The sequence below is a fragment of the Sphingomonas sp. Leaf32 genome, assembly GCF_001421765.1.
Taxonomy (GTDB): Bacteria; Pseudomonadota; Alphaproteobacteria; order Sphingomonadales; family Sphingomonadaceae; genus Sphingomonas.
The window spans coordinates 227,148-283,893 of the sequence record NZ_LMLA01000001.1 but is presented as its reverse complement, the minus strand read 5'-3'; the positions used below and the strand labels follow the sequence as shown (position 1 = coordinate 283,893).

53 protein-coding genes (2 of these 53 only partly in view) are annotated in these 56,746 nt (G+C 67.6%); 11 read left to right on the top strand and 42 right to left on the bottom strand.

Translation table 11 applies throughout. The features are described from left to right. Positions 1-241, top strand: partial view of a malate synthase G gene (locus tag ASE83_RS01305; RefSeq protein WP_055786998.1) — the end only. Its footprint begins 1,847 nt before the window's first position; the window shows 241 of its 2,088 coding nt (coding positions 1,848-2,088); the start codon falls outside the window, past its left edge; the stop codon is at positions 239-241. Positions 242-651: 410 nt separating this feature from the next. On the opposite strand, the gene ASE83_RS01300 is transcribed toward ASE83_RS01305, so the two are convergent. From ASE83_RS01300 to ftsE, 4 genes are read right to left on the bottom strand one after another with little or no spacing between them, the layout of a single operon-like run. Continuing rightward, positions 652-1,365, bottom strand: a complete 714-nt coding sequence (locus tag ASE83_RS01300; protein ID WP_055787001.1) for a lysophospholipid acyltransferase family protein — start codon at positions 1,363-1,365, stop codon at positions 652-654. Continuing rightward, positions 1,362-1,901 carry a YdcF family protein gene (locus tag ASE83_RS01295; protein WP_055787005.1) on the bottom strand — a complete coding sequence of 180 codons (540 nt, stop codon included), beginning with the start codon at positions 1,899-1,901 and terminating at the stop codon, positions 1,362-1,364. The genes ASE83_RS01300 and ASE83_RS01295 overlap by 4 nt, the downstream gene beginning before the upstream one ends. Further along, the gene (locus ASE83_RS01290) at positions 1,898-2,779 is read right to left on the bottom strand and encodes a cell division protein FtsX (RefSeq protein ID WP_055787009.1); all 882 of its coding nucleotides are present in this window, start codon (positions 2,777-2,779) and stop codon (positions 1,898-1,900) included. The genes ASE83_RS01295 and ASE83_RS01290 overlap by 4 nt, the downstream gene beginning before the upstream one ends. Beyond that, positions 2,776-3,462 carry a cell division ATP-binding protein FtsE gene (gene ftsE, locus ASE83_RS01285; RefSeq protein ID WP_055787012.1) on the bottom strand — a complete coding sequence of 229 codons (687 nt, stop codon included), beginning with the start codon at positions 3,460-3,462 and terminating at the stop codon, positions 2,776-2,778. The genes ASE83_RS01290 and ftsE overlap by 4 nt, the downstream gene beginning before the upstream one ends. Positions 3,463-3,647: 185 nt before the next feature. Between ftsE and ASE83_RS01280 the strand changes: the two genes are divergently transcribed. Further along, positions 3,648-4,478: a zinc-ribbon domain-containing protein gene (locus ASE83_RS01280; RefSeq protein ID WP_055787014.1), complete on the top strand. Its 831-nt coding sequence runs from the start codon at positions 3,648-3,650 to the stop codon at positions 4,476-4,478. A gap of 250 nt (positions 4,479-4,728) precedes the next feature. Here ASE83_RS01280 and pdeM read toward each other — a convergent pair whose 3' ends face one another. From pdeM to ASE83_RS01260, 4 genes are all read right to left on the bottom strand, one after another. Beyond that, on the bottom strand, positions 4,729-5,391 hold the full coding sequence (gene pdeM / locus ASE83_RS01275) for a ligase-associated DNA damage response endonuclease PdeM (RefSeq protein ID WP_055787018.1): 663 nt from the start codon (positions 5,389-5,391) through the stop codon (positions 4,729-4,731). Between the two features lie 356 nt (positions 5,392-5,747). Continuing rightward, entirely contained in the window at positions 5,748-7,013 is a 1,266-nt protein-coding gene (locus tag ASE83_RS01270; RefSeq protein WP_235513163.1) for a DUF445 domain-containing protein, read from the bottom strand. Positions 7,014-7,130: 117 nt separating this feature from the next. Next, complete coding sequence (locus ASE83_RS01265) at positions 7,131-10,328, bottom strand: efflux RND transporter permease subunit (protein ID WP_055787020.1); 3,198 nt, start codon at positions 10,326-10,328, stop codon at positions 7,131-7,133. A 4-nt stretch (positions 10,329-10,332) separates the two neighbouring features. Then, on the bottom strand, positions 10,333-11,541 hold the full coding sequence (locus ASE83_RS01260) for an efflux RND transporter periplasmic adaptor subunit (RefSeq protein WP_055787022.1): 1,209 nt from the start codon (positions 11,539-11,541) through the stop codon (positions 10,333-10,335). A gap of 193 nt (positions 11,542-11,734) precedes the next feature. Between ASE83_RS01260 and ASE83_RS01255 the strand changes: the two genes are divergently transcribed. Next, positions 11,735-12,457 (top strand): SIMPL domain-containing protein, encoded by a 723-nt coding sequence (locus ASE83_RS01255; protein WP_156352579.1) that lies wholly within the window; start codon positions 11,735-11,737, stop codon positions 12,455-12,457. A gap of 135 nt (positions 12,458-12,592) precedes the next feature. Here ASE83_RS01255 and ASE83_RS01250 read toward each other — a convergent pair whose 3' ends face one another. From ASE83_RS01250 to ASE83_RS01235, 4 genes are read right to left on the bottom strand one after another with little or no spacing between them, the layout of a single operon-like run. Continuing rightward, positions 12,593-12,991 carry an acyl-CoA thioesterase gene (locus ASE83_RS01250; protein ID WP_055787025.1) on the bottom strand — a complete coding sequence of 133 codons (399 nt, stop codon included), beginning with the start codon at positions 12,989-12,991 and terminating at the stop codon, positions 12,593-12,595. Continuing rightward, positions 12,988-13,617 carry a hypothetical protein gene (locus ASE83_RS01245; RefSeq protein WP_055787028.1) on the bottom strand — a complete coding sequence of 210 codons (630 nt, stop codon included), beginning with the start codon at positions 13,615-13,617 and terminating at the stop codon, positions 12,988-12,990. The genes ASE83_RS01250 and ASE83_RS01245 overlap by 4 nt, the downstream gene beginning before the upstream one ends. Next, the gene (locus tag ASE83_RS01240) at positions 13,614-13,955 is read right to left on the bottom strand and encodes a hypothetical protein (protein WP_055787030.1); all 342 of its coding nucleotides are present in this window, start codon (positions 13,953-13,955) and stop codon (positions 13,614-13,616) included. Before ASE83_RS01240 ends, ASE83_RS01245 begins: the two co-directional genes overlap by 4 nt. A 55-nt stretch (positions 13,956-14,010) precedes the next feature. Then, on the bottom strand, positions 14,011-15,348 hold the full coding sequence (locus ASE83_RS01235) for a multidrug effflux MFS transporter (protein WP_235513164.1): 1,338 nt from the start codon (positions 15,346-15,348) through the stop codon (positions 14,011-14,013). A 35-nt stretch (positions 15,349-15,383) separates the two neighbouring features. On the opposite strand from ASE83_RS01235, the gene ASE83_RS01230 reads away from it, so the two are divergent. Beyond that, the gene (locus tag ASE83_RS01230) at positions 15,384-16,337 is read left to right on the top strand and encodes an isopenicillin N synthase family dioxygenase (RefSeq protein ID WP_055787033.1); all 954 of its coding nucleotides are present in this window, start codon (positions 15,384-15,386) and stop codon (positions 16,335-16,337) included. A gap of 210 nt (positions 16,338-16,547) precedes the next feature. Beyond that, complete coding sequence (locus tag ASE83_RS01225) at positions 16,548-17,840, top strand: homoserine dehydrogenase (protein ID WP_055787036.1); 1,293 nt, start codon at positions 16,548-16,550, stop codon at positions 17,838-17,840. 90 nt (positions 17,841-17,930) lie between these two features. Here ASE83_RS01225 and ASE83_RS01220 read toward each other — a convergent pair whose 3' ends face one another. From ASE83_RS01220 to ASE83_RS01155, 14 genes are all read right to left on the bottom strand, one after another. Further along, on the bottom strand, positions 17,931-18,491 hold the full coding sequence (locus tag ASE83_RS01220) for a hypothetical protein (protein ID WP_055787039.1): 561 nt from the start codon (positions 18,489-18,491) through the stop codon (positions 17,931-17,933). Positions 18,492-18,514: 23 nt separating this feature from the next. Then, positions 18,515-18,913 carry a hypothetical protein gene (locus ASE83_RS01215; protein WP_055787042.1) on the bottom strand — a complete coding sequence of 133 codons (399 nt, stop codon included), beginning with the start codon at positions 18,911-18,913 and terminating at the stop codon, positions 18,515-18,517. A 32-nt stretch (positions 18,914-18,945) separates the two neighbouring features. Further along, positions 18,946-19,485 (bottom strand): demethoxyubiquinone hydroxylase family protein, encoded by a 540-nt coding sequence (locus tag ASE83_RS01210; RefSeq protein WP_055787045.1) that lies wholly within the window; start codon positions 19,483-19,485, stop codon positions 18,946-18,948. Continuing rightward, positions 19,482-19,961, bottom strand: a complete 480-nt coding sequence (locus ASE83_RS01205) for a disulfide bond formation protein B (protein ID WP_055787048.1) — start codon at positions 19,959-19,961, stop codon at positions 19,482-19,484. The genes ASE83_RS01210 and ASE83_RS01205 overlap by 4 nt, the downstream gene beginning before the upstream one ends. 4 nt (positions 19,962-19,965) lie before the next feature. Further along, entirely contained in the window at positions 19,966-21,321 is a 1,356-nt protein-coding gene (locus ASE83_RS01200) for a S41 family peptidase (RefSeq protein ID WP_055787050.1), read from the bottom strand. A 191-nt stretch (positions 21,322-21,512) separates the two neighbouring features. After that, on the bottom strand, positions 21,513-23,339 hold the full coding sequence (locus tag ASE83_RS01195; protein WP_055787054.1) for a methyl-accepting chemotaxis protein: 1,827 nt from the start codon (positions 23,337-23,339) through the stop codon (positions 21,513-21,515). Between the two features lie 299 nt (positions 23,340-23,638). Further along, positions 23,639-24,793 (bottom strand): murein hydrolase activator EnvC family protein, encoded by a 1,155-nt coding sequence (locus ASE83_RS01190; protein ID WP_055787057.1) that lies wholly within the window; start codon positions 24,791-24,793, stop codon positions 23,639-23,641. Then, positions 24,790-25,212: a 23S rRNA (pseudouridine(1915)-N(3))-methyltransferase RlmH gene (locus ASE83_RS01185; protein ID WP_055787059.1), complete on the bottom strand. Its 423-nt coding sequence runs from the start codon at positions 25,210-25,212 to the stop codon at positions 24,790-24,792. Before ASE83_RS01185 ends, ASE83_RS01190 begins: the two co-directional genes overlap by 4 nt. Positions 25,213-25,225: 13 nt before the next feature. Continuing rightward, the gene (rsfS, locus tag ASE83_RS01180) at positions 25,226-25,579 is read right to left on the bottom strand and encodes a ribosome silencing factor (RefSeq protein ID WP_055757643.1); all 354 of its coding nucleotides are present in this window, start codon (positions 25,577-25,579) and stop codon (positions 25,226-25,228) included. Positions 25,580-25,614: 35 nt separating this feature from the next. Next, complete coding sequence (locus ASE83_RS01175) at positions 25,615-26,238, bottom strand: nicotinate-nucleotide adenylyltransferase (RefSeq protein WP_055787064.1); 624 nt, start codon at positions 26,236-26,238, stop codon at positions 25,615-25,617. A 4-nt stretch (positions 26,239-26,242) separates the two neighbouring features. Continuing rightward, positions 26,243-27,505, bottom strand: a complete 1,263-nt coding sequence (locus ASE83_RS01170) for a glutamate-5-semialdehyde dehydrogenase (RefSeq protein WP_055787746.1) — start codon at positions 27,503-27,505, stop codon at positions 26,243-26,245. 107 nt (positions 27,506-27,612) lie between these two features. Then, complete coding sequence (locus tag ASE83_RS01165) at positions 27,613-30,900, bottom strand: TonB-dependent receptor domain-containing protein (RefSeq protein ID WP_055787066.1); 3,288 nt, start codon at positions 30,898-30,900, stop codon at positions 27,613-27,615. A 223-nt stretch (positions 30,901-31,123) separates the two neighbouring features. Continuing rightward, a complete protein-coding gene (locus tag ASE83_RS01160; RefSeq protein ID WP_055787069.1) occupies positions 31,124-32,296 on the bottom strand; it encodes an acetyl-CoA C-acetyltransferase in 1,173 nt (390 codons plus the stop codon). A 30-nt stretch (positions 32,297-32,326) separates the two neighbouring features. After that, the gene (locus ASE83_RS01155; protein WP_235513165.1) at positions 32,327-33,379 is read right to left on the bottom strand and encodes an alpha/beta fold hydrolase; all 1,053 of its coding nucleotides are present in this window, start codon (positions 33,377-33,379) and stop codon (positions 32,327-32,329) included. A gap of 30 nt (positions 33,380-33,409) precedes the next feature. On the opposite strand from ASE83_RS01155, the gene phaR reads away from it, so the two are divergent. Next, the gene (gene phaR / locus ASE83_RS01150; protein WP_055787075.1) at positions 33,410-33,994 is read left to right on the top strand and encodes a polyhydroxyalkanoate synthesis repressor PhaR; all 585 of its coding nucleotides are present in this window, start codon (positions 33,410-33,412) and stop codon (positions 33,992-33,994) included. 110 nt (positions 33,995-34,104) lie between these two features. Here the strand turns inward: phaR and ASE83_RS01145 are convergent, their stop codons facing one another. Then, entirely contained in the window at positions 34,105-34,905 is an 801-nt protein-coding gene (locus ASE83_RS01145; protein ID WP_055787077.1) for a class I SAM-dependent methyltransferase, read from the bottom strand. Between the two features lie 26 nt (positions 34,906-34,931). Between ASE83_RS01145 and ASE83_RS01140 the strand changes: the two genes are divergently transcribed. Next, a complete protein-coding gene (locus tag ASE83_RS01140; protein ID WP_055787080.1) occupies positions 34,932-35,123 on the top strand; it encodes a hypothetical protein in 192 nt (63 codons plus the stop codon). A 130-nt stretch (positions 35,124-35,253) separates the two neighbouring features. Here the strand turns inward: ASE83_RS01140 and ASE83_RS01135 are convergent, their stop codons facing one another. From ASE83_RS01135 to mdh, 9 genes are all read right to left on the bottom strand, one after another. After that, positions 35,254-36,465 carry an aspartyl protease family protein gene (locus ASE83_RS01135; protein ID WP_082443216.1) on the bottom strand — a complete coding sequence of 404 codons (1,212 nt, stop codon included), beginning with the start codon at positions 36,463-36,465 and terminating at the stop codon, positions 35,254-35,256. Further along, entirely contained in the window at positions 36,456-38,000 is a 1,545-nt protein-coding gene (locus tag ASE83_RS01130) for a CpaF family protein (RefSeq protein WP_235513166.1), read from the bottom strand. The genes ASE83_RS01135 and ASE83_RS01130 overlap by 10 nt, the downstream gene beginning before the upstream one ends. A 148-nt stretch (positions 38,001-38,148) precedes the next feature. Continuing rightward, complete coding sequence (gene lpdA / locus ASE83_RS01125) at positions 38,149-39,549, bottom strand: dihydrolipoyl dehydrogenase (RefSeq protein WP_055787084.1); 1,401 nt, start codon at positions 39,547-39,549, stop codon at positions 38,149-38,151. A gap of 16 nt (positions 39,550-39,565) precedes the next feature. Beyond that, a complete protein-coding gene (locus ASE83_RS01120) occupies positions 39,566-40,063 on the bottom strand; it encodes a YfbM family protein (protein ID WP_055787087.1) in 498 nt (165 codons plus the stop codon). A gap of 17 nt (positions 40,064-40,080) precedes the next feature. Then, complete coding sequence (odhB, locus tag ASE83_RS01115) at positions 40,081-41,355, bottom strand: 2-oxoglutarate dehydrogenase complex dihydrolipoyllysine-residue succinyltransferase (RefSeq protein WP_055787091.1); 1,275 nt, start codon at positions 41,353-41,355, stop codon at positions 40,081-40,083. A 42-nt stretch (positions 41,356-41,397) separates the two neighbouring features. Next, positions 41,398-44,358 carry a 2-oxoglutarate dehydrogenase E1 component gene (locus ASE83_RS01110; protein WP_082443217.1) on the bottom strand — a complete coding sequence of 987 codons (2,961 nt, stop codon included), beginning with the start codon at positions 44,356-44,358 and terminating at the stop codon, positions 41,398-41,400. 76 nt (positions 44,359-44,434) lie between these two features. Next, complete coding sequence (gene sucD / locus ASE83_RS01105) at positions 44,435-45,319, bottom strand: succinate--CoA ligase subunit alpha (protein WP_055787094.1); 885 nt, start codon at positions 45,317-45,319, stop codon at positions 44,435-44,437. Then, positions 45,316-45,810, bottom strand: a complete 495-nt coding sequence (locus ASE83_RS01100; protein ID WP_200921851.1) for a hypothetical protein — start codon at positions 45,808-45,810, stop codon at positions 45,316-45,318. Before ASE83_RS01100 ends, sucD begins: the two co-directional genes overlap by 4 nt. Before the next feature lie 5 nt (positions 45,811-45,815). Then, positions 45,816-46,778, bottom strand: a complete 963-nt coding sequence (gene mdh / locus ASE83_RS01095) for a malate dehydrogenase (RefSeq protein ID WP_055787097.1) — start codon at positions 46,776-46,778, stop codon at positions 45,816-45,818. Positions 46,779-47,081: 303 nt separating this feature from the next. Between mdh and ASE83_RS01090 the strand changes: the two genes are divergently transcribed. Genes ASE83_RS01090 through ASE83_RS01080 form a run of 3 tightly spaced genes read left to right on the top strand, consistent with a single transcriptional unit; the run spans position 47,082 to position 48,225 of the window. Then, a complete protein-coding gene (locus ASE83_RS01090; RefSeq protein ID WP_055787099.1) occupies positions 47,082-47,363 on the top strand; it encodes an ETC complex I subunit in 282 nt (93 codons plus the stop codon). Further along, positions 47,363-47,770: a DUF2147 domain-containing protein gene (locus tag ASE83_RS01085; RefSeq protein ID WP_055787102.1), complete on the top strand. Its 408-nt coding sequence runs from the start codon at positions 47,363-47,365 to the stop codon at positions 47,768-47,770. The genes ASE83_RS01090 and ASE83_RS01085 overlap by 1 nt, the downstream gene beginning before the upstream one ends. A 2-nt stretch (positions 47,771-47,772) precedes the next feature. Next, positions 47,773-48,225 carry a GNAT family N-acetyltransferase gene (locus ASE83_RS01080; protein ID WP_162236601.1) on the top strand — a complete coding sequence of 151 codons (453 nt, stop codon included), beginning with the start codon at positions 47,773-47,775 and terminating at the stop codon, positions 48,223-48,225. A gap of 166 nt (positions 48,226-48,391) precedes the next feature. Here the strand turns inward: ASE83_RS01080 and groL are convergent, their stop codons facing one another. The 3 genes from groL to ASE83_RS01065 form a co-directional block, all read right to left on the bottom strand. After that, a complete protein-coding gene (gene groL / locus ASE83_RS01075; protein ID WP_055787107.1) occupies positions 48,392-50,035 on the bottom strand; it encodes a chaperonin GroEL in 1,644 nt (547 codons plus the stop codon). 79 nt (positions 50,036-50,114) lie between these two features. After that, positions 50,115-50,402 carry a co-chaperone GroES gene (groES, locus tag ASE83_RS01070; RefSeq protein WP_055757672.1) on the bottom strand — a complete coding sequence of 96 codons (288 nt, stop codon included), beginning with the start codon at positions 50,400-50,402 and terminating at the stop codon, positions 50,115-50,117. A 137-nt stretch (positions 50,403-50,539) separates the two neighbouring features. Next, a complete protein-coding gene (locus ASE83_RS01065) occupies positions 50,540-51,931 on the bottom strand; it encodes an MATE family efflux transporter (protein WP_055787109.1) in 1,392 nt (463 codons plus the stop codon). A 227-nt stretch (positions 51,932-52,158) separates the two neighbouring features. Here ASE83_RS01065 and ASE83_RS01060 point away from each other — a divergent pair, with 227 nt between their 5' ends. Then, on the top strand, positions 52,159-52,740 hold the full coding sequence (locus ASE83_RS01060) for a TetR/AcrR family transcriptional regulator (protein ID WP_055787112.1): 582 nt from the start codon (positions 52,159-52,161) through the stop codon (positions 52,738-52,740). Here the strand turns inward: ASE83_RS01060 and ASE83_RS01055 are convergent. The 3 genes in view from ASE83_RS01055 to ASE83_RS01045 are tightly spaced (at most 1 nt apart) and all read right to left on the bottom strand, a layout consistent with a single transcriptional unit that may run on beyond the window. Beyond that, on the bottom strand, positions 52,682-54,148 hold the full coding sequence (locus ASE83_RS01055; protein ID WP_055787115.1) for an efflux transporter outer membrane subunit: 1,467 nt from the start codon (positions 54,146-54,148) through the stop codon (positions 52,682-52,684). The genes ASE83_RS01060 and ASE83_RS01055 overlap by 59 nt on opposite strands. After that, positions 54,148-55,716 (bottom strand): MDR family MFS transporter, encoded by a 1,569-nt coding sequence (locus ASE83_RS01050; protein WP_055787118.1) that lies wholly within the window; start codon positions 55,714-55,716, stop codon positions 54,148-54,150. The genes ASE83_RS01055 and ASE83_RS01050 overlap by 1 nt, the downstream gene beginning before the upstream one ends. 1 nt (position 55,717) lies before the next feature. Continuing rightward, a protein-coding gene (locus ASE83_RS01045; protein ID WP_055787122.1) for an HlyD family secretion protein crosses the window boundary here: on the bottom strand, positions 55,718-56,746 show its 3' portion. It continues 102 nt past the right edge of the window; the window shows 1,029 of its 1,131 coding nt (coding positions 103-1,131); the start codon falls outside the window, past its right edge; the stop codon is at positions 55,718-55,720.

Genomic DNA, 56,746 nt, shown 5'->3' with positions numbered 1-56,746 from the left:
GCATGTCGCGAACTGGCTGCTGCACGGGGTCTGCACGCCGGCCGATGTCGATGCCGCGTTCGAACGGATGGCGGTGAAGGTCGATGCGCAGAATGCGGGCGACCCGGCGTACCGCCCGCTGGCCGGCGGCATCGCGCTACAGGCGGCGCGGGCGCTGGTATTCGAGGGGCTGGAACAGCCGAACGGCTATACCGAACCGTTGCTGCACGCATATCGCGCGGTCAAGAAGGCGGCGGGGTGAGGGGCATTCGATGTACGGTTCCCTAGATTGCTGGCTTCGCCATCCGACGGTATCCTTCAACGATGCGCGGACGCGGACCTGATCTCTACGACTACGGCTTCAGCCTGCTGGGCCTTGTTTTCACCTGTCTGTTTCTCGGGTTCGCAAAGCAGCGGGGCTGGTCTGCGTTGCAATCGGTTGGTCTGCTTGTTGCGGTTTCAATCCCGGTCGGATTGGCTTTGGCTTGGCTTAAATCGTGGCTGCAAGCGCGTATTCGGACGGTTCGGTAGACCCTTGATGGCATGAACCCTATCCGTTCGTGCTGAGTAGGGGCTGAGCTTGTCGAAGACCCGTATCGAAGCACCCTTGGCAGTCCTTCGATACGCCGCTTCGACAAGCTCAGCGGCTACTCAGGACGAACGGGGGGCATGTTATTCGGCTAGAGGTGTATCACCCGCCGCCGGCTCCAGCGCATTGATCGCCGCATGGACCCGCGCCTCGATCTCCTCGCGCGGCAACCCTGCCGGAATGGGGTCGAGGAAGCGGATGGTGATGACTCCCGGCCGGCTCGGCCCCTTGCGCGGCATACAGTGGCCGCTGTCGAGCGCCACCGGAACCACCGGCATGTTAAGCGCCTTGTACAGCCCGGCAAAGCCCGAGCGTAGCGGCGGGGCTGCGCCGACCGCGACCCGCGTACCTTCGGGGAAGATCAGCACCGAGCGGTTTTCGGCCCGCGCCACGGCGGCTTCCTTCAGCATCTGGCGCAGCGCCTTGGACGACGCATCGCGGTCGACGCCGATCGCGCCATACGCGCGGGCGGTACGGCCCCAGAAGGGCATGTCGATCAGCTCGCGCTTCATCACGATCAGCGGGCCGTCGATCCGCTGCGCCATTTCCAGCGTTTCGAACATCGCCTGATGCTTGACCGCGAACAGATAGGTGCCGGCCGGGCGCTTGCCCTCGATCCGCACCCGCACGCCGAGAATCCAGCGGGCGAGGAAGCGGTGGGTAGCGATCCACACATGGGCGTGGACATGCATCGCGCGCCGCCCGAACCGCGCCGACAGCGGCGCGCTGAGCACGATCGGCACGGATGCGCCATAGAACAGGATGCGAAAGATCACCGTGCGGACCCACGCGATCACAGGTCGATCCCCAGCCGCATCACCAATCCCCGCACCAGATATTTGTTATATTCGCCGAACAGCAGCGCGAAGCCGGGATTGGCGGTTACCGGATCGCGCACGACCTCCACCGAATTGCCCAGCGCGTGGCGCAACTCCATCGCCGCGCGGGCCATATGCCAGTTGGAGGTCACTAGCCGGACCGAGCGATAGCGGTTGCGCCGCACCCAGTCGGCGGTCTCGTCGGCGTTCGACCGGGTATCGACCGCCTCATGGCCCAGGTCGACGCAGCAGCGGAACAGCCGGCGCGGCGCGCCGTTCGCGGCGGCCAGCTCGGCCGGCCGGACATCGGGGTCGACCCCGGTGACCAGCATCCGCTTCGCCTCGCCGCGTTCGATCACGGCCAGGCCGCGCTCGATCCGGCCGGGGCCGCCGGTCGGCACCACCACGCCATCGGTGCGGCGCGGATCGGCGAGCGGCGTCGGCAACGTCACCGCAAATACCGCGAAGCCCAGCGCATAGAGCAGCAGCGCGACCGCGAGGACCCGCCCCATCACAGCACCCGCGCCAGTCGCCGCAGCACCGCGACGCGCGCTGCCAGCATGGCAAGGCCGGTAAAGGCGAAGGGCAGCGCCGCGACCACCGCCCAGTCGAGCGGCGCCAGCGTCACGCCGTCGACCAGCTGCGACTCCAGCCTCGCCATCCGCTCGCCCAGCGCCACGACTACCAGCCCGCCGGCCAGTCCGCCGATCAGCCCGCCGGTCAGCGTATCCTGCCCGATGCGGCGCTGGAACAGGCGCGCGATCTGAAGGTCGGTCGAACCCAGCATATGCAGGATGTCGATCGTACCGCGATGGGTATCAAGCCCCGCCCGTGCAACGAGCAGCACGACGGCGGCGGTGGCGCTGGCCATCACCAGCACCAGCGCGAAGGCGGTGAGGCCGATCGCCCCGACGAACGCGCGCACCGGGGCCAGCCAGGTCGCATGGCGATCGACCCGGATGCCCTCGCCGACGCTCTTCGCCAGCGCCTCCACCCGCGCGACCGCCGCGTCGTCGCCGCTCCGCAAGTCGACATCGATCATCGCCGGCATCGGCAGGTCGGCGTCCAGCCCCGCTTCCCCCAGCCACGGGCGCAGCAATTCGGCCAGCCGGGCGCGGTCGACCTCCGCCGCGCGGGTCACATCGGCCGATGCCTTTAGCCGGCCGAGCAGGCGGACGACCTCGGCATCGCGCGTCGCCGCGTCGCCCTCGATCACCTGCACCGTCAGCCGGGCGGCCAGTTGCCGGTCCAGCGCCCCGCCGGCGTTGCGCGTCGACAGGCCCAGCGCCGCGCTGAGCGTCGTCAGGAAGATCATGATCGCCATGATCCACACCATCGCCCGCCGACCCTGCCGGTCGTCGAGCAGCGGCTGTGCGCCCACCCGTGCCGTCATGGGACACGTACGCCCATGCCGTCGATCAGTCGCCCGCGATCGAGCTGCATCAGCCGCGCATCGGGTACCCGGTCGAGCAGGTGATGGTCGTGGGTCGCCATCACGACCGTCGTGCCCAGCCGGTTGAGCGAGGCGAACAGCTTCAGCAACCGTTCGGCCATGTCGGGATCGACGTTGCCGGTCGGTTCGTCGGCGACGAGGATTTCCGGGCGGTTGATGACCGCGCGGGCGATGGCGACGCGCTGCTGCTCCCCGCCCGACAAGGTCGGCGGGCGGGCGTCGGCGCGATCGGTAAGGCCGACCCAGGCCAGCATCTCGCCCACCGGCTCGGCAATATCCTCCTCCGGCATCCCCGCCACGCGCAGGGGCAGCGCGATATTGTCGCGCGCGGACAGATGCGGGACGAGGCGGAAGTCCTGGAACACCACGCCGATGCGACGGCGAAATCCCGGCAGGCGGCTGCGCGGGGAGGTCACCATATCTTCGCCGAACAGGCGGATCACGCCCCGGCTGGGCCGCTGCGACAGATAGAGCAGCCGCAGCAGCGACGTCTTGCCCGCGCCCGATGCACCGACCAGGAAATGGAAGGTCCCGGCGCTCAGCGAAAAGCTGACATCGCTCAGCGTTTCCGGCCCCTGGGCGTAGCGAAGACCGACATTTTCGAACTGAACGATGCTGGCCACGGGCGCCCTTGCTTCCACCGGTCCTCAGCCCATCGCACACGGGGGCGATTGTCTCAAGCGTCACGCAATCGCGCCTTGCCTTGGACCGGCAACCCGCCGTAGATTTAACCCTTGGATTTCAGTCGCGCCCCGTTGGCCCCGCATGTCGCGGCCCGGCGCGGCCCATGCAGGGGGCAGGGGACGCAATGATCCTCGAATGTACGCAATGCCATATGCGGTATCTGGTCGCCGACTCCGCGATCGGCCCGGCCGGGCGCACCGTGCGTTGCGCCGGATGCCGGCATAGCTGGTTCCAGCCGCCGGCGATGCTCGACCTCGGCACCACCGCCGCCGTCACGCCGCCCGGCGAACCGGCGCCGGCGCCCCAGCCGGCGATGGCGGATGCGGTCGCCGACGCGCCGCGCCCCCGCACGGTTGCCCACGCGCCGACGGCCGCCGCGCCCGAGCTTCCCTATGCCGATACGCCGCGTCCCGCGCCGCTGCGCGCGCGCAGCACCGAACCGCGGCGCTATGTCGATCCGGAGGCCGAGCGGGCCGAGCGGGGCGAGCCGATCAACGCTTTCGCGCACCAGGCGCCGTTCGTCCCGCGCCGGAACCCGGCGCGCCGCCGCACCGCGATGGCGGTCGCCGCCGGCGTGGCGATGCTCGCCGCCTGCGGGGGTATCCTCTATACCGGCACGCCGGGCATCGCCGAACAACTGGGCCTGCCGATCGCGTCCGGCGCCAGCGACGCGCTGAAATTCGCGATCAACACGCCCGAACGTCGGCTGTTGTCCAGCGGCAACGAACTGTTCGCCGTATCGGGGCGGATCATCAACGAAACCGGCAGCCGCCAGCGCATTCCCGACATCCGCGCGGTGCTGAAGGACAGCCAGAATCGCGACGTCTACAGCTGGACGATCAAGCCGCAGACGCGGGTCATCGGACCGAGCGGCAGCCTGACCTTCAACAGCGCAGCGCTGGACGTGCCGGCCAATGCCAAGGAACTCGAACTGAGTTTCGCTTCGGGGTTGTAGGACGCTCCGTCACGCCGCTTCGCGTATCCCGGCCTGCGCGGGGGCGCGGCGAATTTGCGGCTGAGCGAGCTATTTTCGCAGAGGTCTCGCCCGCGCAGCGATACGGTTCCACGCGATAGTGAACGCGCGAAACTCCTTTTGTACCCCGGCGAAGGCCGGGGTCCAGTTACGGTGCGATGTCGATGGTGCCGCTGACGTTGCCCAACTGGACCCCGGCCTTCGCCGGGGTACGTCGACGGATGGGACTTATCTACGCCGCGATCGGAAAGCGCAACAGCCGATCCTCCAGCGCGATCAGCGCTTCCGCGCCGCTGCCGACCGCCCGCACGATTTCCGGATGATGCGCATCCAGCCCGCCGGTCAGCGATCCGAAGGCCGGCAGGATCAGCTTGCGCGCCGTCGCGACGAAGCAGCGCCGCGAGACGCCGCGCCCGCGCAGCCTGACGCGCAGCTTGGGGTGGAAATGGCCCGACACTTCCGGCCGCGTCTCGACCGGATCGGCCTCGTGGCGCAGCACCACGCCATCGACCACCGCTTCATCGACCACTCGCCCGCCGCAATGATCGGCGACGATGCGGTCGTGATTGCCGGTGATCCACGTCCAGTCCGCCCCGCTGGTCAGCGCCCGCAGCCGCGTCTGCGCTTCCTCCGACAGCCGGTCGCACCCGCCGATATCGTGGAAACTGTCGCCCAGGCACCAGATTTCCGCCGGCCGCGTCCGCGCGACCACCGCCTCGATCCCCGCCAGCGTTTCCAACGTGTCATAGGGGGGCAGCATCTGCCCGAACTGGGCGAACCAGCTGGCCTTCTCGAAATGCAGGTCGGCGAGCAGCAGCGCACGCCGCGCCGGCCAGAACAGCGCACCGGCGGGCAGGGCATCAAAGGCGTGACCGGCGAACGAAAGGCGAACCATGGCGTGCGTATAGCGCCGCCGGTGCGATGCTCAAGCCGCAGGGGCGTAACGATTCGATCTCCCCCTATCGTCGCTCCGGCAGAAATCGGCTTCGGTCATGTAGCAGGAAGGACGATCTGATTCACGCGGAGGCGCGGAGAAGATTGTTTTCGCGCAGAGGCGCAGAGAGCGCAGAGGGGATATGCAAGCCGCGACTGCGGCTCTTCGCCTGAAAAGAAGAGGCTTCGCCAGACAGACCGCAATCGCCCGCTGCACCAACCCTCCGCGCTCTCTGCGCCTCTGCGCGAAAACATCCTTTCTTCTTTTCCCCGCCGCCGCGTGCACCAGATCACCGATGCCTCGGGGGCAATCGCAACCTACAACCACATATCGACCACGTGGATCGCCAGCCCGACCATCCCGCCGACCAGCGTGCCATTGATGCGGATATATTGCAGGTCGCGACCGACCGCATTCTCCAGCCGTCCGGTGATGGTCTGCGCATCCCAGCCGCGCACCGTGTCCGACACCAACCGGACGATGCCGTCGCCATAATCGGCGACCCCGCCGACGACCGCGCGGCGGACGAAGCGGTTGACCTTGGCCTTCAGCATCGCATCGGATTGCAGCGTCTGGCCGAGCTGGCGCATCGCCTCCCCGATCGGGCCGGCAAGCGCGCGGTCGGGATCGCGCGCGGCGCGCAGCAGTCCGCCGCGAATCTTTTCCCACACGCCCATCCACCAGCCGGCAAGCGCCGGATTGTCGATCAGGTCGTTCTTCAGCCGTTCGACCTTGGCCTGCACATCGGGGATATGCTGCAGGTCGTGGGCGAGCAGCGCCAGCCCCTCGTTCGCCTTGGCGCGCAAGGGGTGTTCGGGATCTTCGGCGACGTCGGCCAGCATCTTGTGCAGGCCCTTCACCACCGACGTCGCCAGCGTCTCGTCCAGCCCGGTCCAGCGCAGCACCGCGCCGGCACGCTTCTGGATCATCGCGCGGACCAGTTCTTCGTTGGCGTCGAGTGTCTTGGACGTCCAGCGGATGATCGCATCCACCAGCGGCAGATGCCGGTCATCGGCGATCGCGGCTTCCAGCGTACGCCCCAGCGCCGGCGAAACCTGCATCGCGCGCAGCCGGTTCGCGAGCGCGCCGCGCACCATTGTCCCGAACTGGTCGGGGTCGAGGCCCTCGAGGATGTTGGTCGCCAGCCGCGAGGCACCATGGCGCAGCCGGCCGCTGCGCGCCGCCGGATCGGCCAGCCACCTGCCCGCCACGCCCGCCGCATCGACGCGGTGCATCCGGCGCGCGACGACCCGCGCGGTCAGGAAATTGTCGCGCAGGAACGCGGCCAGCGTATTGCCGATCCGGTCCTTGTTGCGCGGAATGATCGCGGTGTGCGGGATGGGCAGCCCCAGCGGATGGCGGAACAGCGCGGTGACCGCGAACCAGTCGGCAAGGCCGCCGACCATCGCCGCCTCGGCAAAGGCCTGGACGAAGCCCCAGGCGGGATGCACGCCCTCCATCCGGCGCGACAGCAGGAACAGCGCCGCCATCGCCACCAGCATGAAGGTGGCGAGCCGTCGCATCCGGCGCAGCGGGGCAGGGACCGCGTCGCCGGCGCGGGCGATGCTTGGGGATGATGCCATTCCCGAAACAATCGCCGGGTGGCCGGAAAGTTCAATAGGGGTTGTCCGTCGTCCTGTCCGAAAACGTCACCCCAGTCTGCGCTGGGGTGACGCCTGCGAGCAGGGAGAGGGCAGATTCTACTCCGCCGCGGGCAGCGACTTCGGCCCCTCGCCCGGCGGCAGCGGCGCGCCGGGCTTGTGATCGATCGCTAAGCCGTCGGCATCGCCCGGACGATAGGTGAGCAGACGACGCGAGAGGCGTGGGCCGACCCAGCGTTCGAGGCCGACGGCAAGGCTGAACGCCCCCGGCACGATCAACAGCGTCAGCAGCGTCGACAGCGTCAGCCCGCCGATCACGGTGATCCCCATCGGTCCACGGGAGGACGCGTCCCCCGACAGCGCCAGCGCGGTCGGCACCATGCCCGCGACCATCGCGACCGTGGTCATCACGATCGGCTGGGCGCGCTTGTGCCCGGCGTCGAGGATCGCGACCTCCTTGTCGACGCCCTTCTCCATCTCCTCCAGCGAGAAATCGATCAGCAGGATCGAGTTCTTGGCGACGATGCCGAGCAGCATCAGCAGCCCGATATAGACCGGCATCGAGATCGGGTTGCCCGTCACCCACAGCGCCAGCAGCCCGCCCAGCGGTGCGAGGAACAGCGACCCCATGTTCACGAACGGCGGCATCACCCGCTTGTAGAGCAGCACCAGCACCGCGAAGACGAGGAAGATGCCGGAGATCACCGCGACGATGAAGTTCTGGATCATCTCGCTCTGCCACTTCGCCTGACCCACGGTCAGTTCGGTGACGCCGAGCGGCAGGTTCTGCATCGTCGGCAGGGCGTGGATCGCCTTTTGCGCGACCCCGGTCACCACGCCCGGCGCCAGATCGGCACCGACGACCAGGCGACGCTGCTGGTTGATGCGGTCGATCTTGGTCGGGCCGGCGCCGAAGCCGATGTCGGCGACGACCGACAGCGGCACCGATCCGCCATTGGCGGTCGGCACGGGCAGGTTCTGGATCGTCGACAGCCGCGAGCGGGCGTCGCGCGACAGGGCGACGCGGATCGGAATCTGCCGGTCGCTCAGCGAGAAGCGCGCGCTGTTCTGGTCGATGTCGCCCAGCGTCGCGATGCGGATCGCACCCGACAGCGCGGCGGTGGTTACCCCCAGGCTGGCGGCGAGGTCGCTGCGCGGACGGATGATGATCTCCGGCCGCTTCAGGTCGCCCGACACGCGCGGCGCGACGACCATCGGCAGCTTTTCCATCTCCTTGACCAGCTTGTTCGCGGTCTCGTTCAGCTTGACCGGATCGTCTCCGCCCAGCGTGATCGACAGGTCGCGGCTGGACCCGCCCCAGCCGAACTGCGACCGGAACGACACCCGCGCATCGGGGATCGCCGCCAGTTCGGGGGCGAGGCCGCGTTCGAACTCGGTGCTCTTGACCATCCGCATCGCGTCATAGGTCGCATCGTCCATCAGGCCGAGCGTATGGCGCACCCGCTCGCCGAAGCTCGGCTTGTCGATCAGTTCGGCGGTCACGCGACCATTGCCGGCATAGCTCGACGAATAGACGGACTTGACCAGCGGCTGGCCCTGCAACAGCTTTTCGACGCGCTTCACGACGGCGGCGGTCTGTTCCAGCGTGGTGCCGGGCACCATTTCGATGCTGGCGGTCACCCGGTCCCGGTCCTGCGGCGGCTGGAACGTCTGGGGCAGGACCATGAACATGACGACGGTCAGCGCCAGTGCGGCGATGCCGGCGACGATGGTCGACCAGCGATGGCGCAGCGTCCAGCGCAGTACGCTCATATACCGGTCCATCAGCCAGCCTTCGCCGTGGCTGGCCGACCCGTGCGCCTTGAGGAAATAGGCGGCGATCATCGGGGTGATGAGGCGCGCGACCGCAAGGCTCATCAGCACCGACGCGACGACGGTCAGGCCGAAATTCTTGAAGAACTGGCCCGAAATGCCCGGCATCAGCCCGACCGGCAGGAACACCGCGACGATCGCCATGGTGGTCGCCAGCACGGCGATGCCGATTTCGTCCGCCGCGTCGATCGATGCCTGATAGGCGGATTTGCCCATGCGCATGTGGCGGACGATATTCTCGATCTCCACGATCGCGTCGTCGACCAGCACGCCCGCGACCAGGCTGAGCGCGAGCAGCGTCATCTGGTTGAGCGTGAAGCCCAGCATGTCCATGAACCAGAAGGCGGGGATCGCCGACAGCGGGATGGCCAGCGCCGAGATGAAGGTCGCGCGCCAGTCGCGCAGGAAGATGAACACGACGATGATGGCGAGCAGCGCGCCTTCATACATCGCGGTCATCGCCGAATGATATTGAATCTCGGTGAACTTGACCGAATTGGACAGCAGCGCGAAGCGGACCTGCGGGTTGCGCTTCTGCAGGTCGGCGAGCTTCTGTTCCGCCTCGTGGAAGACGGTGACGTCCGAAGCGCCCTTCGCGCGCTTGATGTCGAACGCCAGCACCGGGCGGCCGTTATATTCGGCGCGGCTCTTGGGTTCGGCATAGGCGTCGCGGACCTCGGCGATGTCGGCCAAGCGGACCGAACGGCCACCGGCGACCGGCACCTGCGTCTGCGACAGGGCATAGGCGGTGGCGGCGTTGCCCAGCACGCGGACCGATTGCTGCGACCCGGCGATCTCCGCCTGTCCGCCCGCCGCGTTCAGATTGACCTGGCGCAGCGCCTGGTTGACCTGGCTCGCGGTCAGCCCCTGTGCCTGCAACCGCGCGGGGTCCAGCGTCACGCGGATTTCGCGGTCGACGCCGCCGACGCGCTCGACGGTCGCCATGCCCTCGATCGACAGCAATTCCTTGGCGACGGTATTGTCGACATACCAGCTGAGCTGTTCGGCGGTCATGTCGTCGGCGATCGCGGTCCACGACGCCAAGTCCTTGTCGGTCGTGTTGGCGCGGAACACCTGCGGTTCGAGGATGCCGTCGGGCAACTGGCTGCGGATCTGGTTCACGGCCTCGCGCACGTCGTTGACCGCGCGGTCGATCGGCGTGCCGATGTCGAGCTGGATGACGGTCTGCGACGACCCTTCGGTGACGGTCGATTCGATCTGGTCGATGCCTTGGAGCGCGCGCACCGCGGCCTCGACCCGCTGGGTGACCTGCGTTTCCAGTTCGGTGGGCGCCGCGCCCGGCTGGCTGATGACGACGATCGCGACCGGGAATTCGATGTCCGGGTCCTGGTTCACGTCCATCCGCATGAAGCTGACGATCCCGGCGATCGTCAGCGCGATGAACAGCACCAGCGGCGGTACCGGGTTCCGGATCGACCATGCCGATATGTTGCGAAAGCCCATGGCGCTATTCCTTGCGTGTCGGCGCGGCGGCGGCGCGGACCGGCACCACCTGCTGCCCCGGATTGAGGAACGCACCGGCGCTGGCCACCACGCGTTCGTCGCCCATCAGGCCCGAGGCGATCAGCGCCCCTTCGTCCGATACCTCGGCCACGCGGACGTCGCGGCGCACGGCCTTGTCCTGCGCGTCGAGGATATAGACATAGCTGCCCTTGTCGTCGCTCAACACCGCCGATTCCGGCAGCAGCGGCGCGGTCGACGCGCCCGCGCCGATGCGGGCGCTGGCAAAGCCACCAGGGCGCAGCGCAGGATCGTAGCGCAGCGCAATGCGGGCGATGCCCTGTCGTGTCTGCGGGTCGATCACCGGCGACACCTGCCACACCTCGCCCTTGAACACGCGGGTGTCGCCGACCGGCACCACCTCTGCCGGCACGCCCGCCCGGACCGATGCCAGATCGGCTTCCGAGAGCTGCGCGCGCATTTCCATCTGCCCGCCCATCGCGATGCGGAACAGCACGCCGCTGCCCCCGCCGATCACCTGTCCCGGTTCGACCGCGCGGGTCAGGACGAGTCCGGCGGCCGGCGCGCGGATGTCGAGCCGGCGGTTGCGCGCCTGCGTTTCGGCCAGCTGCGCCTGCGCCACGCCGACGCGGGCATTGGCGGCGTCGCGGGTCGCGGTCTTGCGGTCGATGTCGGCCTTCGAGACGAAACCGCGCTCGACCAGCTGCTTCGACCGGTCGAGTTCGGTCTGCGCGATCTGGGCATCGGCGCGCGCCACGCGGACCTGTGCCGCCAGCGACTCGGCGGTCTGCGCCTGGACCGAACGGTCGACGGTGGCGAGGACCTGTCCGGCACCCACCCAGCTACCCGGTTCGACGAGGACCCGGGTGACCAGGCCGCCTTCGCCGACGACGCCGACCGGCATTTCGCGCCGCGCGGCCAGCGATCCGGTACCGGTCACCGTGCGCGTCACCGTGTCGCGGCCCGGCGTGACCACCGTCACCTTGGGCAGCGCGCCGGCCGATGCGGCGGCGGGCGGTCCCTTTGCGGCCGGAGCGGTGCCGCTCTTGCGGCCAAATGCCCAGAAGGCGCCGACCACGACCAACAGGATGACGACGATCCCGATCACCACGGCGCGGCGGCGCGACCGCGGCTGGCCCTCCGGTCCGGTCAGCATCGGGCGGTCCCCCGCGATCGACGTCGATTCGTAATTCATCCACCCCATCCCATTGGAGGCCCCCAGCCCCGGCCGCGCTGTATTATCTCAATACAGCACCTTTCTCAAGCATACACATCGCGTTTTTCGATAAGAACGACAAGCCTTGCATCGTTTGCGTTCAGCCTGCGTTTTGACGCGGAGCCGTAACGACCACCCGGTCATTGCGACGTTGTTTCAAAAGGATGTGCCGATGCTCCGTTCCGCCCTGATCCTGGCCGCCGTTACCGGCGCGCTGCCTGCCGCCGCACAACAGGTCGCGCCCGTCACCGCGCCGATCCTGACCGATGCGACGCTGCTGGACGTCGTGGCCGAAGGCAAGGCGACGCGCGTGCCTGACATCGCGACGATTCGGGCAGGGGTCGTCAGCCAGTCGCCGACCGCCGCCGCCGCGCTGTCCGACAATGCGCAGCGAATGACCCGCGTCGTGGCGGCGCTGCGCAAGGCCGGTGTCGCCGACCGCGACCTTCAGACGGCTCAGATCCAGCTCCAGCCGCAATATCGCTATGCCGAGAATCAGCCGCCGGCGATCACCGGGTATCAGGCGAGCAACAGCGTGTCGGTCCGCTTCCGCGACGTGGCCAAGAGCGGGGCGATCCTCGACGCGCTGGTCGCGCAGGGCGCGAACCAGATCGACGGTCCCACCCTCTCGGTCGACGCCGCCGATGCCGCGCTGGACGAAGCGCGGACCGACGCGATCCGCCGGGCGCGGGCACGGGCCGAACTCTATGCCAAGGCCGCCGGGATGCGCGTCGACCGGATCGTGTCGATCGTCGAGAATGGCGGGGAGCAGCCGCCGATCGCGATGCCGATGATGGCGTCGTTGCGCACGGCAAAGATGGCGGATTCGACGCCGCTGGCGGCGGGCGAACAGGACCTGACCGCGACCGTGTCGGTGCGCTTCCTGCTGCGGTGATGTGAGGTGGCTCCTCACTTCCGGGGAGCCACCTTCGTCATTCCCGCGAAGGCGGGAATCCATATGCGCCGACGTTGATGAAAGGGTCGCGACGCCAGCGTGTATGGACCCCCGCCTGCGCGGGAGTGACGACGGTCAGCCCAGAAACCGCTCCGCAACGTCCGTCGGCACGCGGACCAACCGCCCGGTCTGCCGGTCGAGGACTGCCCAGGTCGTCCGGGCATCGACCTTCACCCGACCGTCCGCGCCGGTAAAGCGCATCAGCCGGTCGAACCGCGCGCCGCGCGGCGCTTCCCCGACCCAGGTTTCGGCGACGACCGTCTCCCCGGCGGCGACATTGCCGCGATAGTCGATCTCGTGGCGGGTGATGACCCAGACATAGGCTGCCTGCTGTTCGGGGGTCGCCACCGCGCTCCAATGCGCAACGGCGACTTCCTGTATCCAGCGGACCCAGACGGCGTTGTTCACATGGCCCAGTTCGTCGATGTCGTCGGTGCTGGCGGTGATCGACCGGGTGAAGCGGGGGGCGGTCATTGCGGGACGATCGGCTCCGATACCGGACGGGGCTTCAGGCCACTGTCCGAGATGCGCCACGCCCGCTGCTCGGCGGTCGCGCCATCGATATCGCCGGTGCGGTGCAGCGTGACCGGACCGGCCAGCGATACCGGCGTACCGTCGCGCAGCTTCCCCGTAACCCGTACGGGAATCTGGATATAACGCTGCCCCGCGCCGGCATCGATCCGCCCCGGTGCGCCGATGGCCGCGCGATAATCGGCATATTTGGCGAAGGACTGGGCGAAGGCCGCCTGCGTCATGCCCGACGCCTGCCCGCCGCCGCCCCAGAGACGCCACGCATCGCCGAACCGCCGGTCGCCGATCGCCGCGAAATAGTCGCGCAGCACCTGTGCCGCCGCCTCCGCACCCGGTTCGGCGGTCGCATCGCCGGGCGAGGGCGCGGGGGAGGGTGGCGGTGCGCTTACGCCGGGAATGCCCTCACCGGCGGGAATGGTGGTCGCGGGCGTCACCGGCGTCGGCGCTCCGGCGGCGGGAACTGGTTCGGCCGGGGCGGCGGCATTCGCTACCGCTTCATTTGCCCCCGGTTCGCTACCGCCGCATCCGGCCAGCAACAGCACCAGCGCGGCTCCGCCCGCGATCCTCACGGCTTGACCGCTTGTCCATCGGCATCGTTCAGGTCACCGTCCTCGGCGAGATTGTCCTCGTCGAAATCTTCCTGAAGCTCGTCCTCATCCTGGTCGCCCTGTCCGGTGACGGTCATGTCGTCATCCTCCTCGGCGAGTTCGTCGTCGACCATGTCGAGTTCGTCCTCATCCGCGTCATCGGACGCGCCGAGATCGGGTTCGAGGTCGGTCAGGATCGTGCCGTCGCTCGGTCCGTCGCGCGTCGCTTCCAGGATTTCAGCGCGTTGGCTTTCGTCATAGCCGTCCTCGTCATAGCCGTCGTCGCCGGTGCCTTGTCCGTTCACCTGATGCCCGCCCATCGCACGTCTCCTATCCAGTCAGGCAAGGGAAACCCGCGTGCGGTCGCGCGGGTTCCTATCCCCGACGGAACAGGCGGCCATGTTCAGTACGAAACACGACGAGCAGAGCGATCAGCCCGAGGCCGAGGAACCCGCCATACAGCGGCACCGTCGTCCCGTCGAACGACTGGCCGATGATCGCGCCCAGCACCGCGCCGCCCAGCATCGACACGAACCCCTGCAACGACGATGCGGTGCCGGCGATCGATCCCATATTCTCCATCGCCATCGCGGAGAAGTTGGAGGTGGCGAGGCCGAAACAGGCCATCATCAGCGCCTGCAGCACGATGAAGCTGGCCAGCGATTCGACGCCCGCCAGCGTGACGGTCAGATGGACGGCGGCGACCGCGACCAGCCCCAGCAGCGCGGCGTGGGAGATCAGCCGGGTGCCGAAGCGCATCACGATCCGCGAGTTGAAGAACGACCCCGCCGCCATCGTGCCCGCGACGCAGGCGAAGGCGACTGTCAGCAGCTTCGGGCGTTCGAACGTCACCTCCATGATCTGCTGGATCGATCCGACGAACCCGAACAGCCCGCCCGACAGCAACGCGGCGGCGATGGTGTAGCCGACCGCATAGCGATCGCGCAGCACCACCTTGTACCCGGCGAGGATGCGGCTGGGCTGCAGCGGCTGGCGCTCCGACACCGGCAGCGTCTCCGGCATCCGCAGCACGAACCAGGCGAGGATCAGCACGGTAACGATCGCGATCCCGCCGAAGATCCAGCGCCACGACGCGAACGCCAGCACCAGTTCGCCGAACGACGGGGCCAGCACCGGGGCGGCCATGAAGAAGATGAAGGCGAGGCTCATCACCCGTGCCATCGCCCGGCCCGAATAACAGTCGCGCACCAGCGCCACCGTCACCACCCGCGCCCCGGCCACCGCCGCGCCGGACGCCAGCCGGGCGATCAGCAGCAGCACGAAGCTGCCCGAAATGGCGGCGATCAGGTTGGTGATCGCGCTGGCGACCAGACCGAAGATCAGCACCGGCCGCCGGCCATACCGGTCGGCGAGCGGACCATAGGCCAGCTGCGCCACCGAAAAGCCGATCAGGAACGACGTGATGACGAACTGGCGCGTATTGGGTTCGGCGACATCCAGCGCGGCGCCGATCGCGGGAAGGGCGGGCAGCATCGAATCGATGCCCAGCGCGGTCAGCGCCATCAGCGCCGCGATCAGCGTGACGAATTCCCCGAACGGCAGCGGGGACCGGTCGGCCGACGGGGCGGACGTGGACGTTTCGGCGGCGGTTTCGATGGTCTGCGACATAACGGTGCCTCCATGGCCCATGTCGTCCGCCGGGTCACGCAAAGGATGGCCCTGTTCGTCCGCCCGGCGCATGTCTATCTTCATCGCTTGTACCCGTATCTTTCAGGATGTTGAGACTCATGGCCGACACGCCGCTTTCGCAGGTTCCGCTGATTTCGATGGCGCAGGCCGAGCAGGACCCCGACGGCTTCGCCCGTGACTTCGGCGGCTCGTTCCAACGCTTCGGCTTCGCGATGGTGTCCGACCACGGTGTCGACAGCCAGGTGATCGAGCGCGCCTGGGCGATGACCAAGGCGTTCTTCGACCTGCCGGAAGAGGAAAAGCGCCGCTATTTCGTCGAGGGCGGCGGTGGCGCGCGCGGCTATACCCCGTTCAAGACCGAGATCGCCAAGGGCGCGACCCATGTCGACCTGAAGGAATTCTGGCATGTCGGCCGCGAGCTTGCCGGCGGGCACCGCTATGGCGACGTCATGCCCGCCAATGTCTGGCCCGACCGGCCCGAGGGATTCCGGCAGGCGTTCCTCGACCTGTTCGCTGCGCTGGATGCGGCGGGCGACCGGTTGCTGTCGGCGATCGCGCGCTATCTGGGGCTGCAACCGAACTGGTTCGACCGCGCGGTAAAGGACGGCAATTCGGTCCTGCGCCTGCTCCATTATCCGCCGGTGCCGGCCGACGCCCCCGAAGTCCGCGCGGGCGCGCATGAGGACATCAACCTCATCACCTTGTTGCTGGGGGCGGAGGAAGCGGGTCTCGAACTGCTCGACCGCGACGGTCGCTGGCTGCCGGTCGCACCGCCGCCCGGGGCGATGGTCGTCAATGTCGGCGACATGCTGCAACGGCTGACCAACCACGTCCTGCCGTCGACCACCCACCGCGTCGTCAATCCGGCGCCCGAACGCCGCGGCCATTCGCGCTATTCGATGCCGTTCTTCCTGCATCCAGCACCCGATTTCCTGATCGAGACGCTGCCGGGTTGCGTGAGCGAGGAGCGGCCGAACCGCTACGAAACGCCGATCACCGCGCACGACTATCTGTATCAGCGGCTGGTCGAGATCGGCCTTATCAAAGCGTGATCGGGAAGGCCGTTCGTCCTGAGTGCGACTGAGCGAAGTCGAAGGCGCGTATCGAAGGACCGCCCGGCATGGTCCTTCGATACGCCGTTTCGACAGGCTCAACGGCTACTCAGGAGCCTTCCCCTCTCGCATCCTAACCATTAGAGACATGAAATCGGCCGGGGCACTGCCCCGGCCGCAATTTTGTTACGTGTGAAACCAGAGGAAGATATGACCGAACCGCTCCGCGTCGCCATTGCCGGCCTTGGAACCGTTGGCGCGGGGGTCATTCGGCTGATCGAAACCAATGGCGACCTGATCGCCAGGCGCGCGGGGCGCCCGATCGAGGTCGTGGCGGTATCGGCCCGTGACCGCACGCGCGACCGGGGCGTCGACCTGTCGCGCTACCCCTGGGTCGATGACACCGCCGCGCTGGTCCATGCCGGCGACGCCGATGTCGTGGTCGAGCTGATCGGCGGGTCGGACGGTCCGGCGCTGACGCTGGCGCGAGGGACGCTGGCGGCGGGCAAGAGCTTCGTCACCGCCAACAAGGCGATGATCGCGCACCACGGCCTCGAACTGGCCGAGGCCGCCGAGGGCAAGGGCGTGGCGCTGAAGTTCGAAGCGGCGGTGGCCGGCGGCGTGCCGGTCATCAAGGGCCTGCGCGAAGGGGCGGCCGCCAACGAAATCTCGCAGGTGTTCGGCATCCTCAACGGCACCTGCAACTTCATCCTGTCGAAGATGGAGGCCGAAGGCCGCGACTTCGCCGAGGTGCTGGCCGAGGCGCAGGCGCTGGGCTTTGCCGAAGCGGACCCGAGCTTCGACATCGATGGCGTCGATGCCGCGCACAAGCTGTCGATCCTCGCCAGCATCGCCTTCGGTACGAAGCCCGCGTTCGATGCGGTGGCGGTGACCGGCATCCGCCACGTGCTGGCCGCCGACATCGCCGAGGCGGCGGCGCTCGGCTATCGCATCCGGCTGGTCGGCGTGGGCGAGGCGGGGCCGCACGGGCTGTTCCAGCGGGTGCATCCGCATCTGGTGCCGCTCGACCATCCGCTGGCGCATGTCACCGGCTCACTGAACGCGGTGGTGGCCGAGGGCAATTTTGTCGGGCGGCTGTTCTTCCAGGGGCGTGGCGCGGGCGACGGTCCGACCGCCAGCGCGGTGGTCGCCGACCTGATCGACATCGCGCGCGGCGAATTCGGTCCGCCCTATGCGATGCCCGCCGCGCTGCTGACCGCCGCCACGCCGGAACGGGCAAGCGAGCGGCGCGGGCGCGCCTATGTCCGGTTGCAGGTGGCGGACAAGGTCGGCGTGCTGGCCGAAATCGCCGCCGCGATGCGCGATGCCGGCGTGTCGATCGAAAGCCTGATGCAGCGTGGCGCCAATCCCGACGGCAGCGTGCTGGTGGCGATCGTCACCCATGAAGGCCCGGAACGCTGCGTCGCGCAGGCGCTGGAGAAGCTGGAAAGCTCGGCCAGCGTGCTGGGCAAGCCGATGTGGATGCACGTACTGGGCGGGTAAGCTCGTGTTGCGGGCGGGGTGTCCAACGGCCCGTCACCAACCAACGCATCGCCGTACCTCCGCCGTGGAGGACGGCACGGCGTCAACGGATCATCGCTCTGGCGTCTCGGCCTCGTTACCGATCACGCCGAAACTGAAACCCTCACCCTTGGCGGTGACGTACATGACCGCCGACATCAGGCAGGACAATTTCGGGTCCGACCCTCCCTCCAGCAACGGGAGCGCCGGCTGCACGATCAATCCTCCCTGGCTGTTCGCAAAGAAGGCGCCAGGCCTCAGGCCGCAATGCCGCTCCAGCGCCTCGGCGAACAGCGCATCGGACGCGTAGGCCGATCGCTCGGGAAAGTTCTTCAGGGCGCCATGTTTTTCGAGTTCGGCTTTGGCATGGGCCAGCATCGCCGGCCGTGCTGCTTCGAACAGACGCTCCTCATATGCCTGCTCCAGCGCCGCGCTTTCGAACTCGACCATCGCCGGGCCGACCGCCGCACGGATGCAGTCGAGTCGGTCGGGCGTCGCGTCGAGCCGCTTGAACAGGATCGTGGCAGCCTGTCCCCGACCCTTGATCGTAAAGTCGCCTCTGCGGATGCCGCAGTCGAGCAACTGCTGCGTCACGACCTGCACATGGGCGGGCGGCGTCGGCGGCATGTCCATCCCGTAACCCCTTGCCGGGGGCGTCAGGGCAGCGGAACGCTCGATTCCGCTTGTTGCCGCGCCCGCCGTTCCGCCCGCGCCGCATTCGCGCGCTGGATGAAGCAGCCGGTCTGCCCGCCCACGCCGGCAGTCGAGCAGCTACCGGTCCCGCTGCCGCCGACATTCAGGTTGTCCTCGACCCGCGTCGCCCAGCTTTCGCCGTCGCGGGTCGGTTCGCCGTCGCGCAGTTCCTTGGGAATGCGGAAGCGTTCGCGTTCGCTGCGGCGGACGCAGACGACGATTTCCTCGCCGCTCGCATTGGTCGGGCATTTGTCGTTGCCGTAGATCACCAGCGTCCCATTCTGCACCTGCGCGGCGGCAGGGGCGACGGGCAGGGTGAAGGCGGCGAAAACGGCGGCACCGGCCAGAAGAAAGCGGGTCATCAGGTCCTCCTGCCGGGGTAACGCCCGGTCGGTCAAATACGTTTCGAAACTTCGATGGCGACGCGACATCCCGCGCGGATCGCCGCCGACAGCAACGGATAGGCGGGTGCCCGTTCGGCACCATGCGCCAACGCCGCTTCCTTATGCTCCAGTTCCTCGGCCTGGAACCTTGCGATCGCGTCGCTTAACGCTGGATGATCGTCGCCCAGCTCGGCGAGCTGATCTTCATAATGTTTGTCGATTTCGGTTTCGACCGCAGCGGTGCAGGCCATCGCCGCCTCCGGCCCGATCGCCGCCGTCACCGCGCCCAGCGCGAAGCCGGCCACGTCCCAGAACGGCTGGATCAGAGTCGGGCGCACGCCCCGTTCGGCGATCAGCGCGTCGAAATAGGCGCGGTGTTCCGCCTCCTGCAATGCCATGCCCTGGATCGCGGCCGACATCGGGCTGCGGTCGCCCATCACCGCCAGCTGCCCGGCATAGATGCGGGTCGCGCCATATTCGCCCGCCTGATCGACACGGATCATCGATTCCAGGCCGCCGGGCCGCCGATCGCCGGGTCGCCACTTGCTCATGTCCGCCTCCGTGTCGCCAGAACCAGTACCGCCAACGCGCCACCGATCGAAAGGATCGCATTGAACCCGGCCAACGAAATCCCGAGGAACGTCCATTGCGGCACGTCGCAGCGCACCACCGGCTGCGCCACGATCGCCGCCAGCAGGTCGCCGCCACTGGCATGGAGCGTGTTGGCGCAGGCGGTCACCCCCTGCCACCAATGATATTCGACCCCGGCATGGAACACGCCGATCAGCCCGCTGACGAGGATCGCGATCCCGGCCAGCACGATCAGCACCCGCTTGCCCGACGTACGCGGCACGACGAACGACAGCGCGGCCAGCGCAATGGCGGCATAATGCGGCCAGCGCTGCCAATGGCACATCTCGCACGGATACAGCCCGCCCAGATATTGCGACGCCAGCGCACCGCCGATCAGCGTCAGCGGCAGGAGCAGCGCGATCCAGCGCGCCAGCGGCAGGTCGTTGGCCCGCATGGCGTCAGCGCTTGGCCGGCTTGGCCACGGGGGCCGCCGCCATCCGCGTCGTCGGCCCGACCCGGCCCATCGTCTGCAACGCGTAATAGAGCTGGAAATCGTCGATCCCGCGCTTCTTGAGCGACTCGGCGCTTTCGGCGAAGCGCGGATCGTCCTTGGTATCCTCGGTCAGCGTCTTGTCGTCGACTCCGGCCTCGTTGACCAAGTGGCGGCGCAGATCGGCCTCGCGATAGACCGGGCGGCTCTTGTAATCGGGGTCGGAGATTTGCGGCACCTTCAAGTCGGGATCGATGCCCCCTTCCTGCACCGACCGGCCCGACGGCGTGTGGTAGCGCGCGGTGGTCAGGCGGACGGCGGTGTTCTTCGACAGGTCGAAGATCGACTGGACCGACCCCTTGCCGAAGCTGCGTTCGCCCATCACGATCGCGCGGTGATGGTCCTGCAGCGCGCCGGCGACGATTTCCGAGGCCGATGCCGTACCCGGATTGGTCAGCACGATGATTGGCAGGCCCTGCGCCAGGTCGCCCGGCACCATTTCCTCGGCGAAATAGCGTTCTGTATCGGCCTTGTCGCGCCCGCGCTGCGACACGATCTCGCCGCGTGCCAGGAAGGTGTCGGACACCTCGATCGCCTGGTTCAACAGGCCGCCGCCATTGTCGCGCAGGTCGATGATATAGCCCTTGGGCTTGTGGCCCAGCGCCTTGTCGATCCCGGCGATCGCGGCGCGGGTGTCGGCGCCGGTCGTCTCGCTGAAGGTGTTGATGTTGATGACGCCGATGCCGTCCTTCACTTCCCACTTCACCGGCTTCTGCACGATCGTGCTGCGCACCAGCGTCAGTTCGATCGGCTTGTCGCGGCCCGGACGCACGATGGTCAGCGACACCTTCGATCCCGTCGGCCCGCGCATCTGCGCGACCGCTTCGTCCAGCGTCCCGCCGACGATCAGCTTGCCGTCGACATGGGTGATATAGTCACCCGACTTGATGCCGGCGCGCGCGGCCGGCGTATCCTCGGTCGGGGTGATGACCTTGACCGCGCCGTCCTCCATCGTGACCGACAAGCCCAGGCCCGAATAATTGCCGGTCGTGGCGATGCGCAGGTTTTCGAAATCCTTGGCATCCAGATAGCTGGAATGCGGGTCGAGCGCGGCGAGCATCCCGCGCATCGCGCCTTCCATCAGCGTCTTGTCGTCGACCTTGTCGACGTAGCTCGCCTTCACCCGGTTATAGACGTCCATGAAATTGTCGAGTTCGCGGAAGCTGCCGGCATCGGCCTGCGCCATCGCGCCGGTGGCGACGGGAACCAGCGCCAGCGCGCCGACGATGGCGGTGGCTTGGAAGAACGAACGGGACCTACGCATAAACGCTTGGATGCTTTCGACTGCGGTACGTTTGTCACACTAGCGGTAAAACGTGCCGCGATCAAAGCGCTGTCTCACGCGACAGGACAGGCTTCCACCATCGGCTCGAAGCGGGACCCGGTTCAGCGGGCGATACGACCCCCGTCTCTGTCGGGGAGGGGCGCAATGGAAACGATCGCCCTCGGCTGCCCTCAAAAGGCCGACCAGTCGTCCTCGACCACGGCCAGCGCGGCGTTGCCGGCGGTGCGCGGGCGCATCGGGACGACGCTCGACGGCCTGCCCTGCGGAGCGCGGGACGGGGCGGGGCGCTGCGCGGTGTCGCCCAGGCGGAAGCTGGTAATCTGCCGGGTCATGCCGTCGGCGTCGGAAGCGAGGTTGCGCACCGCGGCGGTCGCTTCCTCGACCATCGCCGCATTCTGTTGCGTCATGCCGTCCATTTCCGACACGGCGGTATTGATCTGGTGCAGGCCGGTCGCCTGCCGTTCGGCGGAGGCCGCGATATGGGCAACCAGTTCGTCGATCTCGCCGATGCGGTGGATGATCCGGCCGAGCGCATCCCCGGTTTCCCCCACCAGTTGCACGCCGGTGCCGATCTGGGTCGAGGATGCGACGATGCGGGTCTTCACATCCTTCGCCGCCTCCGCCGATCGCTGGGCCAGCGCGCGCACCTCGCTGGCGACGACGGCGAAACCCTTGCCCGCATCGCCCGCGCGCGCGGCCTCCACGCCGGCATTCAGCGCCAGCAGGTTGGTCTGGAACGAGATACCGTCGATCACGCTGATGATGTCGCTGATCTCTGCCGAGGCATGTTCGATGCCGCGCATCGCCTCCACCGCGCGGCGGACGATGTCGCCCGACTGGTCGGCCTCGGCGCGGGCATCGCGGACGATGCGGTTGGCCTGTGCCGCGCCGGCGGCGGTTTCGCGAACGGTCGAAGTGATCTCATCCATCGCTGCCGCCGTCTCTTCCAGGCTGGCGGCCTGTTGTTCGGTGCGTTGCGACAGGTCGTCGGACGCTTGGCGGATGTCGTCGGCGCCGTTGTTGATGCTGCTCGCTGCCTCGGTCACGGTGGCCAGCGTCGCCTGCAACGCGGCAACGGCGGCGTTGAAGTCCGCCTTGATCCCCGCGAACGGCCCGGTCAGGTCGGCATCGACCCGCGACACCAGATCGCCCTCCGCCAGACGCGCCAGCGCCGTGCCGAAGCTGTCGACGATCAGCGTCGTCTGTTCGTCCTTGGCCCGCTCGGCCGTGACCAGCTGATCGCGCAGCGCCTCCGTCGCGCCGGCCAGTTGCCCCAGTTCGTCGCGACGTCCGGCGGCGGGGACGGTGACGGCCATGTCGCCCGACGTCATCCGCTTGAGCGTATCGACCAATGCCAGCAACGGCGCCACCACGACGCGGCGGGTGGCAAGGCCGATGGCGAGGATGACCGCAAAGGTCGCGAAGGTCGTCACGCCCAGCAGCAGGCTGGCGAGACTGGCGGTGGCCGACGCCTGTTCGCCGACATCGGTCAGATGCGCCTCGATCGTGTCGGACAGCGTGCTCATGCCGCCCTCCAGCGTCTCGAACGCCGTCAGGAAGCCGGGCAGCAGCGCGCTGGCGCGGGCCGGATCGGTGGCGGCGGCCTCGGCGATCCGCCCGGCGGTGCCGATATAGGCGTCGACCAGCGGCTGGATACGCAGGGCCTGTGCCGCGATCTCCGGCGCATCGGCATAGGCGGCATCGGCCAGCAGCGCCTTGCGCAACGCCGCCGAATCCTCCGTGAGCGCCTGACGGTTCGCGGCAAGGTCCAGGTCGCCGGTCGAGGCCGCCCGCAGCACTGACAGGACGTCGCCCCGGATCGCGTCATGCATCATGTCGGCGGTCATGTGGTTGCGCAGCAGCGCCGAGCCATGGGTGATGTTCGTGCGTGCCGTTGCCTGCTGCCCGTTGGACCACATGCTCGTACCGGCGGACACCAGCACCAGCAGCGCGATCGTGGCGATCGCCGCCAGCACCATCCGGTTGATCGAGTGCATGTTGCCGTCCTTCCGAATCCGTTGTTCGGTACGATATGGACCGCAAGCCGATAATATACGGTTACACGGCCGTTGACGGTAGCGCCCGGTCGAATGGCGCTGGTTCGGCGGCGTCCTGGGACCTGATCCACTTCGTTTGAAACAGGCGTCACCCCAGCGAAAGCTGGGATCTCCCGGTTGCAGCGGGCAGCAGGAGCCGCCCGAGGCCCCAGCCTTCGCTGGGGCGACGTTTCCAGGCAGATGGATCAGACTCTGGAGGCTGTTTCGAAACACGCGTCGGCGCGTTTTCAAACGGACTCTTACAGCATCGCCGCCAGGTCGACCGGTACGCCGCGCCGACGCAGTTCGATCGTGACCGGTGGCGCGTCCCCGCCCGGCGCGCGGCCAATCGGCGTGCCGGCGACGACCCGGCCGCCGACCGGGGCGACGCTGGCGGCAAGGCCGGTGATCGTCGTCGTCCAGCCATCGCCATGGTCGAGGATGACGATCCGGCGATAGCCGCGAAACCGCTTGCTGAACGCGATCCGCCCGGGTGCCGGGGCGACGACGGTCGCGCCCGGCGCGACGGTGAGCGTCAGGCCGCGCGCACGCACCCCGCTGTTGCTGATCTCACCGAACCCGGTCGCGACCGCGCCTTTGACCGGCAGGCGATAGGCGGGCGGGGGCAGGGCCGGCGTGGTCGCTTCGGGGCGGGGCAGCGGCCCGGGCAGCGCGGCCAGCGCGGCGCGGGTGTCGCGTGCCTCGCCCAGTTCCTCCAGCCGGTCGACGATGTCGCGCGCCTGTTCGCCCAGCGCGATCGCCCGGTCCGATTCGACCATCGCCCCGCGTGCCAGTTCGCGTGAGCGCAGCCGCTGCGCCGCCTCCGCCCGGGCCAGCGCCAGCCGTTCGCCCTCCAGCCGCGCGTTGCTGGCCGCCAGCACCGACAGCGCGACCCCGGCCTGCGATCGCAGCCGTGCGGCATCCGCAACCCCCGCGCGCACGGCCGCGGTGCGTTGCTGCATCACCGGCACCACCGTGCCCAGCACCGCGCGGACATGGACCAGATCGTCGGTCGATCCCGGCTGCGCCACCGCCAGCCATGCCGGCCGCGTGGCGAGCGACTGCAGCGCCCCGACCAGTCGCGCGACCGGTGCCTGCCGTGCCGCCAGATCGGCGCGGCGACGGTTCAGCAACTCCCCGACCAGCGCCACCCGTGCCTGCGCCGCCTGTCGATCCGCCTCGGCAGCGGCGATGCGTCCGGCCAGCGCCGCCTGCGCCGCCCGCGTCCGCTCGGCCCCCGCGCGTGCGGCTCGCGCCGCCTGTTCCAGCCGCCGGGATCGGACGGCGGCCTCGGTGGCGGCGCGCCGGGCGATCGACAGCCGTTCGCGCCCGGCGGCGACCGGATCGTCCCTGCCCCAGGCTGCGGCCCCCGCCAGTGCGGCCAGCGCGGCGGCCAGGGCGACGACGCGCCTCATCCTTCGCGGTGATAGGGGTGGCCGGCCAGGATGCTGGCCGCGCGCCACAATTGTTCGGCCAGCATCGCGCGCGCCATCAGATGCGGCCAGGTCGCCCGTCCGAAGGCCAGCAACAGGTCCGCCTGCGCCCGCTGCGCATCGTCGAAGCCATCGGCCGCGCCCAGCAGGAACCGCGTCTCGCGCACGCCGTCGTCGCGCCAGCGGCCCAGCTGCGTCGCGAACGCCATCGACGGCAGGTCGCGGCCCTTTTCGTCCAGCATCACGATCCGCGTGCCCGGCTCCACCGGCGGCACCTTGCCCCCGGTATCGGGCAGTTCGGTGATCTTCGTCGGCCAGCTGACCCGCTTGAGATAGCGGTCGATCAGCTCGCCTTCGGGACTGCGCCCGATCCGCCCGCGCGCGACGATATGCAGCAGCACGGGCGTGTCCGGTTCAGGCGTGCGCGGTCGGGTTCAGCGTGTCGCCGAACGCCCACATCCGCTCCAGATTGTAGAAGGTGCGAACCTCGGGGCGGAACAGGTGGACGATCACGTCGCCGGTGTCGATCAGCACCCAGTCGGCGGTCGGCAGTCCTTCGATGCGCGACGGGCGCCCGAACTCGGCCTTCACCCGCTCGGCCAGCTTCTGCGCCATCGATGCCACCTGCCGGCTCGACCGGCCGCTGGCGATCACCATGTAGTCAGCGATGCTCGATTTGCCGGCGAGCGGGATCGACACCGTCTCGACCGCCTGGTCGTCGTCGAGGCTGGCCAGCACCATGCGATGCAGCGCTTCGGTCTCGTTCATGGCATCGCTCTGGTCGGTAGGGGTCGGCAAGGTCATCAGCTTTCAGGGGCCTGTGCGCCGGACCGGTCGGACGGGATCATCCGGCGGTGCCAGGCGGGATCGGCGGCGCGGATTGCGGTCGCCGACGTCGGATCGGGACGGAAGCGCAAACGGACCAGTGCCGGCAAACTCCACATCGTCCATCGTTTCGCCTGGCCTGCGGGCCGCGCATGGCGCCGCAACCAACCCATCGCAGGACTAGCGAGGGCCTTACCCTCATAGCCCGGACGGGCGATCACCGCAATCGCCACCGTCCGCGCGATCCCGCGCCAGTTCCGCCAGCGGTGGAAGTCGGCCAGATTGTCCGCCCCCATCAGCCAGATGAAGCGATGTTGCGGGTACAGCCGCACCAGCTTGCGCAAGCTATCGACCGTATAGCGCGTGCCCAGCCGCCGCTCGATCGCGGTCGGACGGATCGGCGCATGACGCGCGACCCGCCGCGCCGAGGCCAGCCGCGCAGGCAACGGCGCCATGCCGGCGGCGGGTTTCAGCGGGTTGCCCGGCGACACCAGCCACCATACCTCGTCCAGCGCCAGCGCGCGCTTCGCCGCCAGCGACACGCGGCGATGCCCGCGATGGGCCGGGTTGAACGACCCGCCGAGCAGCCCGATGCGGCTCATGCCATCAAGGCCGGGTCTGTCCCGTGCCCCGCACGATCCACTTGTACGTCGTCAGCCCCTCCAGCGCGACCGGCCCGCGCGCGTGCAGCCGTCCGGTGGCGATGCCGATCTCCGCGCCCAACCCGAATTCGCCGCCATCGGCGAACTGGGTGGAGGCGTTCCACATCACGATCGCCGAATCGACCCGCGCCAGGAAATGCTCGGCGGTCGCGGCGTCTTCGGTAATGATCGCATCGGTATGGTGCGACCCGTGCGCCGCGATATGCGCGATCGCCGCGTCCACCCCGTCGACCAGCTTCACCGACAGGATCGCGTCGAGATATTCGGTGTCCCAGTCGTCGGCATTCGCTTCGAGAATGTCGGGATGCAGCGCCCGCACCTCGGCATCGCCGCGCAGTTCGCACCCGGCGGCGATCAGCCCCGACAGGATCGGCAGCGGATCGGCATAGGCGCGGTCGATCAGCAGCGTCTCGGTCGCGCCGCACACCCCCGTCCGGCGCAGCTTGGCGTTGACCACGATCGCCTGCGCCATCGCCGGGTCGGCGGCGCGGTCGACATAGCTGTGGTTGAGGCCGTCGAGATGCGCCAGCACCGGCACCCGCGCTTCCGCCTGCACGCGCGCGACCAGGCTCTTGCCCCCGCGCGGGACGATCAGGTCGATCATCCCCTCCGCCGTCAGCATCGCGCCGACCGCCGCGCGATCGGTCGTCTGGATCAGCTGCACCGCGCCGTCGGGCAGGCCGGCACTCGCCATCCCGCGCGCCATCGCGGCGTGGATCGCGCGGTTGCTGTGGATCGCCTCGCTCCCGCCGCGCAGGATCGCGGCATTGCCCGCCATCACCGCCAGCGCGCCGGCATCGGCGGTAACGTTGGGCCGGCTTTCATAGATGATGCCGATCACGCCGATCGGCACGCGCACGCGCGACAGGGTCAGGCCGTTCGGCCGTTCGCTGCGGTCGATCACGTCGCCGACCGGATCGGGCAGCGCGGCCACCGCCTCCACCCCCGCCGCCATCGCCTCCAGCCGGGCAGGATCGAGCCGCAGCCGGTCGAGCATCGCGCCCGAGAGGCCATTCGCTTCGGCCGAGGCGATGTCCCGCGCATTGGCGGCAAGGATCGCTTGCGCGTCATCCCGGATCGCGGCGGCGGCCGCGCGCAAAGCGTCGGCCTTGGCGGCGGTCGGCGTCGTCGCCAGCGCCTGTGCTGCGGTGCGGGCGGACTGGCCCAGCTCGGTGAGGAGCGGAATCGAAACGGGTTCGGCGGTCATGCGGACGTCTTCGCGCAAGCAGGCGATCAGGTCCAGCATTGTTCAATCGACAAAAAAAGGGGCGGCCCGGCTGGACCGCCCCCCAGGATCGTACCGGGCGAGCCCGATCAGAAGGTGACGCGCGCGCCTGCGTAGAACGAGCGGCCGTCGATCGAGTAGACCCCGCTGCCCGAACCCGTGCCGGTCAGGCCATAGGGCGGCAGCGTGTCGAGGATGTTGTCGATGCCCGCGAACAGGCGGAAGCGATCGTTCGCCCGGATGCCGAGCTGGATGTTGTGGTAGAAGGTGCTCGGATACCATTTGAACGGGAACGCGTCCGCATTGGTGGGCTGGCGGCCCTGCCACGCAAACTGGGTTTCCCACGCACCGACCGTCATCTTGTCGATGAAGCGGACGTCATAGCCGAAATCGAAGTTCCGATAGCGGACGTCGAAGCTGTAGTTCGCCTGCCATTCCGGATCGCCCAGCGTGCCGTGCAGACGGGTCGAGCGCGACGGTTCGTTGATGAACAGGTACGATTCACGCTTCTGCAGCCAGCTGAGCAACAGGCGGGTCGAGATGTTGAACTCGCCGATCTCGCGACGATAGCCGAGTTCGACGTCGATGCCCGACGTCTTGAGCATTGCATAGTTGAACGGCTGGTTCAGGAAGCCCGGACCGGTAACGGCAAGCTGCGAATTGGCCGCGGCTACGCCATCGAGGTTGCGACCATTCTGTCCGGCAAAGGTCTGGTCGCCGATCGTACCCGGCGCGCTGCGACGGAAGACCGCCGAGCAGAACGGGTTGTTGATGCCGACCGGATCGTCATAGCAGCGGTCGATGATGCCCTGACCCGACAGGCCCGAGATCACGTTTTCCACCTTGATGTTGTAGTAATCGACCGTGAGCGAGAAGCCGGGCAGGAAGCTCGGCTCGAACACGGCGCCCAGCGTCAGGCTCTTGCCGACTTCGGGCTGCAGGTTGAGATTGCCCTGGTTGAAGCCCGACAGGCCCGACGGCAGGGTGTTGACCCATGGGATCGTCCGGCTGACGCCGGCATCGTCGACATAGGTAAGCGTGGTGGGCACGCCCGCCGCGGCGCAGTTGCGGGCGCGGTTGGGGTTCGACGTGATCGGGCTGCCCTGGCTGCACGGATCGACGAAGCCGTTGGCGAAGGTCTGTGCCCGGGTCTGGTACAATTCGCCCAGATTTGCCTGACGGACCGACCGGGCATAGCTGGCGCGCAGGCGCAGCCCGCGGAACGGCGACCAGATGCCGCCATAGTTATAGGCCCAGACGCCCTTGTCCGCCGTGCTGTACTTCGAAAAACGGCCAGCGCCTTCCAGCGTCAGTTCGCGGATGAACGGCAGGTCGGCCAGCAGCGGAACGCGAACTTCGCCGAACCCTTCGTACAGCTCGACCGCCGGCGGATCGAAGGTCGCCGCGCTGTTCAGGAAGGTCTGGCCCGACTGGGTAACGGGGTCGAACGCCGAATAGGCGTCTTCGCGACGATATTCGGCACCGACCGATGCCGCGACCGCGCCGCCGGGCAGCTTGAAGAAGCCCGAGGTGTCGCCCGAAATGAAGCCGACCGCGTTGATCTGTTCGGCCCACTGTTTGCGCGACGACGTGAAGAGGACATAGTCCTTGCCCGCCTGCGAGATATTGCCTTCGCCGAACAGGTTGATCGGTACGCAGCCCGGCATGTCGTTGGCGGTGTTGGTGTCGGCGTTCACCCGGCAGACGATCTGGCCGGCCGCGTTGCGGACCGCGTCCTTCGCCGCATTGAAGCGCGAGATCAGCACGTTGCCGCCGGTCTCGTAATAGGTCGAGGTGCGGCCATAGTTCGCCGCGATTTCGTAGCGGACGTTGCCGGTCGACGACAGGTCGCCGCGGAACCCGCCGACGAAGCGGTAGGTTTCGCGCAGATGCTCTTCCGACCGCGTGCCGAGGTCGTTGTTGAACCGCTGCATGGTGAAGGCGGCGGTGGTCGACGTGGTGCCGAGGATCGTCTGCAGCGTCTGGCGGGCCTGGTTCGACAGGAACGCGTTGTCCAGCGTGAAGCTGGGCGACAGCGTGCCGGCGACGAAGGTCGGCTGGGTCGAGGTCTGGTTCGCAGTGATGCGAACATATTTGCCTTCGAAGAACGGCTCGAACGCCGACGACACCTGATAGTTCAGCAGCAGGTTCGCGGCATAGCGATCGAGACCCGGCAGCAGCATCGCGCCTTCCAGGCCGGTGGCGGTCAGGCCGCCGAAGCGACCGCCGCCGTTCGGGCGCAGGTCGGTCGTCGGACGATCGCGAACCAGCGTGCCGTCGGGCAGGAACACATAGTTGTCCGACAGTTCGACGCCGGAGGTCGGGCTGCGGCCACCGGTGCAGACCGCCGAACGGCGGTTGAGGACCAGCGGATTGGTCTGGTTCGCGTTGGTCAGCGCGATACAGCTGGTGGCGACGGTGCCGCCGAGCGAGATCGAACCGAACCGGCTGCCGCCGACGATCGTGCCGCCGGGGTAGGGGCCGCCGTTGACACCGATGAAGGTGGTGTCGGGAATGCCGTCACCCGCCGCCGGTTCGTTGACCAGCACGCCGTTGACCAGTCGGCTGGTCGCCTGCGTCGTGTAGAAGCCGGGCGCGCCGGTGAACGCGCCGGTCTGATCGTTGCGATCCGACATCAGGAGCGTTTCCTGATGCGCATATTCCAGCGCGACGGCGACGTTCAGGCGGTTGTCGAGGAAGTTCTTGCCGACGACCAGGTTGACCGTCTGCGACCCGCGATCGCCGCGATCGGTCACGCCGCCCTGCACGCGCAGGTCGACGCCTTCGAAATCACGCTTCAGGATGAAGTTCACGACGCCCGCGATCGCATCCGAGCCATAGACGGCCGACGAACCGCCGGTAACGACGTCGACCTTTTCCAGCAGCGCGTTCGGGATGGTGTTGGTGTCGACGGTATAGGCACCCGGCGACGAGGTGACGTGACGACGGCCGTTGACGACGACCAGCGTGCGCGCAGTGCCGAGGCCGCGCAGATCGAGCGAGTTGATGCCGGCGGTACCGATGAACTGCGTCGAGTTCGCCTGGGTCGTGGTCGACCGGAACTGCGGCAGGCGGCTGATTTCATCACCCAGCGACAGGTTGGCGGTGTCGAACAGCTCCTGTGCCGACACCGACGTCACCGGGACGGTCGTGTCGAGGTTCGGACGCGCGATACGCGATCCGGTGACCGTGATGACCTCGCCCTGTTCCCCGTCTGCGGCCGGCTTCGGGCAGGTGCCGTCGGCATTGCGCTCCTGCGTCGTGCAGTCCTGGGTATTGATTTCGGAGGGAAGCTCGCTCGACTGTGCGAAGGCGGCGTGCGGAAGCGATGCGGCGCTGACAAGCGCGGTCGCCGCCAGAAAGCGGTTGAATTTCATATTTTGCCCCGTTTTGCCCGGTACAAACGCACCGGATTAACGGCAGAAAATATCGGTCCGGGGCATGAGGCAAGGCACGTCAGCGCACCAATCATTTTTCGCAACATGAATGTGACATGAATGTCACATTATAGTAATGTCATGTTGGTGCGCTGACTGTCTGTGTAATTAATTAACCAGAAAATGACATTAAATTAGCGGGAAACATTCCGTTACAATCGCTTCAGCGCTCCAAGCACATCGCAATGCCCATGCCACCGCCGATGCACAGCGTCGCCAGGCCCTTTTTCGCGTCACGGCGCTTCATCTCGTAGAGCAGCGTGGTCAGCACGCGCGCGCCCGATGCGCCGATCGGGTGGCCGATCGCGATCGCGCCGCCGTTGACGTTCACCTTGTCGGCGGTCCAGCCCATGTCCTTGCCGACCGCCAGCGCCTGTGCGGCAAAGGCTTCGTTGGCTTCGACCAGATCGAGGTCGTCGACGCTCCAGCCCGCCTTTTCCAGTGCGCGGCGCGAGGCGGGAACGGGGCCGATACCCATGATCGACGGGTCGACGCCGGCGGTCGCCCAGCTCCTGATCGTCGCCAGCGGTTCCAGCCCGCGCTTCGCGGCTTCGTCGGCCGACATCACGACCAGCGCGGCGGCACCGTCGTTCAGGCCCGACGCGTTGGCGGCGGTCACCGTGCCGTCCTTCTTGAAGGCGGGACGCAGGCCAGACACGCCGTCGATGGTCGCGCCGGCGCGGATATATTCGTCCTGATCGACGACCGTATCGCCCTTGCGGCCCTTGATCGTCACGGGGGCGATTTCCTCGGCGAAGCGGCCTTCGCTACGGGCTGCCTCGGCGCGGTTCTGCGAACGGACGGCGAATTCGTCCTGCTCGCTGCGGGTCAGTTCATATTGCGCCGCCAGATTTTCGGCGGTGATGCCCATGTGATAGCCGTTGAAGACGTCGGTCAGGCCGTCTTTAATCATGGTGTCGACCATCGTGCCGTCGCCCATCTTCGTGCCCGAACGCAGTTGTACCGCGTGCGCGGCGAGTGACATGCTCTCCTGTCCGCCGGCCACCACGATCGTCGCGTCGCCGGTCTGGATCGCCTGCGCCGCGAGCGCCACGGCGCGCAGGCCCGATCCGCAGACCTGGTTGATGCCCCATGCCGGCACTTCCTTGGGAAGGCCCGCCGCCATCGACGCCTGGCGCGCCGGGTTCTGGCCATGGCCGGCGGTCAGCACCTGGCCCAGGATCACCTCCGACACGTCCTCCGGCGCGACACCGGCCTGGTCCAGCGCGGCGGCGATCGCCTGCCGGCCCAATTCATGCGCGGGCACGGCGGCAAAGGCACCCAGGAAACTACCAACAGGCGTACGCTTGGCGGCAACGATCACGACTTCGGACATGGGCAATCCTTCTCCTCAAGGGTTTGGGCGCTATCTAGTGCGGGGAACGTCGCTTAGCCAGCGTCCAAGCGGTTCCCACAGGACGCTACGGCCCCGCCGGCCGACGATCATCCCGACATGGCCGGCGGGCACGATCCGCTGGTCGGACAGGCCGATCGCGCTGGCCGCCGGCACGATGCGGTCGTTCTGTGCGACGAACTCGACCATCGGCACCGGCGGGCGAGGCGATACGACCTGGTCGCCAACGGTCCAGCGTTCGCGACCGGGCAGGTCGGCATCGAACAGGTCGTCGAACAATTCGCGGCCCGCAGCATAAGGGATCGGCGCGCCGCCATTGGCCCAATCCTCCAGCGCGATGAACGCCTGTGCCGCCGGGTCAGCAGGGTCGAGACCGGCGAACCGGACGAACTTGTCCACGGTGCGCGCGGGGTCGATCTGCCAGAACATCGACTGCAGCAATTCCATCGGCAGTACGCCCAGATGCTCGGCGGTAGGCTGTGCCGCGGTCCACACGTCGGCGATGGCGGCGCGCCCCGCATCTCCGAACCCGTCGAAGCGCCACGGCGTCGCGATCAGCGCAATTCCGGCGACAGGCGCGAACGCTGCGGTAGCGAGGGCGATGGTCCCGCCCAGGCAGTAGCCGACCAGCAACGGCGGTTCGTCGAGCGTAGCGCACAGCCGCGCCACCGCCCGTGCATGGTCGCCCAGGTCCATCGCCGAATCCTCGGGCGTCGGCGTGCCCCAGTCGACCAGCAGCACGCGCAACCCCTGCGCCGCCAGCCAGCGCAGCAGCGAATTGTCGGGCGCAAGGTCGAGGACGAAGGGCGGATTGATGAGCGACGGGATGACTACCACCGGCCGCCCGGTGCCACCATAATCGCGCAAGCCGATGCGCCCGTCGCGGGCGATCGCGTCCGGGGCAAGGGAGCGCGGCAGGCGCGAGGCATTCTGATAGGCCCGCAATCCGGCGAGCGCGCTGGCCCGCCGGTCGGGGTCGTTCAACGTTTCGCTGCGCAGCATCGAGAGAAAGAGCGGTAGCGGGCGCGGCCCGTGTTGCGGCGCGGTATCAAGCGGTGTACCCATCCTGTCATCTTTCGCGCAAAGGTTTTTCCCATGAAGAAGGCAGCGGCCGACGGCAGCCCCGTCATCATCAAGAAATACGCCAATCGCCGGCTCTATAACACCGAGACGTCATCCTACATCACGCTCGAACATCTGGCGGCGATGACGCGCGAGCATCGCGACTTCAAGGTGGTCGATGCGAAGACCGACGACGACATCACGCACAACGTGCTGACGCAGATCATCATGGAGGAGGAAAGCCGGGGGCAGACGCTGCTGCCGGTCAGCTTCCTGCGCCAGCTCATCACGCTGTACGGCGATTCGATGCAGGCGATGGTGCCGGGCTATTTGGAAGCGTCTATGGACAGTTTCCGCCGCAACCAGGAACAGTTCAAGACCGCGGTTGAGGGTGCGTTCGCTCATTCGCCCTTCGCCGAGATCGCCAAGCGCAACCTCGCGATGTTCGAAGCGGCGGCACATGCGTTCAAACCGGGCGCGGCCGGGGCACCGGGAACCACCGCAACGCCGGCATCCGCGACGACGGGCACGGCCGAGACGCCGGCCAAGACCGACGAAATGGCTGCGCTGCGTGCCGAACTCGCCCGGTTGCAGGACAAGGTCGACAAGCTGGGGTGAGGTGGGGGCGACCCCCGTCGCCTTCCGCCTCATACGCCACGTTTGGCTCAAAGCTGCTCGACCAAACGGGGTCGGTTGGGTGAGGGCGCTTCAGCCCCCTCCCCGAACCCTCACTTCGGCTTCACGAACCGCAGTGTCATCCGGTCGCTCTCGCCGATCGCGGCATATTTCGCGCGGTCGGTATCGCCCAGCCGATAGGTCGGCGGCAGCGTCCACACCCCTTGCGGCCAATCGGCGGTGTCCTTGGGATTGGCGTTCACGTTCGATCGTCCGGCCAGCTTGAACCCGGCCTTCGTCGCGAAGGCGATGACCGAGCTTTCCTTCATATAGCCCGATTTTTCCTCGGCGGCGGCATCGCGTCCCTCGGGCAGGCGGTGTTCGACGACGCCTAGCACGCCGCCTGACTTCAACATGCGGAACATCGCAGCGAACGCGGCCTGTGCCCGGTCCGCGCCGCCGAAGCGCCAGTTATGGACGTTGCGGAAGGTCAGCACCTTGTCCGCCACGCCGTCGGGCACGCCGGCCTGCCCGGCCTCGGTCGGGAAAGCGACCGCCTGTACCTTGCCGAACGCCGCCCCGTCGCGAGATTGCAGCTTCGTCAGCATCTCGGCGGTACGCGGCAGGGGGCCGGCGGCGATATAGCGACCCTTTTCGCGCAGCATCGGCGCGAGGATCTCGGTGTACCAGCCATTGCCCGGCCAGATCTCCACCACCGTGTCGGTCGGTTTGACGCCGAAGAACGCCAGCGTTTCGGCCGGGTTGCGATAGCGGTCACGCGCGACGTTGGCCGGGCTGCGCAGCGGCGACGCGATCGCGCCGGCCAGGGGGTCGCGCGGCGCCTGCGCCGGGGCGGGGGTGAGGGCCACCAGTGCGGCACTTAGCGCTGGCAGGAACAGGGCGGTTCGACGCATGGGAAAACTCCTGACGGGAGGAACGGGTGGACGACGCACACAGGCTGTTATGGACGATCGCGGGCGTGGCGGCGATGCTGTTTGCGGTGTCGGTACTGGCGGAACGCCGCCGTACGCTGCGCCGCAATCCCGACCGGGTTGGCTGGGTGCCGTGGACGCTGGTGCAGTTGATCGCGGTGCTGCTGGCGGTGTTCAGCGTGGCGATGGCGCTGAAATAGCGGAACGTCCTTGAGACTAACCACCAGCGTCATCTCAGCGAAGGCTGGGATCTCGTGGTAATGGGGCGGGACAGGAGTCGCTCGAGGCCCCAGCCTTCGCTGGGGCGACGGTTCGGGCCGAGGGGTGCCGTCAATAAAAACTTGCCAGCGTCAGCGACCGTTCCGTTCCGTCGCACAGCGCCAGCTTCACCACCCGGCCCGGCGCATCGGTGCCCCAGCGGACATCGACCCCACCATCGGGAGTCAGGGAGACCGGCTTGCCGTCAACGGTGCAGATCAGTTCGTCGGTCTTCCACCCGGCCCTGGCCGCCGGCCCGCCCGACATGACGTGTAGTACGCGTAGCCGGGCACGGTCATAGCCGAGCAACAGCCCGCTGGTGGATTTCAGCGGTGGCGGCGGGGCGGTGGGGTTGGGTGCCACCACCATCTGCCCGGCGGCAGGATCGAGCAGAACGCGGTAGCGCAGAAGCAGGCCGGTGCCGATCCGCCCGGCGACACGGACCTGCTTGGTGAAGCCGCCATCGCCTTCGATCCTGAGTTCGATCGGCCCGGTCGGTATGTCGCCCAACGTCACCTTGTTGGTCACGGTCAGTCCGGCATCGACGACCCCGCCCGCGCCGAAGGCGATGGTCGAGGTGACGCGTGCCCCCTTGATCCCGGCCGCGCGCCATTGGTTGCGAGCGATGCTGAGCGACCCGCCGTCGCCGGTGTCGACCAGCAGCGGGCGGACGCGGTGCTTCCCCAGCGTCGCTTCGGTCAGATACAGGCCGCTGCCGGCCTGCAACGTCATCGGTACGCGGGTGCCGGCAAACGGCATCCGCCCACTCGGCAACAGGCGAAAGCGGCGATTCGTGAAGTCGATGTCGATCGCGTTGGGCGCGATCAGGTCGGTGCCGACCAGGATTTCGGCATCGCCCGACGCGCTGGCGAGCAATTTGGGCAGGTCGATCACCGCGACGCGTCCGCCGCTGCGGCGGAGCGCCCCGAACGCGATCGTCTTCGTCGCTGCCCAGTCGACCCGGATCGCGCCGCCCAGCGCGACGCCCGAGGCGGCATCCTTCGTATCGATGGTCAGCTTCGCCCGCCGCGCGAACTCGCGGCTGACCGCGCTGTGGTTCAGGCCGGTGTCGAGCAACCCCTGTGCCTCCACCCCGTCGATGGTCATCGCGAAGCGCAGATGGTTGGCGGCGGTCAGCGTGAAGGGGACCCAGCGCGCCTCCGCATCGGCGGCGAGCTGCCCCTGCGCATGGGCGGTGATGGGCGCGCACAGCAGCAGCGCAAGGAACAGGCGGACGGTCACCGCGCGACTGTAGGACGACCAAGTGCCTGATGCTACAGGCATGCCTCCAGCAACGCTTGGTCGAAGCCATATTGCTTGGCCTTGTCCAGCGTATAGGGTCGCATTCCCATCGAGCGGTATTCGCCGATAATCTTGCCGTCGGCGCTTTCGTCCAGATATTCGAACTTGAACAGTTCCTGGGTGACGATCACCGGCCCTTCCATCCCGATCACCTCGGTAATGTTGGTCACGCGACGCGACCCGTCGCGCAGGCGCTTCACCTGCACGATCAGGTCGACCGAATCGGCGATCTGGCGGCTGATCGCTTCCTTTGGCACCTTGATGTCCGACATCATCACCATGTTCTCCATACGCGCGAGGCATTCGCGCGGGGAGTTGGAGTGGAGCGTCGCCATCGATCCATCGTGGCCGGTGTTCATTGCCGCCAGCAGATCGAAACATTCGCTGCCGCGGATTTCGCCCAGGATGATCCGGTCCGGGCGCATACGCAGCGCGTTCTTCACCAGGTCGCGGATGGTGATCTCGCCTTGCCCCTCCAGGTTGGGCGGACGGGTTTCGAGCGGCAGCCAGTGCGGCTGTTGCAGGCGTAGTTCGGCGGCGTCCTCGATCGTCAGCACGCGCTCGCCCGGGTCGATCATCTTCGACAGGGCGTTGAGCATCGTCGTCTTGCCCGAACCGGTGCCGCCGGAAATCACGATGTTGAAGCGGCTGGCCCCGGCGACCTTCAGCGCGGTCGCCATCTTGGTGCTCATTGACCCGAAGCCCGCCATCATGTCGATGGTGATCGGCTTGGCCGAAAACTTACGGATCGAGATCGCGGTGCCCTTGAGGCTGAGTGGCGGCACGATCACGTTGACGCGGCTGCCGTCCTTCAACCGGGCGTCGGCCAGCGGCGTGGTCTGGTCGACGCGGCGGCCGACTGAGTTGCAGATGCGCTGCGCGATCTGGAACAGATGCTCCTCGTCGCGGAAATTGATGTTGGCGAGTTCCAGCTTGCCCTTGCGTTCGACGAAGGTCTGTTCGGGGCCGTTGACCATGATGTCGCTGATCGCCGGATCGGCCAGCAGTTCCTCGAGCGGCCCCAGGCCCAGCAATTCGTCGACCAGCACCTTTTCCAGCGCGAACTGTTCGCGCCGGTTGAGCGTCAGTTTCAGTTCGGCCAACACTTCCCCCACGATCGGGCGGAATTCCTCGGCCAGTTCGTCCTTGGTCAGCGTCGCGGCGGCTTCGGGGTCGACCCGTTCGAGCAGGCGGGGCAGCACCTGTTCCTTGATCCGGTGGATCGACGTTTCGAACCCCTCGACCCGGCTGTTGCCGGCTTCCCCCGACAGGGCCTGCCGTTCGGCGAGGCGCTGCATCGCGTCGCCCACCCCCTGCGGCATCGTGCTGGCCTGTTCGCCGGGCATCGGTTCGGATTCACCGCCGGGCAGCGGTATCTGGGCCAGCGGCGGGAATTGCGTCGCGCCGTCCAGATCGGATGGACGCGCCGGTCCCGATCCCTGCATCGGGCGGGCGACCCCGAAGGAGGGCCTGCCGCCCGATCCGCCCAATCCGCTGCGCCGTCCGAATGCGTTCACGCTTGCCACCCCATCGAATTCCTGGCGGTGAGCGTAGAGGACAAGATTTTACAACTTCCTAACCACATCGACCGGCACCGCCCGGACACGACAAGGGCGGAGCATGTCGCCATGCCCCGCCCCACGAATGTCGGTGAACGCCGTCCGATCAGATGTGGATCGGCTTGCCCTGCACCGCCATGGCGGCTTCCTTCAGCGCCTCGGCATGGGTCGGGTGCGCGTGGCAGGTATAGGCAATGTCCTCGCTGGTCGCGCCGAATTCCATCGCCTGCGCGGCCTGCGCGATCATCGTGCCGGCAAGGCTCGAGACGATCCATACGCCGACCACGCGGTCGGTCTTTGCGTCCGCGATGACCTTCACGAACCCGTCGGTGTCGCGGTTGGTCTTGGCGCGGCTGTTGGCGGCGAAGGGGAACTTGCCAACCTTGATCTCGCCCTTTTCCTTCGCGGCTTCCTCGGTCAGGCCGACGCCGGCAATTTCGGGCATGGTGTAGACGACCGACGGGATGACGTCGTGGTTCACGATGCCGGTCTGGCCGGCGATGAATTCGGCGACGGCAACGCCCTCGTCCTCGGCCTTGTGCGCCAGCATCGGTCCGTGAACCACGTCGCCGATCGCCCAGATGCCGTCGACCTTGGTGCGGAACTCGTCGTCGATATCGACCTGTCCGCGCTGGTTGACTGCCAAGCCTGCCTTGTCGAGCGCCAGCCCTTCGGTATTCGCGCGGCGGCCGATCGACACCAGCACCGCATCGGCGGTGATCGTGGTCGCTTCGCCACCCGCCGCCGGTTCGACGGTCAGCGTGGCGGTGCCGCCATCGACCGACGCGCCGGTGACCTTGGTCGAGGTCTTGAGGTCCATGCCCTGCTTCTTGAACAGCTTGGCCGATTCCTTGCGGACCTCGCCGTCGAAGCCGGGCAGAATCTGGTCGGCATATTCGACCACGGTGACCTTGGCGCCCAGGCGACGCCACACGCTGCCGAGTTCGAGGCCGATCACGCCGCCGCCGATCACCACCAGATGCTCAGGGACCTTGGGAAGCGCCAGCGCACCGGTCGAATCGACGATGACATGCGCGTCATTGTCGACCTGCACGCCCGGCAGCGGCATCACGCTGGACCCGGTCGCGATCACGATGTCGCGCGCGGTGACGGTGCGGTCGCCGACCTTGACCGTGTTGTCGTTCTCGAACGCGGCATAGCCCTTCAGCCATTCGACCTTGTTCTTCTTGAACAGATATTCGATCCCGCCGGTCAGCTCGCCGACCGCCTTGGCCTTTTCGGCATGCATCTGGTCGAGGTTGAGCGTCGCGCCCTGAATCTCGACGCCGAACTTGGCGAGGTGGCCGCCGGTCGCTTCCTCGTACAGCTCGGACGCGTGCAGCAGCGCCTTGGACGGGATGCACCCGACGTTCAGGCACGTGCCGCCCAGCGTCGCGCGACCCTCGGCGCACGCGGTCTTCAGCCCCAGCTGTGCCGCGCGGATCGCCGCGACATAGCCGCCGGGCCCGGCACCGATCACGAGGACGTCGAAGTCATAATCAGCCATTAGTCTCTATCCCGTCCTAGTCGTTGTGGGCGATCACGCGGATCGCGCCGTCGCCGGTACGGCGGCATTGTGCCGCAAACTGGCGCAGGGCGGGAATGCCCTGCATCACATAATCAAGTGCATCCGCGCTGCCGAAGGTATCGGCCAGATAGACATCGGCCTTCGCCATCGCCTTGGCATCGAAACGGCGGGCAAGGGTCGCGTCGTCCGTCCTGTCGAGCGCGTCGGCGAACGCTTGCATCAGCGGCGGCGCGATCAGGCCGATCCCGCCCTCGCCATTCTCGTCGGCACCCAGTTCAGGGAGCGCGGCGATGATGATCCCAAGCGTATGCCCGACGTCGTCGGCCGATCCGGTCAGCAGATAATGCAGCGCATGCCACGCTTCGCCAAGGTCGAGGAAGTCGAGATTCTCGACCCCTTCCTCGAACAGGAAATCCTCGAACACCGATGGGTCGGCGACCAGCCGGTCGATGTCGGCATCGCCGGCCCGACGCAGATAGATCACCATGCCCATCGGTGTTCGTCCGTCCCTTACAGGTCGATCAGCAGGCGCGTCGGGTCCTCGATCGCGTTCTTGAGCGCGACGAGGAAGGTCACCGCTTCGCGACCGTCGATCAGGCGATGGTCGTAGCTGAGTGCCAGGTACATCATCGGGCGTACCACGACCTGTCCATCGCGCACCACCGGGCGTTCCTCGATCCGGTGCAGGCCCAGCACCGCCGACTGCGGCGGGTTGATGATCGGGGTCGACATCAGCGACCCGAACACGCCACCGTTCGAGATGGTAAAGGTGCCGCCCTTCATCTCGTCCATCTTCAGCGTGCCGTCCTTGGCGCGCTTGCCGAAGTCGCCGATCGTCTTTTCGACGCCCGCGACCGACAGCTTGTCGGCGTCGCGGATGACGGGGACGACCAGGCCGCCCGGTGCCGACACGGCGACCGAGATGTCGGCATAGTCGCGATAGACGATCTCATCGCCCTCGATCGACGCGTTGACCGACGGGATGTCCTTCAGGGCCATCGTCGCGGCCTTCACGAAGAAGCCCATGAAACCCAGACGGACGCCGTGCTTCTTCTCGAACAGGTCCTTGTACTTGGCGCGCGCCTCGATCACCGCCGTCATGTCGACGTCGTTGAAGGTGGTGAGTAGCGCGGCGGTATCCTGCGCTTCCTTCAGGCGGCGGGCGATCGTCTGACGCAGGCGCGTCATCTTCACGCGCTCTTCGCCCCGCGTCGACGCAGTGGCAGCGGCCGGGGCGGCGGCGGGTGCGGCAGCGGCGGGCGCGGCGGCGGCCGACTTGTCACCTGCGGCGGCGACCACGTCTTCCTTGGTGATGCGGCCGTCGCGGCCGGTGCCCTTGACCTTCGCCGGGTCGACGCCGTGCTCGAGGATCGCGCGGCGCACCGACGGCGACAGCGCGGCGGCGTCGACATTGGCGTCGCCGGCCGGGGCCTGCTGCGCGGCGGCAGGGGCAGGGGCAGGGGCAGGGGCAGGGGCAGGGGCGGCGGCGGGCGCCGGTGCGGCGTCTGCCTTCGGCGCTTCCGCCTTCGGGGCGGCGGCGACACCATCGCCCGATTCGATCGTCGCGATCATCGCGCCGACCGACACGGTGTCGCCCGGCTGCACGGCGTGCGCGCCCATGACGCCCGCGACCGGCGACGGCACTTCGACCGACACCTTGTCGGTTTCGAGCGAAGCGATCGGTTCGTCGGCGGCGACCGCCTCACCGGGCTTCTTCAACCATTCGCCCAGCGTCGCTTCGGTGATCGATTCGCCCAGCGTGGGGACCAGAACTTCGGTTGCCATCGGATCTTCCTCATCTCCCCCGTGTCGGGGGTAATAACACGGTTAGGATGCGGCCTTGCCGGTGGCGCGTTCGCCCTCGGCCTGACGGGTGCGGCGGATTTCGTCGCGGACATTGTGGCCGAGCGCATCGGCGACCAGCGCGCCCTGTTCGGCCTGGTGGCGCTTCATCAGGCCGGTGGCGGGCGATGCCGCCGCCGCGCGACCGGCATAGCGGGCGCGCGGAACCTGCGAACCGGCCTCGGCCAGCGCCTCCTCGATCAGCGGTTCGACGAGGAACCACGAACCGTTGTTCTTCGGCTCCTCCTGCGCCCAGACCACATCGGTCAGGTTCGGCAGGTTGCGAAGCCGCGCGACCAGCGCGTCCGACGGGAACGGATAGATCTGTTCCACCCGGACGATCTGCGTCGACGTGTCGCCAGCGGCATCGCGCGCTTCGATCAGGTCGAACGCGACCTTGCCCGAACACAGCACCAGCCGCGTCGTGTTCGCATCCGCCGGGGCCGACGGATCGGACAGCAGCCGCTTGAAGTGCGTACCCGGCAGGAAGTCCTCGGTCTTCGACACCGCCATCTTGTGCCGCAGCAGCGACTTAGGCGTCATGATGACGAGGGGCTTGCGGAAGTTGCGATGCATCTGCCGGCGCAGCAGGTGGAACAGGTTGGCCGGCGAAGTGACGTTGGCGACCTGCATATTGTCGCCCGCGCACAGTTGCAGGAACCGCTCCAGACGCGCCGAGCTATGCTCGGGACCCTGGCCTTCATAGCCGTGCGGCAGCATCAGCACGAGGCCGTTGGCGCGCAGCCACTTGGCCTCGCCCGCGGCGATGAACTGGTCAATCATGATCTGCGCGCCGTTGGCGAAATCGCCGAACTGCGCTTCCCAGATGACCAGCGCCTTCGGATCGGCCAGCGCATAGCCGTACTCGAAGCCCAGCACGCCATATTCGGACAGCGGGCTGTCGAGCACCTCGAAGCTTCCATGCTCGATCGTCTGAAGCGGCACGAACTTGTGTTCGTCGCTCTGGTCGACCCACACCGCGTGGCGCTGCGAGAAGGTGCCGCGACCTGAATCCTGTCCCGACAGGCGCACGCCGAACCCTTCGGACAGCAACGAACCGAACGCCAGCGCCTCGGCCGTTGCCCAGTCGAAGCCTTCGCCGCCGGTGAACATGCCACGCTTGGCATCGAGCACACGGGTCAGCGTCTTGTGGACCTGCAGGTCGTTGGGAACGGTCGTCAGCGTGCGGCCGAGCGAATCGAACAGCTTCTGTTCGATGCCGGTGTCGACCGACCGGCGCGAGCCTTCCGGGTCCATCGGCGCGTGCAGGCCCGACCAGCGACCGGCGAACCAGTCGGCGCGGTTGGGCTTGTAGCTCTTGGCGTTCTCGAACTCGCCTTCCAGCAGCTGGGTGAACTCGGCGGTCTTGGCGGCGGCGAATTCGCCGTCGATCACGCCTTCTTCTGCCAACCGCTTGCCATAGATTTCGCTGACGCCGGGATGGCCCTTGATCTTGGCGTACATCAGCGGCTGGGTGAAGGACGGCTCGTCGCCTTCGTTATGGCCGAAGCGGCGATAGCACCACATGTCGATGACGATGTCGCGCTTGAACTGCTGGCGGAACTCGATCGCCATCTTGGTGGCGAAGGTCACCGCCTCGGGATCGTCGCCGTTGACGTGGAAGATCGGCGCCTGCACGCCCTTCGCCACGTCCGACGGATAGGGCGACGAGCGCGCGAACTGCGGGCTGGTGGTGAAGCCGACCTGGTTGTTGATGATGAAGTGGACGCAGCCGCCGGTATTGTAGCCACGGATGCCGGAGAAGCCGAGGCATTCCCACACGATCCCCTGGCCCGCGAATGCCGCGTCGCCATGGATCAGGACGGGCAGCACCTGCTCGTGCTTTTCCAGGTCGCCGCGGAAGGTCTGTTGCGCACGCACCTTGCCCAGCACGACCGGGTTGACCGCTTCGAGATGGCTGGGGTTCGCGACCAGCGACATATGCACCGACACGTCGTCGAAGCTGCGGTCGGTCGAGGTACCGAGGTGGTACTTCACGTCGCCCGACCCGCCGATATCGTCCGGATTGGCGCTGCCGCCGGCGAATTCGTGGAACAGCACGCGGAACGGTTTGGCCATCACGTTGGTCAGCACGTTCAGGCGGCCACGATGCGCCATGCCGTACACGATCTCGCGCACACCGAGCTGGCCGCCGTACTTGATGACAGCTTCGAGCGCGGGGATCATCGATTCACCGCCGTCGAGGCCAAAGCGCTTTGTGCCGACATATTTGCGGCCGAGGAACTTCTCCCACTGCTCCGCCTCGATGACCTTGGCGAGGATCGCCCGTTTGCCTTCGGGGCTGAACTGGATCGCCTTGTCGCGGCCTTCCATCCGGTCCTGCAGGAACTTGCGCTCCTCCACGTCCGCGATGTGCATATATTCGAGGCCGACATTGCCGCAGTAATTGGCACGCAGGATGTCGACGATCTCGCGCACGGTTGCCCATTCGAGGCCGAGCGTCCCGCCCAGATAGACCGGAGTGTCGATCTCCGCGTCGGAAAAGCCGTAATATTCGGTCTTCAGATCCTCGGGCATCTCGCGCTGAGCAAGGCCCAGCGGATCGAGATTGGCGGCAAGGTGTCCGCGCACGCGATAGGTGCGGATCAGCAGCTGGGCGCGGATCGCGTCACCAGCGGCCTTTGCCACGTCGACCTTGGGCGCGGGCGCAGCGGCGGTCGGGGCGGGCTTGCCGCCCTTGGCCGGCTTCGGCGCCGGCTCCATCTGCGTCGGATCGAGCGCGGCGGTCAGCGCGTCGGTTTCGGTCAGCGGCCAGCGCTTGCTCTGCCAGCTGGGATGCTGCGTCGCACCCTCCAGTCCGTCGAACCACTGACGCCAGCCGGCATCGACCGACGAGGGGTCCTCGCGGTAGCGACCATAGAGCGTTTCCACGAATGCCGGGCTGACGCCGGCGGCGATGTCGAAATCCTGGCCTTCGTAGCCCATGGTCGTTTCCTGTCCGCTTGTGCCCGGTCGAACCGGGCGATGCCCCGTGCGGTTCCGCGCACGGGGCAAGTCACCTTCAGCCGTTCAGCACTTCGAGCAGCGTCGAGCCGAGTTCGCTGGGCGAGGCCGCGACCTTGATGCCCGCTGCTTCCATCGCTGCGATTTTGCTTTCCGCGTCGCCCTTGCCGCCCGACACGATCGCGCCGGCGTGGCCCATGCGACGGCCCGGAGGGGCGGTGCGGCCCGCGATGAAGCCGGCCATCGGCTTGCTGCGGCCGCGCTTGGCTTCGTCGATCAGGAACTGCGCGGCCTGTTCTTCCGCATCGCCGCCGATCTCGCCGATCATGATGATCGACTGGGTGGCGTCGTCGGCGAGGAACAGTTCGAGCACGTCGATGAAGTTGGTGCCGTTGACCGGATCGCCACCGATGCCGACGGCGGTGGTTTGCCCCAGGCCCGCGTTTGAGGTCTGGAACACCGCCTCATAGGTCAGCGTGCCCGAGCGCGAGACGACGCCGACCGAACCCTGCTTGAAGATCGAACCCGGCATGATGCCGATCTTGCACTCGCCCGGCGTCAGCACACCGGGGCAGTTCGGGCCGATCAGCCGCGACTTCGAACCCGACAGTGCGCGCTTTACCTTGACCATGTCCAGCACCGGAATGCCTTCGGTGATCGCGACGATCAGCGGGATTTCGGCGTCGATCGCCTCGAGGATCGAATCGGCGGCGAAGGGCGGCGGAACGTAGATGACCGAGGCGTCGGCACCGGTCTTCGACTTGGCTTCGGCGACGGTGTTGTAGACCGGCAGGCCCAGATGCTCGGTCCCGCCCTTGCCCGGCGTCACGCCGCCGACCATCTGCGTGCCATACTCCAGCGCCGCCTTAGTATGGAAGCTGCCGGTTTCGCCGGTCATCCCCTGGGTGATGACCTTGGTGTTTTTGTTGACGAGGATGCTCATTGCGTTCTCCGAAATATATTAAGCCAGCTCGCCTTCGGCGTCGCGGGCGTATCCTCAAGCGATTTGAACTGATCGGCGATCTGACGCCACGCACCACCGGAGGGAGGGTTGGGTTCGTCGCCGGGGAAATAGATTTCTCCGTCCCCTTCGTCTCCGCTCACATCGTAGAAACCGACCCGATGCTCGATCGCTAGCCGACGAACCGTTTCATAGGCTTCGTTGGCAACGGACCAGCGGAAGTCGACGTAGATCACGTTGGCACCAAGGCTGTATCCGGTTACGTGCGGATCATCGATCCGATCATCCTCGACTTCCTGCATATCAGGCCATGCCGGAAGCATGGCCTGATGCCAGTGCCGCAAAGCCTCGGGCAGTGCTTCGACCGTTCCCTCGCCTTCGCTCCAATCCGTCTGCGCCTCAAACCACTGCATGAATGCAGCACGTTCCCTAGGAGCGACGCTGGGGTCAAATACGAGGAGGTCGTAGCTCACCAAGCTTACGCCAGGCTCTCGTCGATCCCCTTGCAGGCGACCAGCAGCTCCTTGACCGCATCGACCGACACGCCGAGGTTCGCCTTGGCTTCGTCGCCCAGCTTCACTTCGACGATCTTCTCGACGCCGCCGGTACCGATCACGACGGGCACGCCGACATACAGGTCGTCGATGCCATATTCACCCGACAGATAGGCGGCGCAGGGCAGGACGCGCTTCTGGTCGTACAGATAGGCTTCGGCCATCGCGATGCCGCTGGTCGCGGGCGCGTAGAAGGCCGAACCGGTCTTGAGCAGGCCGACGATCTCGCCGCCGCCGCCGCGGGTGCGCTTGACGATCGCGTCGACGCGCTCCTTGGTCGACATGCCCATCTCGATCAGGTCGGTGACCGGAATGCCGCTGACGGTCGAATATTCGAGGACCGGGACCATCGTGTCGCCATGCCCGCCCAGCACGAAGCTGTTGACGTCCTTCACCGACACCTTGAACTCGTCCGCCAGGAAATGGCTGAAGCGTGCGCTGTCGAGCACGCCGGCCATGCCGACGACCTTATTGTGGGGCAGGCCGCTGAATTCGCGCAGCGCCCACACCATCGCGTCGAGCGGGTTGGTGATGCAGATGACGAACGCGTCGGGGGCGTTGTTTTTGATGCCCTCGCCGACGGCCTTCATCACCTTCAGGTTGATGCCGAGCAGGTCGTCGCGGCTCATGCCCGGCTTGCGGGCGACTCCGGCGGTGACGATGATGACGTCCGCGCCCGCGATGTCGGCATAGTCGTTCGTGCCGGTGATCGTCGCGTCGAACCCTTCGACCGGTCCGCACTGCGACAGGTCGAGCGCCTTGCCCTGCGGCACGCCGTCGACGACGTCGAACAGAACGATGTCGCCCAGCCCCTTGAGGGCGGCGAGGTGGGCGAGGGTCCCGCCGATGTTACCAGCGCCGATCAGCGCGATCTTCTTGCGAGCCAAGACGTCTCTCTCCGTAGCAAGTCGGACGCGGTCCTGCCGCGACGCGCGGGGCTTTACGGCGTTTTGCTAGGAGAAACAACCCTAAAGCGCGCCTTAATGATAATAAATCGCAAATGCAATAATGGAGGATCGCGGCGGAAATGCTGGGATATGCGACGGCATTCGTGAAAAACTTGCCTACGCATCGGGCGACCGGTGCCGCAGAAGGTGATTCGCATGGGGCAGCAGTGCGACTCTGCTGGCAAGCCGCGCCGGCTTTGCTATGCAGGACGGGAACAAGCGATCGCTTACAAGGTTACCGCCATGCCCAACGCCCGTATCTATCAGATTCCCAAGAACGCGATGCAGTCGGGTCGCGCCAAGACGCATACCTGGATGCTGGAGTTCGAACCGGCCGAGCCAAAACAGGCCGACCCGCTGACCGGCTGGGCCGGGTCGGGCGACACGCGCGAGCAGGTGAAGCTGAAGTTTCCGTCGCTCGACGCCGCCACCGACTATGCGGCGCGTGAGGGGATCGCGTTCCATGTCGTGCCGGCGCCCGAGCGCACGCTGAAGCTGCAGGCCTATGCGGACAATTTCAAGTGATGCGGCACGCGCTGGCGATCGCGGCGGTAGCGGTCGCGTCACCGGCCATCGCCGCGACGCCGATCGCGGGTCGCTATCTGACCGAGGACGGGGCGGGCGTGATCGAGGTCGCGCGCTGCGGTGACAAGGTGTGCGGGCGGCTGGTCCGCATCATCAAGGCGGCACCCGGCGCACCGACGACCGACGTCAACAACAGCGATCCCGCGCTGCGGTCGCGACCGATCCTGGGAATGCCGATCCTCTCGGGCTTTGCCGATGTCGGCAGCGACTGGCGCGGGCGGATCTACGACCCGCGCAATGGCAAGAGCTACAAGTCGATCGTCTCGAAGAATGCCGACGGGTCGCTGAAGGTGCAGGGTTGCATCGCGTTCTTCTGCCAGACGCAGGTTTGGAAGCCGGCGAGGTAGTCGTGCCGACCGAGGTCCGGCTTCGCTTCGTCGCTGCCGACGATCTGCCGGTCTTCTACGCCCATCAAAGTGATCCGGTCGCTGCGGCGATGGCGGGGTTCGTGTCACGGTCGCGACCGGCGTTCGATGCGCACTGGCAGCGAATTCTTGCCCGGAGCGACTGCGCGGTCCGAACCGTCGAGGTCGACGGCGTCACGGCGGGCTATGTCTCCACCTTCGCCCGCGAAGGGCAGCGCGAGATCGCCTATTGGATCGGGCGCCCGCACTGGGGGCAGGGCGTTGCCAGCCGTGCCGTCGTGGCGTTCCTCGACATGGTCGGTAAGCGGCCGGTCTTTGCTTCGGTGATGGCAAGCAACCACCGCTCGATCGCGGTGCTGCGCCATGCCGGGTTCGCGTGGGTCGAAACGGTGGCCGGCGCGGATGGGGTCGCGGAGCAGGTGTTTCGGCTGGGCTAGGCGATGGTCGTTGAGCGCGAAAAAGGCCGGGAGGGGTGTTCCCTTCCGGCCTTTTCGTTTGTGCTTGAACCGGCGACGGCAAAGCCGCCGCCCGTCGGTCGCCCCGAAAGGGCGCCGGCCGTTCCGATTTTCTGTCCGGGGCAGGTTTCCCTGCCCCGGTCGAAAATCAGAAGTCCATGCCGCCCATGCCGCCCATGCCGCCGCCGGCCGGCATTGCCGGACCCTTGTCGTCGGGCAGTTCCGAAACGGTCGCTTCGGTGGTGATGAGCAGGCCGGCGACCGATGCCGCGTTCTGCAGCGCGGTGCGGACGACCTTGGTCGGGTCGATCACGCCGGCGGCGACGAGGTTCTCGTACACGTCGGTCGATGCGTTGAAGCCGAACGAGGTGTCGGTCTGGTCGAGCAGCTTGCCCGACACGACCGCGCCGTCATGGCCGGCATTCTGCGCGATCTGACGCACCAGCGAGGTCAGCGACTTGCGGACGATGTCGACGCCGCGCGTCTGGTCGTCGTTCACGCCGGTCACGCCTTCGAGCGCCTTGGTCGCGTACAGCAGCGCGGTGCCGCCGCCGGGGACGATGCCTTCTTCGACGGCTGCGCGGGTCGCGTGCAGGGCGTCGTCGACGCGGTCCTTGCGCTCCTTGACCTCGACCTCGGTCGCACCGCCGACCTTGATGACCGCGACGCCACCGGCGAGCTTCGCCAGACGCTCCTGCAGCTTTTCACGGTCATAGTCCGACGAGGTGACGTCGATCTGCTGACGGATTGCGTCGGTCCGGCCCTTGATCGCTTCGGCATCACCGGCGCCATCGACGATGGTGGTGTTGTCCTTGTCGATCGTCACGCGCTTGGCGGTGCCGAGCATCCCGAGGGTCACGGTCTCGAGCTTGATGCCGAGGTCTTCCGAGATTACTTCGCCCTTGGTCAGGATCGCGATGTCTTCCAGCATCGCCTTGCGACGATCGCCGAAGCCCGGTGCCTTGACCGCCGCGACCTTCAGGCCGCCGCGCAGCTTGTTGACGACGAGGGTCGCCAGCGCTTCGCCTTCGATGTCCTCGGCGATGATGAGTAGCGGACGGCCCGACTGCACTACCGCTTCGAGGATCGGCAGCATCGCCTGCAGCGACGACAGCTTCTTCTCGTGGATCAGGATGTACGGGTCGTTGAGTTCGACCTGCATCTTTTCCGGGTTGGTGATGAAATAGGGCGACAGGTAGCCGCGGTCGAACTGCATGCCTTCGACGACGTCCAGCTCGAATTCGAGGCCCTTGGCCTCCTCGACGGTGATGACGCCTTCCTTGCCGACCTTTTCCATGGCTTCGGCGATCTTCTCGCCGACTTCACGGTCACCATTGGCCGAGATGATGCCGACCTGGGCGATCTCGTTGGTGCCCGAAACGGGCTTCGAGCGCGCCTTGATGTCCTCGACCACCTTGGTCACGGCGATGTCGATGCCGCGCTTCAGGTCCATCGGGTTCATGCCGGCGGCGACCGACTTCATGCCTTCGCGGACGATCGCCTGCGCCAGCACGGTGGCGGTGGTGGTGCCGTCGCCCGCGATGTCGTTGGTCTTCGAGGCCACTTCGCGCACCATCTGCGCGCCCATGTTCTCGAACTTGTCCTTCAGTTCGATTTCCTTGGCGACCGACACACCGTCCTTGGTGATGCGGGGCGCGCCGAACGACTTGTCGATCACGACGTTGCGGCCCTTCGGCCCCAGCGTGACCTTCACCGCGTCGGCGAGGATGTCGACGCCGCGCAGGATGCGTTCGCGGGCGTCACGACCGAATTTTACGTCCTTGGCTGCCATGATGGCTACCCTTTCCAGATGTCAAAGTTCACAAAAGTCACACTCGCCACGCAAGTGCGACCGGATCAGAATCGGTCGCTCAGCCAACGATGCCGAGGATGTCCGATTCCTTCATGATGAGCAGGTCTTCGCCGTTCACCTTCACCTCGGTGCCCGACCATTTGCCGAACAGGATGCGGTCGCCGGCCTTGACGTCGAGCGGCGAAACTTCGCCCTTGTCGTTCTTGGCACCGGCGCCGGCGGCGACGACTTCGCCTTCCTGCGGCTTTTCCTTGGCGGTGTCGGGGATGATGATCCCGCCGAGCGTCTTCTCTTCGGCTTCGACGCGGCGGACGAGCACGCGGTCGTGCAGCGGACGGAAGTTCATGCGCGATTCCCTTTTTACGATAACGGAACATGTCTTGGCACTCACCCGGGGGGAGTGCCAGCGCCCGGGATATGTGGAGGCACCGCCCAAGCGTCAAGGCGTCGGGGAACAATTTTGATGTCGGAGCGTGGCCCGCGTCAGACGGGCCGAACCAGCCCCAGTTTCTCCCGCCGGCGCCAGCGATCGACCAGCAGCACCGCCACGACCAGCAACCCGAAGGCGAGACCGATCCATACCCCGACCCCGGCAAGCGGCGTCCAGAACCCCAGCGCGACCGACACGGTGAAGCCGACCGTCCAATAGCCGACCAGCGCGATGACCATCGGCACCCGCGTATCCTGCACGCCGCGCAATACGCCTGCCGCCACCGCCTGTGCGCCGTCGGCCAGCTGAAAGATGGCGGCGATTGCGAGATATTGCAGCGCCAGCGCGATCATCGCCGCATTGGCCGGTGCGTCGACATCGACATAGACCGACAGGAAAGCGCGCGGGAACAGCCACAAGGTCAGCGCGGTAACCCCCATGAAGCCGGTGCCGACCGCCAGCGCCGACCAGCCCGCCCGCGCGATCCAGAGGCGGTCGCGCGCGCCATAGGCCAGTCCGACTCGGATCGTCGCGGCCTGCGCGATGCCGAACGGCACTTGGAACAGGAAGGCGGCGATCTGCAGCGCGATGGCGTGCGCGGCGACTTGCGGGACGCCGATGCGCCCCATCAGGAAGCCTGCGGCGGAGAACAGCGCGCCTTCGAACGTCATCGTCGCGGCGATCGGCAGGCCCAGCACGAAAATTTGGCGCAGCCGGCTTCCTTCGCCGCGCCACCAGTTGCCGAACAGGCGGAACCGCCGCAGCCGGCGGTCGACGACCAGCACGGCGGCATAGGCGAGCATCATCGCTGTGGCGGTCGTGAGGCTGGCGATCGCCGACCCCTCCAGCCCCAGTGCCGGAAAGCCGAGATTGCCGAACACCAGTAGCCAGTTGACGAACACCGAGACGCCAAGGCCGAGCGCGGTGATCGCCATCGCCCAGCCGGGCCGGCCGAGCGCCGACGCGGTGATCCGCATGACGGTGCCGGTCAGCGCCGGGATCATCGCCCATAGCAGGATGTCGAGGAACGCATCGGCCCGCGCCGCGACCCGCGCATCCTGTCCGGCGAGCAGCAGCAGCGATTCGCCGTGCGCCATCAGCGCCATGAAGGGGATGCTGCCCAGCACCGCGATCCATGCGGCCGTGCGGAAGGACCGGCGGACCTCGCGCACGGCATGGCGGCGCTGGCCCAGTTCGGCGGCGATGATCGGCGCGGCGGCACCGACCAGCCCCGACAGCGCGAACAGGATGACGCTGTAGACATAGACGCCCAGGGTGGCGGCGGCGAGCTCGACCTCGCCCAGCCGCGCGACGAACACCACGTCGACGGCGTAGACCGCCATCTGCAACAGGTTCGCGCCGACCAGCGGTGCGGCGAGGCGCAGCGTCGCGGCCAGTTCGGCGCGGGCAGTCGCAGGCGCGGCGGGGGCGGCGGCGTTGGTCATGGGCAGGGCGTGTAGTCGGTTGGCGGTGGGGATGCCAGTTTGGGGGCAACCCGCTCGTCATTCCCGCGAAGGCGGGAATCCATACACGCTGACGTTTCGGCAGGATTCGTGCCGGCAGCGTCTATGGACTCCCGCCTTCGCGGGAGTGACGAAGAGGGGGCGGGGGAGGGACGAAGGCGCTTCCCGACCCCATGACGCCGTCCCCTTTTCCCGGTAGGGACGCGGCAATGACCGACGATGCCGATCCCCGGCCGACCCGCGCGCCGCGCCGCGATGCCGCCCGGCGGCGCGATGCGCTGATCGCTGCCGCCGCCGAATGCTTCACGACCCATGGCTATGGCGTGCCGCTGGAAACGATCGCCGCCGCCGCCGGGGTGGGGCGGGCGACGCTCTATCGCAATTTCCCCGACCGCGCCGCGCTGGCGCTGGCCATCTTCTCGAGCGGGGCCGACCGGTTCGAGGTGATGCTCGACCCCGACCTGCCGATCGGGCAGACCATCGACCTGCTGGTGCGCGCGGGTGCGGAGTCGCTGGCGCTGTTCGCGCGGATCGCCGCCGAACTGCATCTCGACCCGGCCAATATCGGCCGGTTTCAGGAACTGCGCGGGCGGATGGAGCGCATCCTCGCCCCCGCGCTGATCGCGGCGCAGGCGCGGGGCGAGGTCGCCGACGACATTTCGGCACGCGATCTGGTGCTGACGATCCGCATGGCCAGCAGCCTCGTCCAGCCCTTCATGACCGAGGCCGAGGTCAGCGCGCAGATGCAGGCGGCGTTGCGGCTGTTGCTGAACGGCCTGCGTCCGCGCTAACCGGATCGGTCCAGCCAAGGCCCAGCGCCTTGTTCACCGCGATATAATATTGGGTCAGCTGGGCGCGGGCCTGCGTCACAGCGCTGGTCGCCGACAGCTGTTGCCGTTCGACGTCGAGCTGATCGATCAGCGTCGTGGTGCCGGCGGTCACGCGCTGCCGGTTGAGGGCGGTGGCGCGCTTCGCGGTCGTCTCCGCCTGCACCAGTTGCCCCAGCTGCCTGCGGCTGTTGCCATAGCGCGACAGGGCCGTTTCCGCGTCCTGCAACGCCTCCAGCACGGTGCGGCGATAGGTCGCGTCGGCCTGATCGCGCTGCGCCTCGCTGACGCGGGTCGCGGCGCGGTTCTTGCCGAAATCGAGGAACGACCAGCTGAGCGACGGCGCGGCGATGGCGGCGATGTTGCTGAGGTCGAAGATGTCGCCGGGCGAGGTGCCGCCCAGGCCCAGCAGCCCGAGGAAGCGGATGCCGGGCAGTTCGCGCGCCTTGGCCACGCCGATCCCGGCCGTTCCGGCGGCGAGCTGGCGTTCGGCGGCGCGGACGTCGGGGCGGCGCGCGATCAGCGAAGCGGGGTCGCCGACCGCGACCTGTGCCGGGGGCAGCGGGACCGGTGCGACCGGCGCCAACGTCGCATCGAGCGCGCCGGGCGTGCGCCCGGTCAGCACCGCCAGCTGGTTCAGATATTCGTCACGCTGCGCCGCGAGCGGGATCGCCTGCGCCTGCGTATTTTCGAGCTGGGTCTGGAGGCGTTCGACGGAAAGCTGCGAGGCGGTGCCGGCGGCGAGGCGCTGGCGGGTGAGGGTCAGCTGCTGCCGTTGCAGGCGGGTGGTCGCGTCGCTTAAGGCGATGCGGGCCTGCACGTCGCGCAAGGCGACATAGGCCTGCGCGACGGCGGCCGACAGCGACACCTGTACGTCGGCGAGGTCGGCGATACGCGCGTCCTCGGTCGCGCGCGCCTGTTCGTTCCGGCGGCGTCCCCCGCCGAACAGGTCGAGTTCCCAGCTGGCATTGGCGCCGACATTGTAGAACTGGACGCTGGTGCCGCCGCTGCCCGGCTGGATCGGGGGCAGTTCGGCGCCGAGCACGGTGGCGTTGGCGCTGACGCTGGGCAATTGCGATGCGCGCTGCTGGGTCGACTGGGCCTGCGCCTCGCGCACGCGGGCGGTGGCGAGGTCGATGTTCGGGCTGTGCGCCAGCGCGTCGTCGACAAGGGCGGCGAGCAGCGGGTCGTTCAACCCTTCCCACCAGCGGGCGAGGCCCGGTGCGGGGGTGAAGGCGGAATCGGCCGCGCGGGCGAAGGTCCCGCGCTGTACCGCGTCCGACGCGGTGGCCGGCGGGCCGGCATAGTTCGGGCCGACAGTGCAGGCGCCGAGCAGCAGCAGGGCGGCAAGGGGAAGGATTCGCGTCGTCATCAATGCACCGTCGCCGGTTTGGCGCCCTTTGGCAGCGGGCGGAGGAACAGAACGAGGGGCAGGACGCAGAAGGTGCCCATCCCCATGATCCAGAAGATGTCGTTATAGGTCATGGTCAGCGCCTCGGCCGAAATCTGCTGCGACAGCAGACGCAGGCCCGCCGCCGGATCGCCGACCGCGCGGCCGAGCTGCGCGACATAGCTCTGCACGTCGGCGCCGTTGGCGTTCAGCGTTTCCTCCATCCGGCGCGAATGGAAGTACATCCGCTGATCCTGCAGGATCGAGATGCCGGCGAGCGAGAAACTGCCGCCCAAGTTGCGGAAGGCGTTGAACAGGCCCGACGCGTCGCCGGCATCCTCCGGCGGGACCGATCGGACGCACGCCTGGCTGAGGAACAACATGCACAGGATCTGGCCGACGCCGCGCAGCAGCTGCGACGCGGTGAAGTCGGGACCCGACGACTGCGCGGTCAGGCTGGCGTCGAGCAGCGCGGCGCTGCCCATGATAAGCAGCCCCATCGACACGGCGATGCGGATGTCGATCCGTTTCAGCAGGATCGGCACCATCGTCATCAGGATCAGGCTGGGGATGCCCGACAGCAGCACGACCTTGCCCGCCTGCAACGCGTTGTAATTGGCAAGTGCCGCCAGAAACTGCGGAATGGCATAGCTGGTGCCGTAGAGGACGACGCCCAGCACGACCCCCATCAGCGCGACCGCGCCGAATTGCCGGTCGAGCAGCAGCTTCAGCTTGATGATCGGGCGCTTTGCGGTCGCCTGTCCCCAGAACAGCAGCACGAAGCCGACCGCGCTGGTGAACGCCATCCAGCGGATGAGTTCGGAATCGAACCATTGTTCGCGCTGCCCGTCCTCGAGGAACACGGTGAGGCCGCCCAGCCCCAGCGCGAGGCCGGCGATGCCCAGCCAGTCGGCTTCGCGGAACAGGTGCAGCTTCGCCTTTTCATGCGGCAATCCGACCAGCAGCAGCGTGACGAGGATCGCGCAGATCGGCACGTTCAGGAAAAAGGCGTAATGCCAGCTGATATTCTCGGTCAGCCAGCCACCGACCAGCGGCCCCAGCACCGGCCCAAGGATCGCGGTCACGCCGAACACGGCGATGCCGACCGGCTGTTGGTGCGGGGGCAGGCGCTGGGCAATGATCGTCTGGGCGGTCGGGATCATCGCCCCGCCGGTGAATCCCTGTCCGACGCGCCCGATAATCATCATCGGCAGGGTGGTAGCGATGCCGCACACGACCGAGAAGACCGTGAACAGCCCGGCGGCGATCAGCAGGAAGGTCCGCATCCCCAGCATCCGCTGCAACCAGCCGGCCATGGGGATGATGACGATCTCGGCGACCAGATAGGCGGTGGCGATCCACGTCCCCTCGGTCCCGCTGGCGCCGATTTCGCCTTGGATGGTCGGCAGCGCGGAATTGACGATCGAGATGTCGAGCGTCGCCATCAGCGCGCCCAGATTGCCCGCGATCACCGCCAGCCATGCCGCAAGGTCGGCCCGCTGCGGCGGCGCGGCGGTGGTCACGCCCGCGCTGGCCCCCGCGCTCGCCATGTCAGCGCTCCGCCTGCTCGCGCAGCTGCTTCAATTCACCGCGTGCGCCGCGGGTGTCGACCGTCACCGATACGGAGAGGCCGGGCACCAGCAGGCGGCGGGCCTCCGGCGTCGCCTCGATCGAGATGCGCACCGGCACGCGCTGCGTGATCTTGGTGAAGTTGCCGGTCGCGTTCTGCGGCGGCAGCAGCGAGAATTGCGCGCCGGTGCCGGGCGCTAGGCTTTCGACCCGGCCGCGGACGGGCACGCCGTCCAGCGCGTCGACATCGATCTCGACCGGCTGGCCCGGGCGCATCAGCGCGAGCTGCGTTTCCTTGAAATTGGCGGTGATATAGAGCCGGTCGAGCGGCACGACCGACATCAGGCGGGTGCCGGCCTGCACATATTGGCCGATCGTCACCGTCTTGTCGCCGATACGGCCCTTGATGGGCGCGGTCAGTTGCGTCGCGCCGACATCGACGCTGGCGGCGGCGAGCTGGGCGCGGGCGGCCTGTCCCTGTGCGCGACCCTGCGCGACCTGGCTTTGGAGCGAGGCGACGCGGCGCTGCTGCGCGGTGACGGCGGCTTCGGCGGCGCGGACATTGTCGGCCGACTGGCGCGCGGTCACTTCCAGCTGGGCCAGCGTCTGGCGGGTTTCCGCGCCCGATGCGGCGAGCGGGCGATAGCGGGCGACTTCGCCGGCGTCATAGGCGGCCTTGCTGCGCGCGGCGGCAAGCTGGGCGCGGGCCTGATCGATCGCGGCATATTGTTCGGTGACCTGCGCGCGGGCGGTGTCGGCCTGCGCTCCGGCGACGGCGATCTGCGCCTCGGCCTGCGCCGCCTGCGCACGGGCATCGCGCGGGTCGATGCGGACCAGCGGCTGCCCCGCCGCCACGTCCTGATTTTCGCCGACCAGCACGTCGGCGACATAGCCCGATACCCTGGGAGCGATCGTCACCATGTCGGCCTGCACCGTCGCGTCGTCGGTTTCCTGCAGGAATTTTCCGTTGTTCTGATAGTCGACATACCACCAGCCGCCGACCACCGCCGC

Excerpts from the sequence above, each read along its gene's own strand:
- ASE83_RS01055 (WP_055787115.1), bottom strand. The coding sequence starts at position 54,148 with ATGACGACGCGAATCCTTCCCCTTGCCGCCCTGCTGCTGCTCGGCGCC.
- ASE83_RS01165 (WP_055787066.1), bottom strand. The coding sequence starts at position 30,900 with ATGAAATTCAACCGCTTTCTGGCGGCGACCGCGCTTGTCAGCGCCGCA.
- ASE83_RS01170 (WP_055787746.1), bottom strand. The coding sequence starts at position 27,505 with ATGACCGCCGAACCCGTTTCGATTCCGCTCCTCACCGAGCTGGGCCAG.
- rsfS (WP_055757643.1), bottom strand. The coding sequence starts at position 25,579 with ATGAACGAGACCGAAGCGCTGCATCGCATGGTGCTGGCCAGCCTCGAC.
- ASE83_RS01050 (WP_055787118.1), bottom strand. The coding sequence starts at position 55,716 with ATGGCGAGCGCGGGGGCCAGCGCGGGCGTGACCACCGCCGCGCCGCCG.
- ASE83_RS01200 (WP_055787050.1), bottom strand. The coding sequence starts at position 21,321 with ATGCGTAGGTCCCGTTCGTTCTTCCAAGCCACCGCCATCGTCGGCGCG.
- ASE83_RS01255 (WP_156352579.1), top strand. The coding sequence starts at position 11,735 with ATGCTCCGTTCCGCCCTGATCCTGGCCGCCGTTACCGGCGCGCTGCCT.
- ASE83_RS01260 (WP_055787022.1), bottom strand. The coding sequence starts at position 11,541 with ATGAATTACGAATCGACGTCGATCGCGGGGGACCGCCCGATGCTGACC.
- phaR (WP_055787075.1), top strand. The coding sequence starts at position 33,410 with ATGAAGAAGGCAGCGGCCGACGGCAGCCCCGTCATCATCAAGAAATAC.
- ASE83_RS01225 (WP_055787036.1), top strand. The coding sequence starts at position 16,548 with ATGACCGAACCGCTCCGCGTCGCCATTGCCGGCCTTGGAACCGTTGGC.
- ASE83_RS01065 (WP_055787109.1), bottom strand. The coding sequence starts at position 51,931 with ATGACCAACGCCGCCGCCCCCGCCGCGCCTGCGACTGCCCGCGCCGAA.
- odhB (WP_055787091.1), bottom strand. The coding sequence starts at position 41,355 with ATGGCAACCGAAGTTCTGGTCCCCACGCTGGGCGAATCGATCACCGAA.
- ASE83_RS01230 (WP_055787033.1), top strand. The coding sequence starts at position 15,384 with ATGGCCGACACGCCGCTTTCGCAGGTTCCGCTGATTTCGATGGCGCAG.
- ASE83_RS01220 (WP_055787039.1), bottom strand. The coding sequence starts at position 18,491 with ATGGACATGCCGCCGACGCCGCCCGCCCATGTGCAGGTCGTGACGCAG.
- ASE83_RS01110 (WP_082443217.1), bottom strand. The coding sequence starts at position 44,358 with ATGGGCTACGAAGGCCAGGATTTCGACATCGCCGCCGGCGTCAGCCCG.
- lpdA (WP_055787084.1), bottom strand. The coding sequence starts at position 39,549 with ATGGCTGATTATGACTTCGACGTCCTCGTGATCGGTGCCGGGCCCGGC.
- ASE83_RS01060 (WP_055787112.1), top strand. The coding sequence starts at position 52,159 with ATGACCGACGATGCCGATCCCCGGCCGACCCGCGCGCCGCGCCGCGAT.
- groL (WP_055787107.1), bottom strand. The coding sequence starts at position 50,035 with ATGGCAGCCAAGGACGTAAAATTCGGTCGTGACGCCCGCGAACGCATC.
- ASE83_RS01195 (WP_055787054.1), bottom strand. The coding sequence starts at position 23,339 with ATGCACTCGATCAACCGGATGGTGCTGGCGGCGATCGCCACGATCGCG.
- ASE83_RS01210 (WP_055787045.1), bottom strand. The coding sequence starts at position 19,485 with ATGAGCAAGTGGCGACCCGGCGATCGGCGGCCCGGCGGCCTGGAATCG.
- ASE83_RS01215 (WP_055787042.1), bottom strand. The coding sequence starts at position 18,913 with ATGACCCGCTTTCTTCTGGCCGGTGCCGCCGTTTTCGCCGCCTTCACC.
- ASE83_RS01250 (WP_055787025.1), bottom strand. The coding sequence starts at position 12,991 with ATGACCGCCCCCCGCTTCACCCGGTCGATCACCGCCAGCACCGACGAC.
- ASE83_RS01155 (WP_235513165.1), bottom strand. The coding sequence starts at position 33,379 with ATGGGTACACCGCTTGATACCGCGCCGCAACACGGGCCGCGCCCGCTA.
- ASE83_RS01235 (WP_235513164.1), bottom strand. The coding sequence starts at position 15,348 with ATGAAGATAGACATGCGCCGGGCGGACGAACAGGGCCATCCTTTGCGT.
- sucD (WP_055787094.1), bottom strand. The coding sequence starts at position 45,319 with ATGAGCATCCTCGTCAACAAAAACACCAAGGTCATCACCCAGGGGATG.
- ASE83_RS01205 (WP_055787048.1), bottom strand. The coding sequence starts at position 19,961 with ATGCGGGCCAACGACCTGCCGCTGGCGCGCTGGATCGCGCTGCTCCTG.
- ASE83_RS01160 (WP_055787069.1), bottom strand. The coding sequence starts at position 32,296 with ATGTCCGAAGTCGTGATCGTTGCCGCCAAGCGTACGCCTGTTGGTAGT.
- ASE83_RS01290 (WP_055787009.1), bottom strand. The coding sequence starts at position 2,779 with ATGACGGCACGGGTGGGCGCACAGCCGCTGCTCGACGACCGGCAGGGT.
- groES (WP_055757672.1), bottom strand. The coding sequence starts at position 50,402 with ATGAACTTCCGTCCGCTGCACGACCGCGTGCTCGTCCGCCGCGTCGAA.
- ASE83_RS01120 (WP_055787087.1), bottom strand. The coding sequence starts at position 40,063 with ATGGGCATGGTGATCTATCTGCGTCGGGCCGGCGATGCCGACATCGAC.
- pdeM (WP_055787018.1), bottom strand. The coding sequence starts at position 5,391 with ATGGTTCGCCTTTCGTTCGCCGGTCACGCCTTTGATGCCCTGCCCGCC.
- ASE83_RS01190 (WP_055787057.1), bottom strand. The coding sequence starts at position 24,793 with ATGAGGCGCGTCGTCGCCCTGGCCGCCGCGCTGGCCGCACTGGCGGGG.
- ASE83_RS01085 (WP_055787102.1), top strand. The coding sequence starts at position 47,363 with ATGCGGCACGCGCTGGCGATCGCGGCGGTAGCGGTCGCGTCACCGGCC.
- ASE83_RS01270 (WP_235513163.1), bottom strand. The coding sequence starts at position 7,013 with ATGGCATCATCCCCAAGCATCGCCCGCGCCGGCGACGCGGTCCCTGCC.
- ASE83_RS01240 (WP_055787030.1), bottom strand. The coding sequence starts at position 13,955 with ATGGGCGGGCATCAGGTGAACGGACAAGGCACCGGCGACGACGGCTAT.
- ASE83_RS01135 (WP_082443216.1), bottom strand. The coding sequence starts at position 36,465 with ATGCCTGTAGCATCAGGCACTTGGTCGTCCTACAGTCGCGCGGTGACC.
- ASE83_RS01280 (WP_055787014.1), top strand. The coding sequence starts at position 3,648 with ATGATCCTCGAATGTACGCAATGCCATATGCGGTATCTGGTCGCCGAC.
- ASE83_RS01175 (WP_055787064.1), bottom strand. The coding sequence starts at position 26,238 with ATGAGCCGCATCGGGCTGCTCGGCGGGTCGTTCAACCCGGCCCATCGC.
- ASE83_RS01145 (WP_055787077.1), bottom strand. The coding sequence starts at position 34,905 with ATGCGTCGAACCGCCCTGTTCCTGCCAGCGCTAAGTGCCGCACTGGTG.
- ASE83_RS01090 (WP_055787099.1), top strand. The coding sequence starts at position 47,082 with ATGCCCAACGCCCGTATCTATCAGATTCCCAAGAACGCGATGCAGTCG.
- ASE83_RS01265 (WP_055787020.1), bottom strand. The coding sequence starts at position 10,328 with ATGGGCTTTCGCAACATATCGGCATGGTCGATCCGGAACCCGGTACCG.